Here is a 56682-nt window from a genome sequence, read left to right as displayed (position 1 = left end):
ACCAAGTGCTGATAGGGACCGGAGTAGGTGCCGAACCAGGCATCGTTGGTGATCTGGATCAGCATATCGGCCCGCGCGGGTGCGGCGTTCAACAGCTGCGGAAACACCGCTTCATAGCAGATCAGCGGCAGCGCTTTACCGATCGCAAGATCCAAGATCTGTGGCCCCGGCCCTGCGGCATAGCCAGATCCGGTTTGCGAGGCAAAACCGGAAATGCCAAACCGCGCCAGCACGTCACCAAAGGGCACATATTCGCCAAAGGGCACCAGATGGGCCTTGTCGTAGATCTGGCCCGGCGCGCCCAAAGCATCCAGCACCATCAGGGAATTGAAATACCGCTGGTCTTGGTAACGCTGGATGCCAGTGATCACCGGCACCCCATCCGCCGCCTCTGCAATTGCCGCCAGGATATCATCTGCCGTATTCAGCAATTGCGGCACTGCGGTTTCGGGCCAGACAATCAGATCCGGCCGCGGTTGGGCGCTGGTATAGGACAATTGTCGGCGCACAAAACCCCAGCGGTATTCGGGATGCCATTTCTGGTCCTGCGGAGCGTTGGGCTGCACCAGCCGCACCGTTTTGGCCGTCAAAACTGCGGCCGGCGGCGATGGCAGCAGCCACAGCAGCGCCAGCGCCGCCAGCAGTGGCGCAATGGCCAGCAGTGGTTTTTGCCTGATCAGACCCAGCGGCAGCACTGCCGCCAGCGTCAGCAGCGCAATCCCATGTGGCCCAACCCAGGGCAGTAATACCGCCGCCGGACTGTCAATCCAGAACTGACCAAACGCTGCCCAAGGCAGGCCAGTGAACAGATAGGCGCGGCCAAACTCGGCCAGCGACCAGGCTGCGATCAAGGCCAGCAGGCGCAGACCGCGCTGCGGCACTCTGGCGGCCAGCCCAAAGGCCAGCCCCCAGAACAGTGCCAGTCCCGCGGCCAGAAACAACAAGGCAAACGGTGCCATCCAGGCATGCCGGTCTGGATCAATCTGAAATGGTTCGACGATCCAGGACAGCGCAAAGCCAAAATAGCCAACCCCAAAGAGCCAGCCGAGCCCGGCGCCGGCCCAGGCCGAGTTCACCCGCAGGACCTGCACCGAGATCAACCCCAGTGCCAGCGGAATGCCCCAGAGAAACTGTACAGGCGCCAGGGCCTGCGCCAACAGCGCGCCCAGCGCCAAAGGCAACAGGGCAGAGCCATACCACAGCAGGGCTGGCGCGCTGACCCGGCGCTGCGCTAAGCTCACGCAACCTCGTCCGGCAACCGAACCCGCAGCCGCTTGATACGGCGCGGATCTGCATCCATCACTTCGAATTCCGGGCCGTCGGGATGGATCACCACCTCGCCTCGGGCGGGCACCCGGCCCGACAACATGAACACCAGCCCGCCCAGAGAATCGATTTCCTCTTCGTCGACGTCCTCGTGGTTGGTCAAAGAGCGACCAATTTCAGCCTCGAATTCATCCAGCGGTGTGCGGGCCTGGGCAATGTAGCAGCCTGTTTTCTCCTTGAACCAGGTCTGGTCTTCGCCAGCATCATGTTCATCTTCGATCTCGCCGACGACCTGCTCAATCAGGTCCTCGATGGTCAACAGCCCGTCAACACCGCCATATTCGTCAATCACGAGGGCCATGTGACGTCGCTCGGTCTGCATCTTGGACAACAGCACCCCAATGGGCATCGACGGCGGCACAAACAGCAAAGGACGTATCATAAGGGCCAGATCAAAGGCACGATCATCATTGCTGAAACCATGGGTCAGGGCAAAGTCTTTCAGGTGCGCAAATCCCAGCGGCGTGTCCAGAGTGCCCTCGTAAACCGGGATCCGGGTCAAGCCGCTGTCGCGGAACACAGTCACCAGCTCATCCATCGGGATGGAAATCGGCACCGCAATAATTTCTGCGGTCGGAATGGCCACGTCCTCGACCCGCATCCGGGACAGGTTGATTATCCCCAGCGGCGGCGCCTGCGGCACCGCGTGGCCGTTAACGGCAGCCGCAGGGGTCACCTCTGATCGGCTCATCATTCCAAAAAACCGGCGCCAAAAACCGATCCGTTGCGGGGTCTCAGGTGCTGGTGCCGCGTTGTTATCGCTCTGCTGCGCGCTATGCGCCGCGTTAGAACTACCGTCTATGTCGCCCATTTGTCCAATCCGTTGCGCCCCGTTTGGGGGCCATCATTTTCTATATATGGGTTATCAACACCCATTTTATCAAGTATTTCGACCTCAATAGTCTCCATCAACGTGGCGTCGGGGTCACGCATGTGATCATAGCCCAAAAGATGCAAGACCCCGTGCAGGATCAAGTGGCGCACATGATCATCCATTGATTTTGCCGCTGCCACCGCCTCGCGGGCGCAGGTGTCATAGGAGATCGCAATGTCACCAAGGGCGATTTCACCGGTGAAATCCGGTCTGGGGCACTGCGGCACACCGCCGGGGAGATCCGCGGCCAGCTCCTCGGCCGGCCAACTCAGGACATTTGTCGGCCCCGGTTTATCGCGGAATTCACCGTTCAACTCAGTAATGCGCTGGTCATTGCAGGCCAGCAGCGACAATTCGCAGGCCTCGGGGTCGAGCCCGAAGTGCTGCAGCGTCCGGGTGATCACCTGGGTGGCCAGGCTGTCGAGCTGAGCCTGCTGCCAGCGGGTGTCGTCTATGGTGATGTCCAGCGTCATAGTCTGCTTTTACAAAATGGGGGCCGGCCCCCATACCCCCGGGATATTTGTGGCCAGATGAACAGGGGCATAGCCGAGCATTCAGGCTTTGTCATCTGCTTCATAGGCCTCGATGATGGCGGCGACAAGCGGGTGGCGAACCACGTCGCGCGCGGTGAAATAATTAAAGCTGACTTTTGGAATGGCGCTCAGCAGACGCTCCGCATCCTGAAGGCCGGACGGCACATTGCGCGGCAGGTCAACCTGGGTCCGATCGCCAGTGATCACCATGCGCGAGCCCTCGCCCAGCCGGGTCAGAAACATCTTCATCTGCATGGTTGTGGCATTCTGGGCTTCGTCCAGCACCACATAGGCATTGCTCAGGGTGCGCCCCCGCATAAAGGCCAGCGGTGCGATCTCGATCCGCTTTTCCTCGATCAGTTTGGCCAATTGTTTGCCCGGCAGGAAATCATTCAGCGCGTCATAAAGCGGCTGCATATAGGGATCGATCTTGTCCTTCATATCGCCTGGCAAATAGCCCAGCTTTTCACCGGCTTCGACCGCCGGACGCGACAGAATGATCCGGTCCACATGGCCGTTGATGAACATCGACACCCCCACCGCCACCGCCAGATAGGTTTTACCAGTGCCGGCCGGCCCGATACCAAAGGCAAGTTCGTTGGCGAACAGCGCCTGAACATAGGCTTTTTGGGCATCCGTGCGCGGCTCGACCAGTTTCTTGCGGGTCTTGATCTCCACATGTCCGCCTTTGAACATCTCCAACTGGCCGCCGCTCGGCGGCGGCTGCAGCGGCGTCATCCGCAACTCGCGATCAACGTCGCCCGGCTCGACCGTTCGGCCATTTTCCAGTCTTTGGTACAGGGATTGCAGTACGGTTACCGCGCGCTGGCGCAATTCAGTCTCGCCAATCACCACCAGCTGATTGCCTCGGTGGACGATCTGCACTTCGAGGTTCTGTTCGATATCAATCAAATTGCGGTCGTATTCACCACAGAGGTCGATCAGCAAGCGGTTATCGGGAAATTCCAGCAGCACTTCAGGATCTGCGGGCTGTTCTGGCGATGTGTCTAGGGCACCGAGGGCCAAGCTGACCTCCTGTATTGGGCGTTACCTGAATACTGTGCCCCTGGCAGCGCCCCTATGCAAGCGCCGCAGAGGAAATTTTACCTGGAGTCACAAACGGCCGCCGGGTCAGGGCGGCCGTTCAGAGTTCGATGTGACTGATACTACAGTGAATCCGGGAAGCTTGATCCGCTTTTGAAGGGGCCGGTGGCCGTATTGCGTGGCAAATCACTGTTGCAGACGGGCATGCCATCGGGGGTGCGGCGCAGATCGGCATAGCCTTCGAGGCCATCATCGATCAACCAGTGTTCGCAGCCCTGAGGGTCAACCCAGATGCCAGCGGTCATCTGAGACAGGCCACTGGAACTGCCATCCCCAAAATGCTGGTCAACAGTTTTATCGCCGGTCTCGGAACAGGCGGACAGCAGGGCGAAGGCAGCGACAAGCGCGGCAGCTTTGGCAATTTGCATGAGTTATCTCCCTCAGCGCAGGCAATAAATTTCAACACGGCGGTTCTGCGCCATATTTGAGGCACTGGTATTTGGCACGCTTGGATCGCGCTCACCATAGGCCCGGACGTCAGAGATTCGTGCCCCAACCGACCGGCCGACCCGCGCAACCGCACTGGCGCGCCGTTCGGACAACCGGATGTTATACTCATCCGAGGCCCGGCTATCGGTATGACCAACAACGACAAAGCTACGCGCACTGGCCGACTTGAAGAACTCTTGCAGGCGCTGCTTACCAGCCGAACTGATCGCGTGCTGGTTGCTGCCAAAGAACTGATCGGTGGGCATGACACCGCAGATGTTGCCGCGGCGGCAGACCGGTTTGCCATCTGGCGTCACATGCGGCGACATGAAACCTTCGGCGCCATCATCCATCACCCAATGCTCGCAGCCATCCGGGTCAACCCAGATTGTCGGCACATAGCGCTCGCCGACAACCGTACGCTGCGCTTGCGCTTGCAGCGGCGCCGTCAGCAAAGTCAGAGCGGCCGTGGCAGCAGCCAGCCTGACAAACACAGCTTTCGCTTTAAAATTCAACACAACGAGTTTTCCTTCACCTAAATTCCCCAGAACGCCACCAAAGCCCCAAACGCGACGCACATCAATAAATTTAATCTACCCAAGTTTTAGACATTTAACTTGAGTTTTTATATGATTTTTTATGCGAATTACACCGCATTAAGAGACACTCAGGCAATTCCGGGGGGATTGTACCCGATTTCACACCCTATCCCCCAGCTGCCCGCGAAATAACACAGCACAGCAGGGCCCTTTAGCGGATAAGCTCTCCGGCCAGAGAATTTGTCGAGGACGACACGATGCGAACCCGGGCCAATTCACCGACCGCCCTGTCGCAGTCGCCGACGTGAACGGAATGCAGGTAATCCGACTTTCCAACCATCTGCCCCGCGAGGCGCCCGGTTTTCTCGAGCAACACACCCACCTCACGGCCGACCATGCTGGTCTGAATCTCGCGTTGCTGACGGGTCAGCAATGCCTGCAGGCGCTGCAAACGCTCCGAGGCCTCGGCCTCCTCCACCTGGGGCCGCTCTGCCGCAGGGGTGCCGGGGCGGGTGGAGTATTTGAAGGAATAGGCGGTGCCGTATTTGACCTCTTCGATCAGATCCAGCGTGGCCTGAAAATCAGCCTCGGTCTCCTCAGGGAAGCCAACGATGAAATCCCCCGACAGCAGAATGTCCGGGCGGGCAGCGCGGATCTTCTCGACCACCCGCAGATAGCCATCGGCGGTGTGGTTGCGGTTCATCCGCTTCAGGATCTTGTCCGAGCCGGACTGCACCGGCAGGTGCAGATATGGCATCAGCTTGGCACAGGTCCCATGCGCCTCGATCAGGTCATCACTCATGTCATTGGTATGCGAAGTGGTAAAGCGGATCCGCTGCAGCCCGTCGATTTTGTCCAATTCCCAGATCAACTGGGCCAGGGTCAGGTCCCCACTGGCACCAGCCCCGTGATAGGCGTTGACGTTTTGCCCCAGCAGGGTGATTTCGCGCACCCCCCGTTCGACCAGTTCACGCGCCTCGGTCAAGATACGATCGGCCGGACGACTGACCTCGGCACCGCGAGTATAGGGAACCACGCAAAACGCACAGAACTTGTCGCAGCCCTCTTGCACCGTCAAAAATGCCGTCGGGCCCCGCTTGGCTTTTGGACGGTTCTTCAGCGCCTCGAACTTGTCTTCTTCGGGGAAATCGGTGTCCAGCGCCTTGTTGCCCTTGCGGATCTGGTCCTCCATCTCCGGCAGCCTGTGGTAGCTCTGCGGTCCAACCACCAGATCCACCGCCGGCTGGCGACGCATGATTTCTTCGCCTTCAGCCTGGGCGACGCAACCGGCCACACCGATTTTCAGATCTGGCTTGGCAATCTTCAGCTTTTTCAAGCGCCCCAGCTCCGAATAGACCTTCTCTGCGGCCTTCTCGCGGATGTGACAGGTGTTCAGCAGGATCATATCCGCATCATCGGCGCTTTTGGTTTCCACATAGCCCTGCCCGCCCAGCGCCTCGGCCATACGCTCGCTGTCATAGACATTCATCTGGCAGCCATAGGTCTTGATAAACAGCTTCTTCGGGGCGCTCATGGTGTCAGCCTTCCAGGACGGGAGAATAGCCGCTTGCCATAAGGGCAAAAGCGACGGCTTGCAATATCGGCGCGATTAACCGATTTTGACCCGAAACACCAGCCAGTCGAGGACCAACGGGTATGATGTATACGTCGCTGGACGATTTTCTAAAGCAAGGCAAGACCCTGCTGGCCAAAGGGCCGGTGGCGCTGATCTTCATCGAGGACGACGTCGAGATCGCCACCACCCTGCGCCACCATCTGCAATGTGGCTTTGAAACAGTGGTGGCGCTGATGCCTGACGCCTTTGATATGCCCAAGGACGTGGAAACCCGTGTTCACCGGGTGCCCTTTGACTGCGCCCAGTCCGGAGCGGTGATCGGCGCCATCAACAAAGTCATCGCAGCGGCAAAACCTGGCTGCTGGCTGTATTACTGCTACAATACCGAGTACCTGTTCTACCCGTTTTGCGAGACCCGCAGCGTCACCGAGATGCTCAGCTTTCACGCCGAAGAACGCCGCGACGCGATGCTGACCTATGTGGTCGACCTCTATGCCGGTGACTTACACCAGACCCCCAGCGCGGTCTCGCTCGAGCACGCCCACCTGGACAGGTCCGGCTACTATGCCCAGGCACGCCCAGACCCCGAGACCCAGACCCCCCGCGACCGCCAGCTTGTTTTCTTTGGCGGGTTGCGCTGGCGCTACGAAGAACACATCCCCGCCCACAGCCGCAAGATCGACCGCATCGCCCTGTTTCGCGCCAAACCTGATTTGCAGATTTTGGACAGCCACAGCTTCAACGATCAGGAATACAACACCTACGCCTGCCCCTGGCACCATAACCTGACCGCCGCAATCTGCTCGTTCCGCACCGCCAAGGCGTTAAAGCGAAACCCCGGATCGAGTTTCGATATCGACAGTTTCCGCTGGCGCAACTCAACCCCGTTTGAATGGCACTCCCGCCAATTGCTGGATCTGGGGCTGATGGAGCCGGGGCAGTGGTTCTGATGCCAGCGGCGGCAAAGCCTCCCCTGCATCCGCCTTTCATCTGGCCCTAAATATCCCGGGGGAGCCGCCCAGCGGGCGGTGGGGGCAGCGCCCCCTCTTTCTCTCACCAAGTCTCATAACGTCTCACCGCCCTTCATCGCTGCAACAGGACCGGAAACCAATCGTCGCGCAGGCGCTGGCCCGGCACCATGTCATGGCCCGGAAAGGGCGGCGATGTCGGTCCGGGACGCTCAACATAGCGGGCGTCATCGCCCACCAGCCGCAATGAAAACGCCCGGCGGCGCGTCGTGCGGGTATTGCCGCGCGCGCCGTGCAGGGTCTTGAAGTTAAAAGCAACGGCATCGCCCGGCTGCATCGGGTATTCCACAATGGGCATCCCCTCGGCCTCCGGGTCGGGCACCGGCATATACTGGCCCGTGTCGGCAAAGAAATCCTGCTCCGAAACCCAGCGGGTCGGCAGCACTTCCTTGTCCCACCGATGCGACCCGGCAACGCAGCGCAGCGTCGCCTCGCTCACCACATCCAGCGGCGACCAGAAACTGACGGTCTGCGCCCCCTCGACGAAATAATACGGCCCGTCCTGATGCCAGGGTGTCGCCATTGAGGTGCCCGGCTCCTTGACCAGCACATGGTCATGAAACATCTGCACCCTGCCGGAGCCCATCAAATCAGCGGCCACCTCTGCCACCGGCGAGGTCTCGATGGCCTCCCTGAACTGGGGGATCCGGGTCCAGTTGCAATAATCGTCAAAAAACCGCCCACTTTGGCCGGCCTTGTCATTGTTCGACGCATAGGGACCGGGGGCGGCCATATTCTCCGCCACCCCGGCGCGCAGTAGCTCTACCTGATTGGCGAACAACCCGCGGATCAGCACCACCCCGTCGCGCTGATACTGATCAATGTGGTCTTGGGTGATAAGTGGGTGAACCATTGCGGAGATCCTCGGGGTAAAGATGCATTTTTGCTGTGTTCAATCTGCGCCGCATCAAACATGGTTTCAAATAATATATTTCGAAGATAGCATTAGGTTCATGTTATACCTAACCCTGCGCCACTATGAATATGCCGTCGAGGTTGCGCGTCAGGGCAGTCTGACGGCGGCGGCGGACATTTTGAATGTCAGCCAGCCCGCACTTTCCACTGCATTAACCCGGATCGAGGATCACCTGGGGCAGAAGTTATTTTTGCGCCGCCGCGGCGCCTCTCTGGTGTTAACGCCCCAGGGGCGTGAGTTTGCCGCCCGGGCTCAGAAACTGCTGGATCAGGCCGCGGCACTAGAGACCCCGAACATGACATCCCCCGGCCTGCAGCGCCTAAGTCTTGGCTGCTTTGCCGACCTGGCGCCGTTTCTACTGGCGCCAGCGCTGAAAATCCTGCGCCGCGCGCTGCCCAATGTTCAGATCGACTTTCACGCCGACCGGTTTGAGCCGTTGGTTTCCGCCCTAACCAAAAGCGAGATCGACCTGGCCCTGAGCTATGATCTGGGTCTGGACAGCAGCTTTTACCGCCACCAGCTGGGCCGCGTTGCGCCGCATGCGCTGATGGCGCCCGATCACCCGCTGGCCTCACAAACCTCGGTGAGCCTTGCAACCTTGGCCGCGCATCCGCTGATCCTGTCGCAGGAGGGGCTGTCGGTGCAGCACATGCTGGCCTTATTCAAGTCAAAAGGGCTGGTGCCGCGCGTTGCCCGCCGCGCCGCCTCGCTGGAGCTGCTCAGAAGCCTGGCCGCCAATGGCGAAGGGATTGGCATTAGCTATAGTCTGCCGCCCGGCAGGCTCAGCTACGATGGCAAGCCGCTGATCACGGTGCCGGTATCTGATCCGCAGGCCGAAGAGCCGATTGTGCTGATCAGTCACGTTCAGGCGGCGGCGGGCACAGTGATCGGTGCCGCACAAACCGCGCTGGTCAGTCACTTAATGGCAGAGGGAGAGAATGGCGGAGTGAGCGCGCCTTAGACAGAACGCAGGCGGATCACCACATCGACCGAGGCGATCTCGACCCCAGCCGGGGCGTCTGGCAGCCGCTGGATAACCAGCTGATCTGCGGGCGCATCCGACAACCGCCCCTCATCCTCCCAGAAGAAATGCGGGTGGTCATGGGTGTTGGTATCAAAATAGCTTCGGGATCCATCCACAGTGATTTCCTGCAGCACCCCAGCCTGGCAAAACGCACGCAGCGTATTATAGACCGTGGCAAGCGACACCACCGCCCCTTCGGATTGGGCGGACTCGTACAGGCTTTCGGCAGTGACATGGCGATGGTTGCCATCGCCAACCAGCAATTCGGCCAAAGAAACTCGCTGTCTGGTCGGCCGCAACCCAGCTGTTTCCAGCCAGTTGGTTGCGATTTTCACGCTGTTTGGCGTCATCTGCAAATCCTGCGTCGTGTAGCTAAGGTCCTTATAGGGGAAAACCCCGGCCAATTTCAAATGAATTTCATTCGCAACTACAGATGTCAGCCCTGCCCTGCCGCCAAGGCCCGCTCTTGCAGGACCCTTTGGCGGGGTGCTACATGAAGCCAGAAACCAAATGATACCTTCAGGCAGGAGATGCGCCCGTATGGCCGATTACCCGAGCAGCTTTGACAAAGACGACTTGCTGAAATGCGCCCGCGGCGAGCTGTTTGGCCCCGGCAATGCGCAGTTGCCGATGCCTCCAATGTTGATGATGGACCGCATCACCGAGGTCAGCGCCGATGGCGGTGAGCACGGCAAAGGCCATATCGTCGCCGAATTCGACATCAACCCGGAGCTGTGGTTCTTTGAATGCCACTTTCCCGGCAACCCAATCATGCCTGGATGTCTGGGACTTGACGGGTTGTGGCAGTTGACCGGCTTTAACCTCGGCTGGCGCGGCTGGCAGGGTCGCGGCTATGCCTTAGGTGTCGGCGAGGTCAAACTGACCGGCATGGTCCGCCCCGAGCGCAAGATGCTGACCTACAAGATCGACTTCACCAAAGCGATCCAAACCCGCCGCCTGACCATGGGTGTTGCCGATGGCATCGTCGAGGCCGACGGCGAAGTGATCTATCAGGTCAAAGGCATGAAAGTCGCGCTCAGCGAGAGCTGATCCAGCTTACATATTGCAGGATGGAAAGAGGCCTATTGGCCTCTTTTTCTTTTGCAAACTTCATTTCATTCAATTTCCCGCCATTAGCCAAAAGTGACCGATGCTGCGGCGTGTTTGAATGACCGCTATAGATATAACCGTGCGCTATTTTGCTGCACCAATCCGCCGTTAACGCAAGCAAGCGATTGAGTAGTTGTCCATGAGCGCCTGCAATTCTTCGAGGGTCTCCGGATATCGGCAGAAACTATGGACGGCGGGAACATCCGCCCAAGACATCTTCTCATCTGTCATCAACTCAACAAACGGCTTGAACGACGTCGCGTCGTTTAGCACCGATGTCCGCAAGTTTATCCGCTGGTCCGCTGCCGCAATCTGCGAATACACGAAATTCAAACATGATTTGCAGAAGTAGTGCGTCCGCCTGCTTGAACCGAGACCTCCCGTTATCAGCTCGCCAGTGCAAGAAAAACTGTCCCTCGGAAACATCGTGGTGAGTGAGTACGCGCTTGCGCTTAGCCTCTGACAATCGCGGCAATGGCACGCTAGGGTCAAAAGTGGTAACGCTACCGCACTGACCTGCACGGAACCACAAAGACAGGAACCTTCAAACGGAGGCTGGGGAAGAACCATCTGCAATCTCTCATTCTTTTCGGTGCTCGTTGTATGATAGCAAACGTTCAGTTCAATAGACCAGAAAGCAGCTGTATCCCGCTTAGCAGACATTCGACCTAGCTTCTTGTCAACAACACCTGAGTCCCCCAAACCCCAACCCACCTTGCACCAGCTCTCTGCAATGCATAGTAAGACATAAGCAAACAAGGGAGTGCACGTATGCGTCGTGTCGTCGTCACCGGACTGGGAATTGTCTCCTCTATCGGGAATAACGCCGCCGAGGTTCTGACCTCGCTCAAGGCAGGTAAATCTGGCGTTGAGGCCAGCCCCTCAATGACCGAGCACGGCTTTCGCAGCCAAGTGGCCGGTACCTTGAAGATCAACACCAAGGAACTGGTGGACAAACGCACGTTGCGGTTCATGGGCGACGGCGCTGCCTATGCCCATATCGCGATGAGCCAGGCGATTGCCGATGCAGGTCTGACCGAGGATCAGGTGGTCAACACCCGCACCGGTCTGGTGGCCGGCTCCGGTGGTCCATCGACCAGTGCAATGCTGACCGCGCATCAGGTGGTGGCCAAAACCGGCGCTACCAAGCGCATCGGCCCCTTTGCGGTGCCAAAATGCATGAGCTCGACCATCAGCGCCAACCTGTCGACCGCGTTCAAGATCAAGGGTATCAACTACTCGATCACTTCGGCCTGTTCGACCTCGCTGCACTGCATCGGCAATGCGGCGGAACAGATCATGATGGGCAAGCAGGACGTGATGTTTGCCGGTGGCGGCGAAGAGCTGGACTGGACCCTGTCCTGCCTGTTCGACGCCATGGGCGCGATGTCGTCCAAGCGTAACGACGATCCGACAACCGCCAGCCGCGCCTTTGACGCCAACCGCGATGGCTTTGTCATCTCGGGCGGTGGCGGCATTGTGGTTCTGGAAGATCTGGACCACGCCTTGGCCCGTGGTGCCAAAATCTATGCCGAGGTCACCGGCTTTGCAGCAACCTCCGACGGTCATGACATGGTTGCGCCCTCCGGCGAGGGCGGCGAGCGCGCCATGCGTCTGGCGCTGGAAACCCTGCCCGAGGGCCGCAAGGTCAGCTATATCAACGCCCATGGCACCTCGACCCCGGTTGGCGATGTTGGTGAAGTCGAGGCGGTGCGTCGTGTGTTCGGTGAGGGCAACACCCCGCCGATCTCCTCCACCAAGTCGATGACCGGCCACGCACAGGGTGCGGCGGGTGCGCTGGAGACAATCTTCTGCCTGCTGATGCTGGACAATGATTTTATCACCCCGTCGATCAACGTCGACGAGCTGGACCCGGCCATCAACGAGGGCGAGATTGCCACCGCCTATGTTGAAAACGCCGGACTGGACAGCGTCATGACCAACAGCTTTGGCTTTGGTGGCACCAACGGATCGATGATCCTGAGCAAGTACAAGGGATAATTGATCATGTCTGGAGCATTGCAAGGCAAACGCGGCCTTATCATGGGTGTTGCCAACGAACGGTCCATCGCCTGGGGTATCGCCAAGGCGATGGCCGAAGCTGGCGCCGAACTGGCCTTTACCTACCAGGGTGAGGCCTTTGGCAAGCGACTGGAGCCCCTGGCCCAGCGCGTCGGCAGTGATTTCATGGTTGACGTTGATGTCACCGACGATGCGTCCCTGGACTCGGCGTTCGAGCAGCTTGGCGCCCGCTGGGACAGCATTGATTTTGTGGTTCACGCGATCGCCTTTTCCGACAAAAACGAGCTGACAGGCCGCTTCCTGAACACCAGCCGGGCCAATTTCAAGAACACGCTGGATATCTCGGCCTATTCCTTCATCGAGATCGCCCGCCGGGCACATCCACTGATGAAAGACAACGGCGGCACCCTGCTGACCCTGACCTATCAGGGCTCAAACCGCGTCTGCCCGAGCTATAACGTGATGGGGGTGGCCAAGGCGGCACTGGAATCAGCGACCCGTTATCTGGCCAATGATCTGGGCCCCGAGGGTATTCGCGTCAATGCGATCTCACCCGGCCCAATGAAAACACTGGCTGGGGCTGCCATTGGTGGTGCGCGCAAGACCTATAAGCACACGGACCAGAACGCACCGCTGCGCTCAAACGCAACACTTGAGGCTGTCGGCGGCACCGCTGTCTATCTGGCCTCGGACGCTGGTGCCTGCACCACCGGAGAGATCCTTCGGGTCGATGGTGGATTTCACGTCTTGGGCATGCCGCAACCCGACCACCTGTAAGATCTCCACGCAAAATATCAGACAAGGGGCGCCTATTTGGCGCCCTTTTTCGCTGTCTGCCCCCCCCAAACAGCCATCACCATTACGGCTAGCGCCACGATGATCGCCAAGCCCCATCAGGTCTCGGTCGCCAACCCCGTTCAATTGGGCAAGAAAAACCAAACCCTATTGCGCATGTTTGGCCCGGTTTGAAACCGGGGCACTTGCCAGTAGTGCCGACCCTCCTTAATTTGCTGAAAGGTACAAAGGATTTTTTATGTTAGATTTTGGTTTGGTTTTGTTTGGATTATTGGGCTTGGTGATTGTCATCGGCGTGCCTTACCTGCTGGTGTCTCATGCGCGATTGAAGGCGCGGGTGACGGCCCTAGAATTCCGTCAAACCATTGCCAAGCCGGCTACGGCCGCTGCCCCTGATACGGCTAACAGGGCCGCAAACCCCTGGGGCGATGCACAAGCGGATGACCATGCAACACAGGAGTCCAAGCCAGAGTCACAGGACCTGGCCGCGCGCCATGCCTCGGACGCGGCCCAGAGCAAAGGTCCTGACCAGAAACCCGCCGCCCCACCGCCCGCTCAGCAAGAGCCGCAGCCGACACCGCGCGCCTATGTGTTCAAACCCGACACCTATGACGCCCTCAGCCAGTGGCTGCGCGAGAACTGGGTGCTGGTTGCCGGAGCGGCATCGCTGGCCTTGGCGGGTGTCTTCATGGTGCAATACGGCGCCGAAAACGGCCTTCTGACGCCGTTCTGGCGGGTGATGGGCGCCTTGGGGTTTGGCGCCGCTCTGATCTGCGGAGGCGAGGTGATCCGCCGCCGCTTTGGCGACGAGGCCGAGGGCAGCATGATATATCTGCCCTCGGCGCTGGCTGGGGCGGGATTGATCGCGCTGTTTTCGGGCGTCTTGGCAGCGCGGGCGATGTATGATCTGATTGATCCAGGATCTGCCCTTGCGGTGCTGTGTCTGGTGTCGGCCCTGGCTATGGTTCTGGGCTGGGTCTACGGGCCATTCCTCAGCGCGCTTGGCATCATCGGCGCCTCGGTCACGCCGTTTCTGGTGGGCGGTCAATCCGACGCGCCCTGGATGTTCTACTACTATTTCACCCTGATCGCGCTGGTCGGGCTGGCGATTGACACCCTCAAACGCTGGGCCTGGGTGTCGGTGCTGGCGCTGATCGCCACCCTGTCGGCAAATTGGTTGCTGTATCTTTCTGGCGCAAGTGAGCTGCATTTTATGGTCGCGACACTGCTGATTGCAGGGGCTGCGATTGTCATCCCCGAGCGGAACCTGTGGCCGCGCCACAGCGGTTCTTCGGTGCTCGATATGCGCCGCGTCACCGCCGGCAAGCGGGTCTTTCCTGAATTCACCACCCGGCTGTCCGCCGCCGTCACCCTTGCCGCCACAGCGGCAGCGCTGCTGGTGGCGCTGGATGCGGGCAGGCCTGAGGGGGTCTATCTGGCGCTGGCCAGCCTTGTGATTCTGCTGATCGCAACCCTGCTCTGGATGCGACAGGCACCGGCCCTTTATGATCACGCCCTGGTGCCCGGGCTGGCCATTCTGACTGTGCTGGTGATTGAGGCCACCTCTGTTGGCCCGCTGTATCGCGAATTTCTGGCCGGTGCCCAGCGCGCCCCGGAAACCGCAGCTCCGGCAACCGCATGGGTTTTGACTGCCATTGGCGCGCTGGGGTCTGTCCTCGCCTTTCTGCGGATGCAGCAGGCCGAGGGATCCGGGGCGACGAGCGACAACACGCCGGTGGTCTGGGCGCTGGCGGCAGCGGTGTTTGCCCCTGCCACCCTGCTGGTGCTGGAATTTCTCTGGCAGCCTGGCGCAATTGTCGGCGCCTACCTCTGGGCGCTGGCCACGCTGGCAGTTGCTGCTTTGATGACCCTGCTGGCGGAGCGCACAGCCCGGGGGCCAGACGCGGATCAACGGGCGCTGCGGATTGCGCTGTTTGGCATCGCCGCGCTGACGCTGATGGCGCTGGCGTTCTTCCTGCTGCTGGCCAAGACGGCCCTCACTCTGGCGCTGGCAGTGATGATCTTGCTGACGGTGCTGATCGACCGCAAATTCGACCTGCCGGCCCTCGGCCTGTTTGCCCAAGTGGGCGTCGCGGTGATAACCTACCGACTGGTCATTGATCCCGGATTTTTCTGGGCCAGCGGTTACTATTTGGTTGATCAGATTTGGATCCCGAGAGCCGCTACAACTCAAGTGCTGCTGGCCTATGTCGGCACTCTGATCCCGCTGGTCGGGGCCTGGTATGTCGCCCGCGACGCCAGACCAAAAACCGGCGTCATCCTGGAGAGTGCTATCGCCACAATCGGCGCTGTGTTCATCAGTGTGATGATCCAGCGTCTGATTGCGACTCCCGGTGATAGCTCACATGCAGATCTGGGGATCCTGGCAACCGTCTGGGCGGCCTCGATGGCCAATCAATTGTACCGCATGCAGAGCAGCAGCCGCTTCAGCCTGCTGGTTCGCGCCGGATTGGCCACCGCATATGGGGTGAGTATGCTGGCGCTGCTGGCCGAGCTGTTTGGGGATGCAAACCCGCTGATCAGCCCCAACGAACTGGTTTATGGGCCACCGATCCTGGATTCGCTTGCCGCCGCCTATTTGCTTCTGAGTGCCGTCTTTGCAGTCGCTGGGTGGAAAGTGACCCATTTTGGCCGCAGGGTTCAAACCGCGTTTGCGGCTTTGGCCAGCCTGCTGGCGGCCTGGTATGTCGCCCTCGAGATCCGGCGTTTGTGGCGTGGCCCTGACCTGACGGTGCCCGGCATAACCGACCCCGAGCTGTATTCCTACACGCTGGCCCTGCTGGCGTCCTCGGCGATCCTTCTGATCATCGCATTCTGGCGCCGCTCTGACATTTTGCGCAAGCTGGCTATGGCCGGGGTTGTTCTGACCATCGCCAAGGTGTTCCTGATTGATATGAGCGGGCTGTCGGGGCTGACACGGGTGTTTTCGTTTATGGGGCTGGGGCTGGCGCTGGTTGGTTTGGCCTGGCTGAACCGGGTGATGACCGCACAATGGGACAAGGGCATGCCTGCCCGCGCCTCTGATACGGACGCTGAAGGCTGAGTGCAGGTCCAGGGGAGACAGTCTGGTATGTCCGATAGTCTCCGTGGCGGCACAATTGCCTAAACAGCACGCGCACTTGCTTCTTTTCTTGAAAGGTTCAGAAAATGAAGTATACCGCCCTGACGCCACCATAGGAAATGCGATGAGCTTGGACGAATCGGATAATGCCTTTCAAACTCTGACGCCTGAAATTCGGGCGATCATGGGTGTTTTTGCGCTGTATTGGAAATTGGACGACAGCATCGAAAAGATGAACGACGATCCAAAACTAACCAAAATGGAATGCCGGATGATCATTTGGCTGGAGCGCCCCAGTCGAATGGGCTTGCTAGCGCAAATGATGCTGGCCGTTCCGTCAACAGTTACCGCCACCGCCGACAGCCTGGAAGCGCAGGGCTATGTGCAACGCAGCAGAGATCCACAAGACCGGCGGGCCTGGTTGTTAGAGCTGACTGAAAGTGGCTGGAAACGACGCCACGAGATGGAACATCTGGCCAGTGAGATGTTCCGCGACTCCTCGGGGCTGAATGATGAAGAAACGCTCATTTTTTCGGAACTGGCCGGCAAGGTCTACGACAATGTACTGCGAACCGGCGTTCCAGAAGGACTAAAGACATGCAATTGATGACCATACTCCCGGCACTGTTGACCGCTGTGCTGGTGCTGGTGCCTGTGGCCTCCAGAACTGAACCGCTCCCCAAGCCGGTAAAACTGATGACCACAAAATCGGGGGATGCGCGGCTGGAACGTCAGTTCTTTGGACAGGTTGCGGCCAAACAAACGGTTGATCTGGCGTTTCAGGTTGGCGGGCAGATCCTGAAATTTCCGGTCTCTCAAGGTTTTCTGGTGCCCAAGGGGACGCTGATTGCCGAGCTGGATTTGGAACAGTTTGAGCTGAAGCTGGAGCAGGCCCGGCTGCAAAAAGGTCAGGCGGATCGCACCGTTGCCCGGATGGCAAAGCTGGCAGGCACTGTCAGCAAGGTCGCCATCGATGATGCGGAAACACAGGCTGGTCTGGCTGAGATTGCGGTGCGCAATGCCGAATATGCGCTGCGCCATGCCACCCTGCTGGCGCCATTCGACGCCTTGATTTCCAGCCGCGAGGTAGCGGTGTTTACCACCGTCAGTGCCGGCACACCAATCGTCCGCCTGCATGACATGTCCGAATTGCACATCGAAGTGGATGTCCCGGAAATCCTGTTCCAGCGGGCCGAGAAAAACAATATTCTGGAAATCACCGCATCCTTTCCCGGGCGCGACGAAGCGTTTCCGCTGCGCATTCTGGAATTTGATGCCGAGGCAAGCAATGTCGGTCAAACCTATCAGGTGACCTTCCTGTTTGAGCCACCAGAGGGCATGCAGGTGTTTCCGGGGGCCTCGACCACGGTCAAGATTGTGGCGGATGCCGGGGAAAACATCATTTCGCTGCCTGCAACGGCGCTGATCAGCAATTCATCGGGTCAGGTTGGGGCAATGGTATTTACGCCAACCGGAGCTGACGAGGGAACCGTGAGCTGGATGCCGGTGGAGATTGAGCCAACCCAGTTCGGCGACTTCCGGGTGCTGTCGGGGCTGCGGGGCGGCGAAGAAATCGTGCTGACCGGCGGCGGTGCCCTGATCAGTGGTCAGCCGGTCCGCCGGTTCACCGGCTTTGCGAACTGAGGGCCGCGTCATGAACATTGCACGCGCCTCAATCGACAAGCCTCTTTATACTTGGCTGATCATGGTGATCGCCCTGTTGGGCGGCATTTGGGGCTTCATATCTCTGGGACGGCTGGAAGATCCGGCCTTTACCATCAAGCAGGCGGTGGTTTTGACATCCTATCCCGGTGCAACCGCCGAACAGGTGGCGCTGGAAGTGTCAGAGCCGCTGGAATCCTCCATTCAAAAGATGTCCGAAGTAAAACTGATCACCTCGATCAACCGACCGGGGTTTTCCCTGATCGAAGTGGAAATGAAGGATATCTATGACGGTGCCGAACTGCCTGAAATCTGGACCAAGTTACGGGCTCGGATCCGGGATGCGTCACGCCGATTGCCGGAAGGGGTTGGGCAGCCCTTTGTGAACGATAGTTTTGGCGATGTGTTCGGGTTGTTTTACGCGGTGACAGCCGAAGGCTTTACCGATGCCGAAAAGCACGAACTGGCGACCTTCCTGCGGCGCGAGTTGTTGACCGTCAGTGGCGTCGCGGATGTCGAAGTTGTCGGGCTGCCGGATGAGGCGATTTTTGTGGAACCGGATCTGGCGATTTCCGTGAACCAGAATATCGCCATGTCCGCCGTTGGCAATGCCATTGCCACATCAAATTCCGTGCGGGCAGCGGGCACCTTGGATGCCGGTCCTAGTGAAACCCGATTACTGGCCCCGGCCGGATCTGACAGTGTGACCGAAATTGCCGGCCTGTCGGTGGGGGCGCAGGGCGAGGTCATCAATATCATTGACATGGCCTCGGTGCATCGAGGCCGCATAACGGACCCGGACCTGATCATTCGCTTCAACGGAACCGAGGCATTTTCCTTTGGCATTGCCGGGCTGGCAACCGAGAACATTGTTGAGGTCGGCAAACGCGTTGATGCCAAGCTGGCGGAACTGGACGCTGAAATCCCCTACGGGGTTCAGCTGGAGCCGATCTATCAACAGCATGTGGTGGTTGAAAACGCCTCGAATGACTTTCTGGTCAACCTGGCGATGTCTGTGGCCATCGTGATTGCGGTTCTGGCTCTCTTTATGGGCTGGCGCGCCGCCATTGTGGTGGGCACCACGCTGCTGCTGACGGTTGTGGGCACGCTGCTGTTCATGAAACTGTTTTCGATTTCGATGGAACGGATTTCGCTGGGCGCGCTGATCATTGCCATGGGGATGCTGGTGGACAACGCCATTGTGGTGGCCGAGGGCATGCAGATCTCTATGCTGCGCGGAAAATCTTCGCGCGACGCAGCGGATGAAGCGGCCGCCAAGACACAGATCCCCCTGCTGGGGGCGACAGTGATCGGTATCATGGCCTTTGCCGGCATCGGCCTGAGCCCGGATTCGGCGGGTGAATTCCTGTTTTCACTGTTTGCAGTGATCGCAATTTCCCTGCTGCTCAGTTGGTTGCTGGCCCTGACGGTGACGCCGCTACTGGGTCACTACTTCTTCAAACAGGGCAAATCCGGCGGTGCCGATGCCTACGGCGGGCTGCTGTTCCGCGCCTATGGAGGCCTGTTGCGATTGGCGTTGAAACTGCGATGGCTGGTGGTGGTTGGTCTGGTGGGTATCACGGCTGTTTGCTTCATGGGCTTTGGCCAGATCAAGCAACAGTTTTTCCCGGACTCCAACACACCGCTGTTTTTCGTCCACTACAAATTGCCACAGGGAACATCGATTCACACCACCTCTGAGCACCTGAAAGTGTTCGAAGACTGGTTGGCAGACCGCGATGACGTTGTCTCGGTTGCCAGTTTTGTTGGCCAGGGGGCGTCGCGGTTCATGCTGACCTATCAGGCACAAAAGCCGAACCCCAGCTATGGCCACCTGATCATCCGGATGCCGGATCTGAGCGCGATTCCTGCGATACAGGCGGATCTTGAGGCCTTTGGACAGGCCCGCTTCCCCGAAGGCGAATTCCGCACCAAACGGTTGGTTTTTGGCCCCGGTGGCGGCAATCCGATTGAAGTGCGGTTGTCGGGGCCGGATCCAAAGGTGTTGCGCCAACTGGGCAAAGACGCCGCAATGCGATTGACGCAGGCCTCGGACAATATCCTGAATGTCCGCAACAATTGGCGGGAACAGGAATTGGTGTTGAAGCCAATTTATGCAACCGACAGGGCGCAGACAGCCGGGGTCACCCGAGAAGACATCGCCGATACCCTTATGTTCTCGACAGACGGTATCACCGGCGGCGTATTCCGTGAGCGTGAACGGCTGATCCCGATCATTCTGCGCCGCCCCTCGGATGGGGCCTACAATCTGATGGATCAAGTGGTTTACTCCAGGTCGACGGGGAAGTTTGTGCCGCTGGAACAGATGATCGACGGGATCGAGGTCGAGGTGCAGAACACGCTGGTGCATCGCCGGGATCGGGTGCCGACACTGACAGTCAGTGCCGATATTCCCAAAGATCTGACGGCCGCGACAGTGTTCAAAGAGGTTCAAGAGGTGATCGAGGCGATGGAGCTGCCGCCCGGCTACAAGATGGAATGGGGCGGCGAACACGAGAGCGCCGCGGATGCCAATGCCAGCCTGGGCGGCCAATTGCCCCTGTCGGGGCTGATCATGGTGCTGATCTCGGTGTTGCTGTTCAATGCCATTCGTCAGCCGATCATCATCTGGCTGCTGGTGCCGATGTCGGTGAATGGCGTGGTGATTGGGCTGCTGGGCACCGGCCTGCCCTTTACCTTCACCGCCTTGCTCGGCCTGCTCAGCCTGTCGGGAATGCTGATCAAGAACGGGATTGTGCTGGTCGAAGAGATCGATCTGGTCCGCGCCGAGGGCAAGATGATGCGCGACGCGATTGTCGAGGCCTCGGTGTCGCGCCTGCGACCTGTGATGCTGGCGGCAGTGACCACCGTACTGGGTATGGTGCCGCTGCTTGGGGATGCCTTCTTCAAGTCGATGGCGGTGACCATCATGGGGGGGCTGACCTTTGCCACCGTGTTGACCCTGATCGCCGCACCGGTGTTCTACCTGATCTTCTTTGGCCGTGAAGCCCGGCTTGAGGCCAGACTTGAGGCCAAGCTTGAGACCGGAGGTGAGGCCAGCGCAGCATAACCGGCCCTGACGGTAAGACCTGCAGTTGAGGGAGGCGTGAAAGCGTCTCCCCTAACTGCATAGCCCCTAGATTTGGAAACGCCATGCTTGCTAATTTTGGACGCAGGGAGACAGTGATGTCAGGTCTTAGATTTATGGAATTGGAGTGCGACCGTGGCCCCCGACCGTGGCCCCGGTGGTGCCGCGTAGGCCCATGGCAATGGCAAGCCTGATGCGGTCGCACAAGCAGTGGATCGGGGGGGGGTATTCGATCGCGGACGTTTCAGAGCGATTTGGGGTTCCATCGACCGGCAGGTGATTGCGCAGCAATCGCCGAGTGCGGGCACCAGTGGGGCGCTTCCCAGATGAAGGCCCCCGTGTATTTCGCCAGAGATGCAAAGTGAGCTAGGCGTTCATCCCTTGCCCGGCCGGGTATTGCGCAGCAATGTCCCGAGTATCTTATTGGTCAAGCCGGTGTCTGGGGCCCGGTGTCTGGGGCACAGATATCACCTATATTAAGTGTAGCCCAATTCTGCTGGGCCTGGTGTCAAAGCTGTAATTCGTCGATCATTGTCGCCTTGTGATCGGGAATACGACCAAGCATGTCTGTCAGCCCAGCTTGGTGATCGACACTGTTGAGCTTGGCAGTTTCAATCGGAGTTCTGGCGGTAGGAATGTCGGGCGGCTTCAACGGACCGGCGCAGAAATTAGATGAAGAAGTCAGGAACCGAAAACACAAAATCGGTTGAGTCCAGCGTTAAATAATCAACATCGGGAGTATCCTAAATCAAGCCCCGCAAGGTATTCTTCCGCACCGTGCTCGCCCACATAAGTCGTATCGGCTTCGCCTTGCGCCTAGATGATTGCTTGGAACTGCGTTCCCGACGCAACTTCATCCTCAAGTGACTGCACAAAAGACACAAGGTTTGGCCCGGCCTCGTCATTTGTTTCATCGTACCAATAATTCTGACTAATTCTACCATAGAGGTCGGGATCATCTCCAGCTCTGGCGGCGGCGTAATCGAATGCAGAGCCTTGAAGTATCGCAGACCCGCCGCGCGCGGCGTCGAAAAATGCCACGCCGGTAAATTGTGGATTTAGTGAGATGTACGCGTCTTCAAAAGACTTCAGCGCAGCGCCGCCACCGGCGTGAATCCATGGATCTATGTTCGATTGTCCCGCTAAAACAAAACTTGCGATCATGTGAAATACCCCACGCTGAATTCATTGTTTGAAGTGTACTTAGAAACCCGCTTTAATTCGCTCGAATTCCTTGACCATTTTGGCATCCAGTTCTTGCGGTACTGAAACGGTGAAGAGACTTTCACTAAGGAAGCCCTCAACATCACCATAGCCGTAGGCATTCACGGTTTCCTGATCCGCCGCCGTATAGGCCTCGGTGTTTGAATGTGCGTAACCCCATGCTTCGATGATGTATTTCCCGGCTGCAACATCTGAAATTGCGTTGAGATAGTCATATACAGCCTCGTCGCTACCTTCTCCGCTTTTCAGGTGAACATAGCCACAAGCCCAGCTTGCAACACCAATGCTCCCATCACGGACCATGGTTACGGGAACCTCTTCGCCAACCAATGCCAATTCAGTTGCGCTCCAAGCCCAAGCAATGTCAACTTCGCCAGACTTGATGGCTGCGTCCAGCTGACCCTGATCGGACCAGTAGAAGCGAACATTTGGATGAACCAACCGTAGGAAGTCTGAAGCCTGTTCAAACTGCTCGTCAGTCATTGCACGCCAGTCTGTTATACCAATGGCCAGAGCTGCAAGCGCATAGGCGTCCGCAACACCATCTGGCAGCGAAACACGGCCTGTCATGCTCGGATCAGCAAACAATTGCAAAGTGGCCTGTGCCTGATCAATCTTGTCGGTCCGATACACCATACCCGTATTGCCCCAGTCAAAAGGCAGCGCCCAGACAGTGCCGTCTTCATCGACGAAATCAGACAGCTGGGTGAGAGCTGGAAGCAATTTATCCCAGGCGGAAATCCGGCTGGTATCAATTGGTTTGATCAAACCTGCCGCACGGAATTTTGGCATCGTATTCAGGCAGGGATGCGCCAGATCAGCCGAAAATCCGGCTCTCAACTTGTTAAAGCCTTCTTCATCATCGGCAAAGAACGAGAAATCCGGCGCTTCGCCATGCTTTTCTACATAGGCTTCAAAGAATCCGGCGTCGTCATAGCCAGACCAGTCAAAAACCGTTATTTCTCCCGCCATTGCGGTTGACGCAAGCGCGGATGCACTCAGAAGGCTCAGAGCCATTACCTTAAGTTTCATTGGTATTTTCCTCATTGTTATTCAAATCATTCAGGGCAACGCAACAGCGGCTCTGCCGCGGAAGCCTGCCTGCACTGTGTCGCCAATATTGAAGTGATCAGCCCGTTCGAAATTCGTGACAGACGCGATGAGAGGCTCTCCCAAACCGTTGATTTTCAGAAAATAGTGGATTGTTTCGCCATAAAAGGCCTTGTCAATAACCGTTGCCTGGGTCGTCGCATCTGCGTTTAGCAACCCATTCCGCCCGAGGTGAACACGTTCCGGGCGCAGACCAACTGTGATCAGCGCATCGACGGCATCCGTCACACCGTGGGCATCTATCCGTATGGGTCCGAAATTTTCGACATTCACTGATAGGCTGACGTCATCGCGGCCTGTGATCTTCCCATTCAAAAAATTCATTCCGCCAATAAAATTGGCAACCGTCTTATTGATGGGCTTCTGATAAAGTTCTTGCGGTTCAGCAACCTGCGCGAGCTTTCCGTTAAACATAACGCCGCACCGGTCAGAAATTGTCATCGCTTCATGCTGGTCATGTGTGACCATCAAAAAGGTGATCCCGACAGCACGCTGCAACTGGCGCAGTTCCATCTGCATTTGCTCGCGCAGCTTTTTGTCCAGCGCCGACATCGGTTCGTCCAAAAGCAAAACCTTGGGTTCCAAAACCAAGGCCCGCGCCAAGGCCACCCGCTGCCGTTGGCCGCCTGACAATTCGTTCACTGCCCGTTTTCCCAACCCGGCGAGACCGACCTTTTCAAGCATTTCACCGGCTTTGGCCATTTTCTGAGCTTTGCTCAGACCCAATTTTGCCAGGCCAAAGGCAATATTTTCTGCGATATTCAGATGCGGGAAAATCGCATAACTTTGAAAGACCATATTGGTTGGACGATGGTTGGCTTCCACATTTTTCATGGAAGCACCATAAATTTCTACGTCGCCTGAGGTAGGCTTTTCGAAACCGGCAATCATTCTAAGCAGCGTGGATTTTCCACAGCCGGAAGGGCCAAGCAGAGAAAAGAATTCCCCTTCCTTTAGCGCCAAGTTCACATTTTGAACTGCTTGAAAGGACCCAAAAGACTTGCTGACATTGCAAATATCAACTGCGGTGGTTTTCTGCATGGTTCTGTCTTTCCTTTAAGTCTTGGTCTGCAGGCGCACGCTGCGACGCCGGAAATATTCTGCAAGGGCGAGAAACAGCAGCGACACGACAATCAGCACCGAGCCAAGGGCGAGAACGATAGGCAGCTTTGCGGGGAACCTGACTTGGCTCCAGATATAGACGGGCAGCGTTGGCCGGTTGCCCGACAGAAAAAAGGCCAGAATGAACTCGTCAAACGACACGGTAAACGACACCAGCATGCTGGAAATAATTCCCGGTGACACAACCGGAATGGTCACGCGGCGCAGAGCGCCCCATGTGCTTTCTCCCAAATCAATCGCGGCCTCTTCCAGAGAGTCGTCGAATTGACCAAAGGCCGATGTCATGATCGATACGCAAAATGGTATCGTCAGCAGCGTATGCCCCAGAATGACGGTGTACAAAGACGGATCAACGCCGATCCCCAGAAACAGGATCAGAAGAGAAATCGCGATGATGATCTCTGGCATAACCAGCGGGGCCATCACGATCCCATACGAAAGGTTTTTGAATGGGTATTTGTATTTGACTACAGCACGTGAGGCCAGCGTTCCCAGCGAAGTTGCCAAGGCTGCAGATATCAAGGCAACAAAGAGACTGTTGCCGAGGGCCTTAAGCAAAGCGGATTGTTCCGACAGCTGCGCGTACCACTTGGTCGTGAAACCGGACAGCGGAAAGGACAGGATCTGTGAGTCGTTGAAGGAGAATACAGGCAGCAGCAAAACAGGCAGATATAGGAATATTAGATAGGCAACCGCATAGACCGGCAGATACCGCCCAATATTGCTGAGAATACGCGTTCCGATGTTCATTTCAGAACCCTTTCCAACACTTTAAGGAGCGCCACATAAAAAACTGCCGCGATGGTCACACAGACCACTGCACTCAGCGCCAGTGCAGCCCCCAGAGGCCAGTTATTTGCCTTGCCGAACTGAACCTGGATCATGTTCGCAACCATTGCCCCATCGGACCCGCCGACAAGCGCCGGGGTTACATAGTCACCTACGGTAGGGATAAAGATGATCATGCTTGCCCCGATCACCCCAGGCATGGACAAAGGCAGAGTCACCCTGAGAAATGTGCGCAATGGCCCTTCGCCCAGATCTTTGGCTGCCTCAAGAAAGCTGCGATCAATCTTATTCAGCGCTACAAAAATCGGCAGTATCGCAAACGGTGCCCAAGCATGGGTGAGCGTCAGGACCACCGCATTTGAATTGTAAAGCAACGACGAGATCGGTTCATCAATGACCCCCAGCCCCAACAGTGTGGAATTCAGCACCCCGTTCTGACCCAGGATAATTTTCCACGAAAATACGCGCAGCAAGTAGCTTGTCCAAAAAGGGATCGTGACCAGAAACAACCACATGGCTTTGCGTTCTTTCACATTGAACGCAATGAAATAGGCAACGGGATAGGCGAGGAGAACGGTATAGATTGTGACCAATGTCGCAATTTTTACCGATCGGAATATCAAAGTCCGATATAGTGGGTCCTCGAAAATTTCGATATAGTTGGCGAGAGTAAACGTACGCCGGACGTCGACAAAATCCTGAATCCAGAAACTATATGCGATCGTCAAGGCCGTAGGCGCTGCGATAAGCAAAATCACGTAGAGCGTTGCGGGCGATACCAGCAAAAGCCCTGTCTTTGCCTGTTTATTCAATTTCATTTTCTCCTCCCTGGATATGATGAGTTAGGGTCTTTCCACTCCATCAAGGGTAGAGATTGCGCCATATAGATCGGGGCGGCGGTCACGAAACACACCCCAGTAGCGGCGATTTTCAGCGATTTCATCCAGATCAAAAGTCGCGGTGATAACTGCGCCGTCCTCGTTTCTTGCATCCGCAACCCTTTGCCCGAATTGATTGGCGATAAAGGAACCGCCAAAGAATTCCAACTTCAGGTTTTCGTCTTCAGTTGCGACCTCGGTCCCGACCCGATTGCTGGCAACCACCGGCACAAGATTGGCACCCGCATGGCCCTGCATGACGGTCTGCCAATGCGATATACAGTTGGCATCAGGTCTCCATGGCTCTGATCCTATGGCCGTGGGGAACAGCAGAATCTCGGCCCCCTTCAACACCAGACAACGGGCGGTTTCCGGAAACCACTGATCCCAGCAGATCCCGCAGCCAATCCGCCCAAACGCGGTCTCCCAGACCTGAAAACCCGTGTCACCAGGCGAAAAGAATTGCTTTTCCTGATAGGCGACATCATTGGGGATGTGGCTTTTTCGGTAGGTGCCCAAGATGGTTCCGTCTGCGTCAATCATGGCTAGGGAGTTGAAGAACGATTGTCCGGCGCGCTCAAAAAACGAGATCGGCAGAACAACACCTAACTCGCTTGCAATATTGGAAAAATGCCGTATCGCTGGGTTTTCGGAGGCCGTCGTTGCAAGGTCGAAATGTTTGTGGGCCTGTTCTATACAGAAGTAGGGCGTTTCAAACAGTTCCTGAATCAGGATGACATTGGCACCTTTGGCCGCGGCTTTGCGCACCAGGGCCTCAGCCTTGGCGATATTGTCATTTTTGTCCCAACTACAACTCATTTGGGTCGCGGCAAGAGTAACCTTACGCATCAGAGAGGGCCCCTTTTGGTTGCTGTTGTGTGATGCAATGAATGTTGCCTCCCGCGTCAGCGACGGTCGGTGTCATCACACCCACGACCCGACGATCCGGGAACAGATTTTGCAAAACTCCGATTGCGGCGGCATCTGTCTCGTCCATTCCATATTGCGGCACCACAACACCGCCATTGACGATGTAGAAATTGATGTAGGACAGCATCCTGCGCGATCCGTCTGGATTGCGGCTGACGGGTGGGGCGACAATCTTGTGAACAGTCAGCGGGCGGCCATCTGCATCGGTTTCCTGCTCAAGAATGGTCAGGTTATTTAGGAGGTTGTCATAATCAGGATCGTCAAAGTCTTCGCTGATTTGCACAACGACATGACCGGGTGACGTGAAGGCTGCGACCACATCCACATGCCCGTTTGTGCTGTCCCCTTCCAGGGTGCGTTCCAGCCAGATGATTTTGCGGGCCCCAAGCCGGGCTTTCAGCTCCGCTTCGAATTCTTCGGAAGTTGGCCCCCCATCGCGGGTCCGGTGTTCGAAACACTGACGTGTGGTCAATACCGTGCCCGCGTCATCGATACTTAGGGCGCCACCTTCGAAGACCATGTCACTGCCAAACCGGCGCACACCGGCAGCTCTAAGGATACGTTCGGCAATAGCCGCATCGTTGTTTGCAGGATGCAGCCCACCCCATCCATCAAACGTCCAGTCGATCCCGGCAACAGAACCATCTTCACCAGTTACAAATGTCGGCCCCGTATCTCGCAACCAGCTGTCATCCAAAGGAAGCTCCAGCAATGTTAGATTAGGGAGATCGCGCAGTTGCTCTACCCCGTCGCCAGCATTGGGATCGTAAACCATAGTCACGGGCTCAAACTTTGCAATCTCACGGGCGACCGCGGCATGCTCTGAACGGCCTGCCGCCAGAGTGTCACCATAGACAGGCTCTGACAAAGGCCAGGCCATCCAGGTACGCGCGTGTGGCAGCCATTCCGCAGGCATACGAAAATCGGCTGAGAAGGACGCGCTCATGCGCTCCAAAGCCCTTTTACCGCCAGATCTTCGGTGGTCAGTTTGATGCCTTTTTCCATGATGTCGAACATCTGATTGATCTGACTAACATTGATGATCAAGGGCGGTGAAAACACGCACATGTTGATAATCGGCCGCAGGATAAGGCCCAGTTCCTGACAATGATGATCAATCCGGGCGCCTACGGTTTTGTCCAGATCCAGAGAATCCTCAGAATTGCTGTCCACCACACATTCAACGCAGCCAACCAAGCCCATGCCGCGAGTATCGCCGACAATGGGAAAATCACCCAGTGCCGTCAGTCGCTCCTGAAACAGAGGAGACACTTCGCGCACGTGCTCAAGAATGCCCTCGCGTTCAAAAATCTCGATGTTCTTCAGGGCGGCAATGGCTGAAACCGGGTGACCGGAATAGGTGTAACCATTTGAAAATGTGGCTCCCTGTGATTTCTCGCCCGAGACGCTGTCGATCAGCGCATCTGAGATAATACAGGCCCCCATCGGAACATAACCTGAGGTCAACCCTTTGGCTGTGGTAATGATGTCAGGTACGATATCGAACACATCTTCGGATGCAAACCAATGGCCTAAACGCCCCCAACCGGTCACAACTTCGTCCGAGATATAGAGAACATCGTACTTGCGGCAGATATCAAGACACCGCTTGTGATAGCCTTTGGGCGGAACAATCACCCCGCCTGATGCCAGAATTGGCTCCGCAATAAATGCGGCGACTTTGTCAGCGCCAATTTCCAGAATAGCGTTTTCCAGATCGGCAACTTTCTCGTCAAGAAAGGCTTGGAGGCTCATACCCTCGGGGCGGATATACGGATTCACATTGGGCAGAAAATAGGACATGCCCTGCGCCTGATCCAACCAGCCCTTGTCCCGCTCTTTCCCACTAACGCTGGCCGCGAGGAAAGTTGACCCGTGATAGGCCTTCTGTCGAGAGATCACGATTTTCTTTTCAGGTCGTCCCAAAATATTGTTACGGAAATGAACAAATCGGATTGCTGTATCCACAGCGGTCGACCCGCCAGTTGTGAAAAACACGTGGTTCAGATCGCCGGGCGTTCGTTTCGCAATTTCATGCGCCAGCCGTGCCGGTACCGAATTGGCATTATTGAAGGGCGAAAAATAGGCCATATCACGCGCCTGAGTGGCCATCGCGTCCGCAATTTCACCATTGCCATACCCAATCTGAACGCACCACATGCCAGCCGGACCATCAATCAGGCGCTTGCCAGCCTCAGTGGTCACATAAATTCCGTCCGCGGTCTCCGTAAAGGTCCGCTCATTCTGACCTATATGTTCCATCCCTTCCCAAGGATGGACAAAGTTCTCGTTGTCCCAAACGCGGATTTCATCAAAGTCTGAATTTCTGAGTGTCATAAGCGGCTCCAAGGTCTGCATTGGAAATGTATGAACGTTCATTCATTGTCAAGCTTGAACTTTTGCACGCCACTGTGTAACCGTTTTCCTAATGATTCAGTTGGAAAGACAAGATGACCAAGACTGACGTCCCTCAAAACGCCAGAGACAAAAAGAAGAGCGCTCATCGGGGGCAACTTCTGGATGCCGCAGCGGAAGCCATTTTTCAACACGGGGTGCGCGGCGCAACCATCAAGAACATTCAGCAGATTTCCGGTCTATCGAATGGCATGATTAACTTGCACTTCAAATCAAAGGATAACCTGCTCTTCGCCGTGGCTGAAGAACTGTACAATTCATATGAGGCAAACTGGCAAAACGCATTCGCGTCCGAGGACGAAAGTCCGATCTCCAGGCTCCGCGCTATCATTTCCGCTGATTTTGCCAAGGGAGTGTTGAACAAGCGCAATATGGCCATTTGGTTTGCCTTTCGCGCAGAGGTGAATTCTCATCCAGAATATCGTGCCCTGGTCGATTCCAGAAACAAGCCGTTTCGAGATTCACTGATCAAGATTTGCGAAGAGATCATTGAGGAAGGGCAGTATCAAAATGCTGATGCGATTCTGGCTGCGAATGCGTTCGTTGCTCTCCTTGAAGGTATGTGGACGGATTTTCACTTGAACCCCGACCAATTTGATCGTCAAAAAGCAGTCGACGCTTGCATGTACATTGCCAGCGGCCTGTTCCCAAAACACTTTTAAGCCAGCATTCTCTACGCAACTTGATGATTTCCCCTCTTATCTGTCTGCATTCTCTGGCTGGTCTGTTGCGCCAGTCGGCCTTCAGCCAGTGGACCGGATACGAGTGAAGCGGTCCTGCTTTTCAGGACAGGTTTTCGGCTTGTTTAAGATGCATCAGCTTTCTGTTCATGCTGCTTTTTGTGTTTCTACTTTGCCGAAGTATGCTTTGTCCGGCGTGCGCTTATCAAAAGCGGTATATGGCCGCTCGGAAGTGTAGAACCGCAATCTTTCTACCAGGCGTCCTTCGCGCTCAGCCCTGGGCAACGCTTCGATCAGCCCAGCTAAGGTCGCGCGGTAAACGCTCTTGCCCGCTTTGACGCAGGCCACGCCAAGCGCTGTCACCCTCCTCTCGGACCTGCCAACAGGCCCTGCCGGGCAGTGAATGGCTTTTGCCGGTGCCAGGCGGATCCAGGAAGTGAACGGTTTCCGCGCGCCTGACAAAATCCAGCTGCGCCAAAACCATGATACGGCTTCTGTCCAAAAACGGTTGGAACGAGAAGTCGAAGGTTTCAATCGTTTTGATCCTTGCCCAACAGGTGATCGAACAGCATTCAATGAGAGGGAGGCAGCAGCTTGGCGGTCATCAGTGCCATGGACACACGGCGGGTTTCGCGGTTGGTAAATTCCTCGGACAACAGCGCATCAATCGCCTCATGGTGAGCGACCCCCCGAAATTCGGACACTGGCGTAGGCTGCAATTTGTAGACTGCTGGTCTTCAATACGAAGGAGATCAGATATGTCGAAACGGAAGCAACTTCACCCAGAGTTTAAGGCCAAGGTCGCGCTGTAAGCGCTGAAAGGCGAGGAGGCGGTCAGCGAGCTGGCCAGCCGGTTCGGTGTTCAGCCAACGATGATCCATCAGTGGAAACGGGCTTTGCTGGAAGGCGCTTCAGGCCTGTTTGAGCGCGGTGGCCGAAAAACCCCGGAAATTGATGAAGAGCAGGTAAAAGCTGAGACCGAGATGAACCTCGGTCTGATGCGGATGATCGACAAGCCGTTGTTGGAGACCCCGTTTTATGGTGTTCGCCAGCCTGTCGGGACATTGCTGCGCAGGTGCCCTGTCGGTCGGCGGATGACAGGGCACCTGCGGAATGAAGAAAACCTGATCAATGAGAAACGGATCAGACGTTTGATGCGGCTGCTGGGCCTCATGCCGATCGACCAAAAGCCGAACAGCCGTTGCCCGGCAACACATGCTTGCATGTGCGAGAGGGGGCAAGGCCGCAAAGAGCCATAAGATTTTTCCCTACTTGCAGCGTGGCCTGCGGGTGGGTCGGCCCAATCAAGTTTGGTGTGCCGACATCACCTATCTACCCCCTCTCATGCATATAAACATGCACTGCCGGGCAGTGGATGGACGGCAAAGGCCGGTTCCTCGGCAACATCTTGGTAGAACGGCTCTGGCGGTCTCCTGAATACGAATGCGTCTATCTGCATGCCTGGGAGAGCGGATCCGAAGCGAAGGCGGGCGTCAGAAAATGGATCGTTTTCTACACTCACAAGCGCCCACACTCAGCCCTTGGCGGCCCACCACCGTGGTTTACTGGCAGAGAATTGAAACAACCAACCCCGACCATCAGGTGCAGAGAGTAGCTTAATTTCCGCCAAAATCTGTCCAACTATTGGGGAGTAGCTTAGTTGCACAAATGGGGTTGAGGCCAGACTTCCCCTTAGCCTGGACGGATTCATGCTACTGCAACAGTTTCGAGCATGCAAAGCGCTGTAAAGCCGTTGAGGATCGCGGCCCGGATTTTTAATCTCCGCAACCTGCCGGTCGAAGTCTCTCGCAGATAGGCGCTGGCCGAGCAATTTCACACCATGCATTCGCTGCCCGGCAGGCGCATCCGCAGGATGCTGCCGAGAGCGGGCCTTGATGCCGGTACTGTCCGTTGCCCGGCAGGCGGCTGTGCCGTCGACAGGGCAACGGTTATAGTTCGACCAGTTCGTGGTTTTGGAAGTTGTTGGTGACCAGTTGCTCATGACCGCCAAATACCACGCTGGATTCACGAGATGAATCCTCTCAACTGATTTGTGCAACAAAGCCGATAAACTCTAGAAATCGACTTCGATTGCCACGCCTTTTTCAATAGCCAGGTCAACGACACTTGCCGCGACGGCTAAATCTTGCAGACCAACACCGGTGCCATCAAACAGCGTGATTTCGTCGGCAGAGGTGCGACCGGAATGGGTGCCATTGATCACGGCGCCAAGCTGGTTCACATCGCTTTCTTTGATCAAGCCTTCACCCACGGCATGCTGCGCCTCGCCGATGCTGATGGACTGGGCAACCTCGTCCGTAAACACCGTAGCGCGGGCCAAAAGGGCGGACTCGACCTCTTGCTTGCCTTTGGTATCAGTGCCCATGCAGGCAATATGCGTGCCCGCTGAAACATGCTCGGACAGCAAAGACGGTGCAAAGGCCGAGGTGATCGAGATAATCACATCCGCGTCGTGACCCAGTTGATCCAGCTCAACTGCCTCAAACGGCAGGCCGGCCTCGTTTGCAACTTTTTCAATATTCGGAAGCATCTCAGGGTGGAAGTTCCAGCCGATGACTTTCTCGAATTCCCGCTGCTCAAGTGCGGCACGCAGCTGGAACGTTGCCTGGTGTCCTGCGCCGATCATACCGATGACCTTGGCGTCTTTGCGGGCCAGATGCTTGATCGAAACGGAGGATGCGGCGGCTGTCCGCAATGCGGTCAGAAGGTTGCCGCCGACCATTGCTTTGACGCGACCAGTGTCAGGATCAAACAAAAAGACAGTCGACTGGTGATTGATCAACTGATGCTTTTCCATGTTATTTGGCCAATAGCCGCCGGCCTTCAGGCCAAGCGCCATGCCCGCCTGATCGAACCCGCCCTTAAAGCCATACAGCGCATCCTCGTGGCCAATGGCTTCGCGGATGACTGCGAAGTTATAGGCATCTTGTGATGCCATGGCTGCAAAGACACCTTCGACTGCGTCAAAGGCTGCTTTGCGGGTCATAAGATCTGGGATTTCACGCTCTGGAACGATGATCATGTGAAGTGCTTTCCAAAAATAAGAAGGAGGTCGGCACCGCCGACCTCAGGCTGGGCCAGGAAGAAGTGGCCTCAGAATGCTTTTCCGCGCGCCGAGACGGGCCAAAGTGTTTCGACTTTGCCGTTGCGGACACCGACATACCAATCGTGCACGTTGCAGGTCGGGTCACAGTGACCGGGAACCAACTTTAGCTTGTCATTCACCTTCAGGACACCGTCCGGGTCGGCGACGACCCCGTGTTCGTCAGAACATTTCAGGTATTCAACATCGACACGGCCAAAAACAGTTGGCAACCCGCTGTCGACAGATTGTGCCTTCAGGCCAGCGTCCACGATGGCTTTGTCGGCTTTCGCGTGGCTCATCACGGTCGTCAGGATGAACAGCGCGTTCTCCCATTCGCCGTCATCGATACGCTTGCCATCCTTATCAAGGATACGGCCATAATCCGCGTCCATAAAGGCATAAGACCCGCACTGAAGCTCATTATATACGTTCGAGCTGCTCTCAAAGTAATATGAGCCTGTGCCGCCGCCGCCAACAATATCACAGTCCAGGCCTTGGGCTTTCAGACCGGTGACTGCGTCGCCAACCTGTTCGATCGCCGCGTTCAGCTTTTCTTCGCGATCCGTGTACAGATCCATGTGTTGCATCGCGCCTTGGTAGGCTTGGATGCCAGCAAATTTCAGGCCGTCCGCTGCGTCGATCAGTTTTGCAATGTTCACCACGTCTTGCGTCGTGTTCACACCGCAACGACCGGCACCACAATCGATCTCGACCAGCGCCTCGATTTGCGTGCCGTGTCTAACGGCGGCCTCTGACAGGGCTTTGACGTTTTCAGGATCATCAACACAGACCAAAATGCGCGCGCCCAACTTGGGCATGCGGGCCAACCGGTCGATCTTAACCGGGTCAGTGACTTGGTTCGACACCATCACATCTTTGATGCCACCGCGCGCGAAGACTTCCGCCTCGGAGACCTTCTGGCAGCACACACCAACGGCAGCGCCCATATCTTGCTGCAGCTTCAGCACGTCCACCGATTTGTGCATTTTGCCGTGGGCGCGGTGACGCATGCCATGTGCTTTTGCGTAGTCGCCCATTTTCCTGACATTGCGCTCCAGCGCGTCCAGATCAAGAATCAGGCAAGGTGTTTGGATGTCAGCCTCGTCCATGCCAGGCAGGGCGGGAACGTCAAAACCTACCTCGAGGTCGTTGAGATTTACATGCGAGTTCATAGCTTATGCTCCCTTTAGTTGAGCCATGGCAGAAGGTCGAGATCGACATTCCCACCAGTGATGATGACGCCGACCCGCTTACCCGCGAACCGATCTTTATTTTTGAGGATGGTGGCAAGAGGCACAGCGGAGCTGGCTTCCATAACGATTTTCATCCGTATCCATGTCAGCTTCATCGCGGCGATGATTTCGTCTTCGCTTGCGGTCAGAATGTCGGTGACGTGGTTGGACACAAAGTGCCAAGTCAGATCTTTGAGCGGAACCTTCAGCCCATCGGCAACCGTCACCGGCGCATCATCTGCGATGATGTGGCCGGCTTTGAAGCTGCGATATGCATCGTCGGCCTGCTCGGGCTCGGCCGCGATAACCTGTGTTTCAGGCGCAAGGGTCGACAGGGTCAAACAGGTGCCCGATATCATGCCACCGCCGCCGATGGGGGCGACAACCATGTCTAAGCCGTCTGTCTGCTCGATCAGTTCGCGCGAACATGTGCCTTGGCCTGCAATGACGCGGGGGTCATTATACGGGTGCACGAAATTGCCGCCGGTTTTGGCGTGGACCTGAGCGAACACCTCTTCGCGGCTAGACGTGGATGGCTCACATTCAGTGATTATCCCGCCATAGCCTTTGACAGCGTCCTTTTTTGCCTGCGGCGCCGTGCGTGGCATGACCACGTTGCACGGGATGCCACGACGACCGGCCGCGTAACTCAAAGACAAAGCATGGTTACCGGAGCTGTGGGTGCAGACGCCTTTCTTAGCCTCTTCATCCGACAGCCCGAAGACCGCGTTGGACGCGCCGCGCACCTTGAAGGCCGCCGCCTTCTGAAAGTTCTCACACTTGAAGAACAACTGCGCGCCGGTCAGCTCGTTCAGAAAGGACGAGGTCAACACAGGGGTGCGATGAATGTAAGGTTTTACCCGCTCATGGGCGGCCATCATGTCATCAAAGGTTGGAATATACATAAGTTACGGTTCCTTCTGTGGTGCCGTGTCTTATTGCGCGACTGCGGGGTTGTTACGGTAATAGTCTTGAGCAGCAGCAACGCCAGAGCCCAGCTTCACATCCAGACCCAGATCAACCATGCACATCTCGGCAGTGGCCAAACCGCTGAGCATCATGACGTCTGTCAGGCTGCCCAAGTGACCGATACGGAACACTTTGCCCGCAACCTCGCCAAGCCCGACCCCAAAGGCCACGTCGTATTTTTCAGCTGCAAGAGTCACAATGTCCGTGGCGTTGAACCCTTCTGGTGTGCAGATCGCGCTGACCGTGTCAGAATAGAGATCAGGGGAAGTTGCGCAAAGCTTTAGTCCCCACGCCGAGACAGCTGCCCGAACACCTTCCGCGATGCGGTGATGGCGTGCAAATACAGTCTCTAGCCCCTCGTCGAGCAGCATGTCCAAAGACAGCTTCAGCCCGTTCATCAAGCCAACTGGTGGCGTGTAAGGGAATGCGTTGGCGTCATAGCCTTTTTGCATGTCGCCAATGTCAAAGAAGGTTGTTGGCAGATCCGAGTGCGCAGTGGCCGCGATTGCCTTGCTGGAAAAGCCGATGATGGCCAGGCCTGCTGGCAACATAAAACCCTTTTGCGAGCCGGTGATGGCGATATCGACGCCCCACTCGTCAAAACGGAAATCCATCGAGGCGATGGAGCTGACACCATCAACATATAACATGGCGGGGTGGCCGGCTGCATCCAGCGCCTTGCGGACGGCTGCGATGTCGGATTTTACACCGGTCGCGGTCTCGTTATGGGTGGCCAACACGGCTTTAATGTCGTGGTTTGTGTCGGCCTTTAGGATTTCCGCGTAACGGTCCGTCGGGATGCCCTCGCCCCAAGGGGTTTCAACAATTTGGACATCTAGGCCGTGGCGCTGACACATGTCGATCCACCGGTGCGAGAACATGCCATTGCGCGCAGCCAGCACTTTGTCGCCCTTGCTAAGGGTATTGGACAATGCAGTTTCCCAGCCGCCAGTGCCGGTCGATGGGAAGATGAAAATCTTGGCGTCTGCCGACTTTAGAACCTGCCGGATGCCATCCAAACAAGGGTGCAAGATTTTGCCAAAGGTTGGCGAACGGTGGTCAATGGTCGGCATATAGCAGGCTTGACGGACCGCCTCGGGCATATTGGTGGGGCCAGGAATGAAAACTGGGTTCTGGAAGCTCACGGTCGTCTCCTATTACTCGTTACCGCCACAGTACATTTCCGGATCCGGCAGTGATATTTTTTTGAAAAAGTTTTTCAAAAGCTGGCAGTGTCAAATAATGTACTATTGTTATAGGCTTGCATTTTTCATATGATGAAAAAGTCTTTCACATAGAATAGGACTAATTTTGTGGATTCCCAAGATAATGAACACCGACCCACACGGAAATCCCGTGGTCGACCACGGGATTGGCACGACAAGACCGCTCAAAACACGATCAAATCTCTGGATCGCGCAATGGAGGTGTTTGAGTTTCTGAGTGACACGCAGGGCAAGTCCTTATCCACACTTGCAAGTGACCTTAGCCAATCTCCGGCCACCGTTTATCGCATACTGGTAACTCTGGAGGGGCGGGGGTTGGTTGAATTTGATAAGGTTGATCAGGTCTGGAATATAGGGGCGCGCGCGTTTGTGATAGGATCCCGCTTTCTGCGTCGCACCAGCCTTGTGGAACGCGCCCGCCCATTCCTGAGGGCGCTGATGGAAGAAACCGGTGAAACCGCCAATATCGGTATAGAGCAAAACGGCCATGTTCTGTTTGTCAGCCAAGTCGAGACTCGTGCTAGTATCCGCGCCTTTTTTCCGCCTGGTACGCTGTCACGGCTTCACGCGTCTGGCATCGGCAAAGCACTATTGGCGGAAATGGACATGCAACGCTTTGAACAGTTTCTAGCCCGCGCACCGCTTGAAAGTTTCACCGAGTTCACATTGACCGAAAGGGACGCGTTGTTAGAGGATCTTCAAGTCACCCGGCAACGGGGCTATGCCCTTGACGGCGAAGAGCGCAACTTGGGCATGCGATGTATCGCGGCGCCAGTCTTTGATATCCATGGTGAGGCCGTCGCGGGTATTTCTGTGTCCGGGCCAACCTCACGAGTTGGGTTGGACCAGGTTTCCAAGTTGGGTCAGTCTGTCTTGGCCGCAGCAGGCGAATTGTCTGCTGCCATAGGCGGTAAGTCTAAGCAACAGACGCCCTGAAACCGGGTTGACGTCTGGGTAACATCGGCAGCCAGCTCAATCGCTGGCTGTGTGCTGACTAGCCTACAGCCTGATTGTCCGACGCGCGGCCACCGATTTCCGCCACCCAACGCAGGCCTTCCTCGCATGCCTTCCTCGCATGCCTGACCCCAGGTATTGTGTTCGCGGCATAGGTCCGGTTGCTCGGGATTGCTGAGCAGACCATATAGGGTCGAGAGCAATGCATCACGTGTTTCGATCACTGCGCCACCGATGCAGATTTTCATATTGATTCTGATCTGGCCTAGCTCGATGGGTTCTGGCGCATTCGCCACGGCTGGCAGCACCGAAGCCGTTGGCGTTTTTGAATGCTGCTCAATCATGGTATCAAAACAGCGATCCATTTCAGCCTTGGCCCGGTCGCTTATCTCAATAATATTTGGGTCAAAGCTGGCATTCATCGCACCACAAATCAAGGCATGAGCCCAGGCGAAAAGCTGGGTCTCGCTGATCTGTCCAACCCCCAAGACAAGCCGTAGATAGGTTTCGGACAAGGGTATGCCGCGAACAGAGAACTCACGCGGGTGCCATCTGGCAGCCTGGCCTCATTCCCGAGTCCTGACACTTGCCTGAGTACACACATCCCTTCAAGGTGACAATTTCATTATTAAAATCAATCGGATGTACGAAATATAATAAAAAATTTGATATTTAATATTTTTTGTCTACCTTGGAGAAACTGGTTGTTGAAAAGGAAAGACTGATGTCCCATCGCTGGAAGCTTGGATTGCTGACGCCATCTTCAAACACAATCATGGAGCCTCAGGCAGCTAATGTGGTGGCAGATCTATCTGACGTCTCAGTGCATTTTGCCCGCTTTGGAGTGACCGAAATCTCACTGAGTGAATCCGCACTGGGACAGTTCCAATTCGCCCCGCAACTGCAGGCAGCAGAACTTCTTGCGGATGCAAAATCTGATGTAATCGCCTGGGGCGGAACATCTGGGGGTTGGGTCGGAATTGACAACGATCACGAGCTTTGCCGATTGATCACAGAGCGCACAGGCACGCCGGCTACAACATCGACGCTGGCTTTGCTGGAGGCGTTCAAGGCGTTGGGGGTGAGCAAATATGCATTGGTGACTCCGTATTTGTCAGACGTGCAGTCCGCCATCGAGACGAACTTCGCAGCCCAGGGGTTTCAGTGCGTTTCGGAACGCCACCTGGAAGACAAGGGCAATTACTCGTTCTCGGAGTACGACGAAGCGACCATTGAAAGGATGGTGCGCGAGGTTGCGCAGGACAAACCCGAAGCCATTGCCATCTATTGCACCAATTTCAACGGAACACGGATCGCCCCCCTGCTCGAGGAGGAGCTGGGGATACCGGTCTTGGACAGCGTCTCATTCACGATTTGGCACGCCATGCTTTTGGCTGGGTGCGACGCAAGCCGGGTTCGGGGCTGGGGGTGTCTGTTTCAGGAAACTCTGTAACTGGCATCTCTCGCTCGGATCAACCGGTGGTGTTGTGCACATTTACAACCCGCCGGTCTTTTAAGCTACCATAGTGGAGGAATACATGAGAAAAACATTAACATTGGCCGCAGCGGCCGCGTTGACGGTAAGCGCTAGCTTTACCATGGCGCAGACATATGAGTTCAAGGCGATCGGGCAACCCGTCGCCACCGGACTGATCCAGAAAAACGTGGAACAGCCGTTCTTTGAGAATTTTGCAGAACGGACCGGTATTGACGCGACGATGGATTACAAGCCCCTCGACGTCACAGGCATCAAAGACACCGAAGAGCTGCGTATTCTGAAATCACGTCTTGTGGACATCGTATCGCTGCGGCTGTCGCAGGTGTCACGGGACGAGCCGACCATTCTGGGTCTGGACCTGGTTGGTCTGAACCCCGACTACGCCACCGGCCGGATTACCTCTGCCGCCTACAGGGATAAGGTGGACGCGCAGCTTCAGGCCAAATTCAACACCAAGCTTCTGGGTGTGTGGCCGTTTGGTCCACAGGTGCTGTTCTGCGAGCCTGAAATTGGCCAGCTGAGCGACCTGAAGGGTAAGAAGGTGCGGGTTTATGACCAAAACCTAGCCAACTTCGTATCGTCAGTCGGGGGCACCCCGGTTCCCATCGGTTTCCCCGACGTGCACCAGTCGCTCGCCCGCGGTGTGGTTGATTGCGCCATCACCGGACCCAGTTCGGCAAACTCGGCCGGTTGGCCCGAAGTGACCAACTATATGCTGCCGGTCGCATTCCAGCTGGCGATGAATGGCTACGGGATGAACCTGGATGCCTTCAATTCGATGACCCCCGAGGACCAGAAAAAGCTGGAAGCTGGTTTTGACGCCTTGGTCGACGAAATCTGGACCTATTCGGAAGAACTGTTTGACGATGCGGTGCGCTGCAACGTCGGTGCCCAACCCTGTGAGACCGGTAAGTCCTATGACCTGAAACTGGTTCCGATCACAGATAAGGATCGCGGCATCATCGGCAACGCTGTTCAGGAAATCTCGTTCCCGACCTGGGCTGAAATCTGCGATGCGCAGAATTCAGAATGTTCCGCAGACTGGAAAGCATCGGTCGGTGATGCGCTTAACCACTGATCCGAAATGACAACGACGGGGCCGTTTCGGCCCCGTCAACTGCATCGGTCATACAAACCTACAAGGCGAACAACGAATGCATTTTTTAGCCCATTTGGCCAGTCGGCTATTCGGCGCGTCCCTGATTGGGCTGTCGATATTTGTCTCAATCGAGACCCTCTCCCGCAAATTGTTCAACTTTTCCTTTGAAGGTGCGGACGAGTTGGGCGGCTATGTTCTGGCTGTCGGGTCAAGTCTGGCCTTTGTCGTCGCGCTGGTTGATCGCGCCCATATCAGGATCGACGTGTTCCACGCACGCTTCCCTCCCAAACTACAAGCTATCATGGATTGGCTGTCTATCGTGTCGCTCGCCACGCTGGGTGCCTTTATGATCTATGTCGGGCGGATCGTCGTGATTGACACCGTCAGCTACGGCAGCACGGCACCGACCCCCTGGGCGACACCGCTGATCTATCCGCAGGCAGTGTGGTTTGCGGCGCTGTGCCTGTTTTCATTCTGCGCCACCCTTCTTGCGGTCAAAGCCACCTATATGGTTGCCACCGGGCGTCTGGATGATCTGTCAGAACACTTCCACCCCAAGGGCACAAACGAAGAGCTCGAAGAAGAACTAGGTGATCTGAAACGCCGCTAAAGTGTTTTCGGATTAATACAAAATCTTGCCGCGAAGGCCGCAAACGAGGAAATAAGATGGGAATTGGATCTGTATTTGTAGGCTTCTTCAGCATGATGGGATTGCTGCTGATGAGCTTCCCGATCGCGGTCATTATGGTCGTGCTTGGTGTTATTGGCGGGGTGATGCTGTATGGCATGCCTTTGTTGAATTCGATGGGCCCGGTGATCTGGGGGGTTCAGAACGAGAACATCCTGACCGCCATTCCGCTGTTCATCCTGCTGGGTGAGCTTCTGCTGAGAAGCGGTATTGCCGACAGGATGTACGGAACCCTGGCCCTTTGGCTGGGCCGCCTGCCCGGTGGATTGCTGCACACCAACATTGGCTGCTGTGCACTTTTTGCCGCGACGTCCGGATCGTCTGTGGCCACAGCTGCCACGGTTGGCACCGTTGCGCTTCCGGCTTTGGATAGCCGAGGATATAGCGCTCGTCAGTCTTTGGGCTCGCTTGCGGCGGGTGGCACCTTGGGCATTCTGATCCCGCCAAGTGTGAACCTGCTGATCTATGGCTCCCTGGCCAATGTATCGATTGGGCAGCTGTTTCTCGCCGGCATCATTCCTGGGCTGACCCTGACCATCCTGTTCATGCTCTACATCGCCATTGAATCCAAATTTGGTTCCAATGCCGGACCTGCACAAAAAGAAGAGCTGGCACCGCTGGATGTACGTCTTCGTTCGCTGGTCCACCTGGTGCCGCCGATGATCATTTTCGGGGTTGTCATGGGCTCGATCTACATGGGCATCGCCACCCCCACGGAATCTGCGGCCTTGGGGGTTGTGACCGCTTTGGCCTTTGCCGCGCGCGAAGGTAAGTTGAGCCTCGAGTTTTTCGACACTTGCTTCCGCCAAACCGCCAAGACAACCGGCATGATCCTGTTGATCATCACCGCGGCCTTTATGCTGAACGTCACCTTGGCCCTGGGCGGTATCGCACAGACGATGACGGCCTGGGTCGCATCCTTTGGGCTTTCGTCGACGGGGCTCTTGCTGGTGCTGATTGTGTTCTATCTGTTCCTGGGCATGTTCATGGATGTTCTGTCGATGCAGGTCCTGACCATTCCGGTGGCTTTGCCGATCGTTGCGGCCGTCGGCGTGGATCCGATCTGGTTTGGCATTTTCATCGTGCTGATGTGCGAACTGGGGATGATCACACCACCGGTCGGCATGAACCTCTATGTTGTGCAGGGCGTCAGAAGCGATGGCGGCCCGTTCCGGGACGTGGTTCTGGGCGCCCTGCCCTATGCCCTGATCATGATCTTGTTCACAATGCTGCTGATCATGATGCCGGACATTGTGTTGTGGCTGCCAGATTCGATGAGTGGGCACTGACTATGGCACATGACTACTGGAAACTGGGGGCGGCCGGGTTATCGGCCGCCTACAGCACTGGAGCAGCAACCCCTGTTGGGGTTGTCACTGAATTGGTCACGCGCATTGAACGGCTGAACCCGCAGGTGAACGCCTATGTCAGTATTGCCGGCGATATGCTGGAACAGGCCAGAGACAGTCAAAAGCGCCTAGCAGGCGGTGCTGCCCGGTCAGCTCTGGAAGGGGTTCCGGTTGCGCTCAAGGACAATCTTTCGATGGCTGGATTGCCCGCAGCCTGGGGCGGCGCCGTGTTTTCCGAGACCCGCGAAAATGACGAACTTCCAGTGCGGCGCCTGCGCGAGGCAGGTGCCATTCTGGTAGGCAAAACCAACTGCCCGGAATTCGCGGTCGAAGGATATACGGCTAACAACACATTCGGCGTCACGCGCAACCCCTGGGATCTGACCCTGACCCCTGGCGGTTCATCGGGCGGCTCGGTGGCCGCTGTCGCTGCCGGTCTGGCACCAGTGGCATTGGGCACTGACGGAGGTGGATCCATCAGACGGCCCTGCGGCCATACGGGTCTCTATGGTCTCAAACCCACATCAGGATCAGTTCCACGCCACGGTGGGCTGCCTCAGATTCTGATGGATTTTGAAGTGGTTGGCCCGATCGCCCGGACTGTGCGGGATCTGCGGCTGTTATACTCAACGATTGCAGGGCCGGATCTGCTGGATGCAACATCCCGTGCCATTGAACCGCAGCGCAACCCAGGTGCCGCACTGAAAATCCTCTATGTTGAACAGTTCGCTGAGAACCCTTGTGATCCGCAGATCGTGGCATCGACCCGAGCGCTGGCAAATCAACTTGAGGGAATGGGTCATCAGGTCATTCGCGGCGCATTGCCGTTCAACCTGACGGCGCTGGATGCGTTTTGGGGCAAATTCGCTCAGATCGGTTTGGCCCATATCGCAGCAACTGTGCCGGACATGGCCAATCGGGCCTCGCCCCTCTATCTGGACATGGCGCGGCAGGGCGCAGACATTCCGGCGCACGCGTTGTTTGCCGCGCTTGAGGCAGTGCGCGATCTGCGTTCGGAGGTGTCGCTTGGGTTTGCTGAGTGGGACGTCATCATGACTCCGTCTGCAGCAGCACAGCCCTGGCCTGCGGGCGACGGGTTCCCGGACAAAATCGACGGCCAGTCGGTCGGGCCGCGCGGTCACGCCATCTATACCGGCTGGGTTAATGCAAGCGGGCATCCCGGCGTTACCGTGCCGGTTCGCCCGGATGCTGCAGGAATGCCTATTGGTATGCAGTTGATCGGTGACCGATTTTCTGAGGAGATGCTGCTCGACCTTGCATCTCAGATCGAGGCGGAAGGTCCAGGCTGGACCTTTCCGCTGTTCGCGTCCTGACAGATCAGAGGGGGAAGTCGATTGCGATTTCCCCCAATCCCCTGATCTCACCGCGCACTGGGGTGCCACGCTCGATGTAGGGCAATCCGTTCAGCGATCCGGTGATAACGACATGGCCGGGTTTCAAGCCGCCGCAATGGTCGCCAACCATTTCTGCCAGCGCCCGGAAGCTTTCAAAAGCATTACCCGCCGGAACAGATGCCATCCCGTCCAGAACAACCTCATCCCCGAACGACAGGTATGCGTCGACTTCAGGCTGGTCAAAGGCGGCCCAGTCACGCAATTCCTGCCCCACGACCAGGCCACCATTCAGTTGGTTGTCGGCAAGCCTTAATTGGGGTGAGCAGTCCGGATCATCTGACAGACGGGTCAGGACAATTTCAATCACCGGCACCATCGCCACACAGGCGCGCAGGTTTTCCAGATAGTTCTCGGTATTCGGAGCGGGAAGCGGCGAGAGAACTTTGAATCCGATCTCCAGCTCGATCCCTATGAGCTCATCCGGTGGCGTCTGAACAGCCACAGGAGACGAATACGTGTCTCTACTGTAAATCGGGGCCATGATGTTTGGTTGCCCTGGTTTCCTGGCCACTTTGAACCCCGCGACAGGCGCATATTTTTTCACCAGGATCGACTGAACCTGATACGCCTCCTCCCAAGTGACCTGTCCGTCTCGCTCAAATTCCGGCCCCGGCTTGACACCGCCGGCACGACCGTGATCCAGTTCTTCTGCAAGCGCATCTGCCCGGTTGAATTCACTGTTTCTCATCTGCATTTTGACCCCGTTTGCGCTGAAAAGCTGCGTCAGCAGCTGCCCTGTTTATTTTATATTTTATACGCTACAATCCCTCTGAAACAAACATGAAAGATCGGAATATCCCTCTACTTCATCAGGGGAGAAGGGAATATTTTGGCGTTGGGAGAGCCACATGAAAGATACAGCCAAACCAAGATCACGACGCAAATATGACACCCGTGGGAAACTAATCATCACCCGCGTGTCGCTGCATGAACAAGTTGTCGGTCTTGTCAGGCAAATGATAGTTACCGGGGCGCTTCCTGTTGGCGAAAAGATCAGAGTGGGCGAATTGGCACAAGAACTGGATGTCTCGCTGACACCGCTTCGCGAAGCCCTGAAAGTTCTTGCCGGGGAAAAGCTGGTTGAATTGATGCCCAACAGAGGCGCGCGCGTGGCTGCGATGACGGTCGAAGGTGTTCAGGAGCTATTCACGGTCATTGCAGGGATCGAAGCCCTGGCGGCCGAACTGGCAGCCGAGCGGATTACCGAGGAGGAAATGGCGGAGATCGAAGCCGAGCACGCCAAGATGGCTTTGCATCATCAACGCGGTGAAAGGGACGAGTACTTCGATCTGAACCGCAAAATTCACGACATGATCGTCACCTTTGCCGGAAACGAAACGCTTACTCAGATCCGGGCCCAACTGAGCATTCAGGCTGAACGCGCTCGCTTCCTGTCGGTAGTGTCGGGAACGCATCGAATGGAGGCCATGAAGGATCATGAAGACTTGATGGAAGCGTTCCACGCCCGTGACTCCAAAAAAGCGCATGACATCTGGCGGCAACATCTGATTAGCTCTGGCGAAGAAACCTGCCGCATTCTCAGATTGTGGGAAAACGAAGCTGCGGGGGACGATCAAATCCCAGGGAAATCTGAACTGAATTCCACAGGCTAAGGCTCTAGCTGCAAGATGACCGGCGCAGACCGGTCATCTATTGTGTTTCAGGAATTTTGGCTCAGGCCGCGTGGGACAGATCTAGCGACGGATTTGTTTCCGACAGATATTCCAAGGCGGCTTGGACGCCACCAGCCTGATGCGGAACTTCGGCCAGTTTCAATCCCATCTCGACCCCTGACAACGTACCTGCCAGCATTAGATCGTTGAAATCACCAAGGTGCCCGATGCGGAATACTTTGTCCGCCAAACGGCCAAGACCATTGCCCAGAGACATGTTGAGACGCGTGTGGACCACTTTGCGGAAGGCATCTGCAGAATGTCCTTGCGGCAACAAGACAGCCGTCAATGCGCCGGAGGAATGCTCGGGAACTTTGCACAGAACTTCCAGACCCCAGCCGCGCACGGCGCGACGCGTGGCTTCGGCGTGGCGCTGGTGCCGTTTGAAGACATTGTCCAACCCTTCTGCGTGCAACCGATCAAGTGCAGCCACCAATCCATAAAGCAGGTTTGTCGAAGGGGTGTAGGGAAAGAAACCGGTCGCATTGGCCGCAATCATTTCGTCCCAGCTCCAGAACGCCCGAGCCAGGCCAGCCGTACGGGACGCTTCTCTTGCCTTGGCGCTGATGGCGTTGAAGGACAGCCCAGGCGGCAGCATCAGACCCTTTTGCGAGCCACCAATGGTGACATCCACGCCCCATTCATCATGCCGGTAGTCGATGGACCCCAGTGACGAGATCGTATCCACCATCAACAAGGCGGGGTGGCCGGTGGCATCCATCACTGCGCGCAGCTTATCAATCTGCGAGGTGCAACCGGTTGAGGTTTCGTTGTGAACGACACAAACTGCCTTGATGGTATGTTCGAAATCACGCTCCAGATGATCTTCGATGGCGGCCAAATCCGCGCCGGTCCGCCAGTCGGTATCGATGACTTTAGGCACCAGCCCCAGACGTTTGGCAAGGGTTTCCCACAGCGAGGCAAAATGGCCGGTCTGGCACATCAGAACTGTGTCGCCGGGCGACAGGGTGTTCACCAGTGCAGCCTCCCAGGCGCCAGTTCCCGATGCCGGATAAATGACCACGTCCTCTTTTGTTTTGAAGATCGTCTTTATCCCGGAAAGCGCCCTCAGTCCCAGCTCTCCGAATTCCGGACTTCTGTGATCCATGGTTGGCTGATCGATCGCTCGCAGCACATCATCCGGTACATTTGACGGGCCCGGAATTTGAAGAAAATGTCGGCCAGGTTTGTGCATGTCATTGCCCTATTTCTGCATTTGTTGACTATTAATAACACGATACAGAAATAAAATATTATATCAATAAATTTCTGAACAGGGTGACACAGTGTCCAATCCATTGAACTGAACCGATTTTCCTGGCTGGCGGCTCTGTCCGTTGCCAAAAAAGCATGCACCCGCTGCCTGGCTATTGGGGCCAGGCAGCGTAGTGCGGCATCATCCCTTCACAAGGTCATCGCGAAGGGGAATTCATCAGATGAAATCGGAGATTTCGCGTGAACAATACGCGCCGTCCCCCTTGGATCCGGTCACCTCGCCATCAACCATGATCGTCTTTCCACGCAGGATAGTCCGGACCGGCCAACCGGTGATTTCCATCCCCTCATATGGGGTGTAATCTGCGCCGTGGTGCAGATCTTGCTGGCGGATTGTGGCGGTTTTTTCGCGGTCCCAAAGGACAATATCGGCATCGGCTCCGACAACTAAGGAGCCCTTGCGCGGGTACAACCCGTACAGCCGTGCCGGATTGGTCGAGGTCAGGGCGACAAACCGTTCAATGGAAATCCGGCCCTTACTGACGCCTTCTGAGAACAGAATTGGCAATCTGGTTTCGACGCCGGGTATGCCATTGGGAACCCATTTAAAGGACGTCCGGGCATTTGGATTGTCCTTGCCGGTATTGTTGGAACCTTGAAACTGGAACGGCGCGTGATCGGACGAAAAGATATCAAAGGTCCCGTCCCGCAATCCTTCCCAGATGGCATCCTGACCAGCCTGATCACGCGGCGGCGGAGAACACACGTATTTCGCGCCCTCAAAATCCATGTTCAGCCCCTGCAGGTCATCCTTGGTAAGGGCAATGTACTGCGGACAAGTTTCGGCAAAGACCTTTAGTCCGCGTTTGCGGGCCCATTGAATTTGCTCCATGGGATCACGCCCCGAAACATGTACGATCACAATGGGAATATCGGTCAGCTGGGCATGGCTGATCGCGCGATGGGTGGCTTCGCGTTCGGCAATCTCCGAATGCGCCAAGGCATGGTAATACGGTGCGGTCTTGCCACTTTCTTCAAGTTTCCGGGTCATGTGCTTGATGGCATCATGGCCCTCGGCATGCACCATGACCAAGGCTTTTTCCCGGCGCGCAACTTCGAACACTTCCAGCAGCTGGCTGTCGGTCAGCATAAGATCGTCATAGGTCATAAAGACTTTGAACGATGTGTACCCATCCTTAACCAGAGCGGGAAGCTCCTGGCCCAGAACTTGCGGTGTCGGGTCGGACACAATCAGATGAAACGACACATCCACCAGGCAGTTGCCCTCCGCCTTTTCGTGGTACTCGGTGACGCACTGACGCAGCGACCTGCCCTTTTCCTGCAACGCAAAAGGCAGGATCGTGGTATTCCCACCCGCTGCCGCAGAGCGGGTGCCGCTTTCAAAATCATCGGCCATCACGGTCCCGTCGCTGGTGGGTTGCGACAGATGAACATGCCCATCAACACCGCCCGGCAAAACCATAAGACCTGTGGCATCCACCGTTTCCAGCGCGTTTTCGATGGTCTCGGAAATCTGAACGATTTTCCCGCCACGCACGCCAATGTCAGCGATAAAGGAGTCGGATGCGGTGACAATTGTGCCGCCCCGGATTGCGAGATCAAGTGGAGTCATACTAATAGTCCAATTTGGAGGGTGGAGAGCTTTCTCCACGGGTTTCCGGCGATGCCTCGGATTGCAAAACCCGGCAGGCTTCAGCGCCTGAGTTTAAGAAATGAATGTGCCAAGCTTGACGCGCCGCTTGGGGGGACTTGTCGCGAAAAGCCGCCATGACATTCTCGTGTTCCTGCATGGCTTCCTCACGACGGTTGCCTTGCTGCAATGCATGAAACCGAACGCGCCGCGCACGAAGTTCCAGTTTAGAGCGCATATGGGTGAGGATGGGATTTCCAGCAAACTCCGCGATCAGATCGTGAATGCCATTGTTGAGCTCAAAGTAATCGTCAATGGCAGTTGCGTTGTGGCAATCGCGCATTTTGGCGTGCAGCCCCTCAAGCGAATTCAGATTGTCTCTGGACATGCGTGCCGCCGCCAGTTCAGCACCCAGACTTTCGATCTCGGCTGTAACTTCGAACAGAGCACGGGTTCCTTCGATCGTAATGGGGGCAATGCGAGTTGGTCGATTTGGGGTCAGCTCAACCAACTGCTCTTCGGCCAGGACTTTCAATGCCTCGCGCATCGGCGTCAGGGAAACATTCAACCGCTCCGCCAGTTCGGAAATGCGCAGTCGCTCGCCAGGCTCCAGCTGTCCTTTTACAATCAAATCGCGCAGGCGCAGCGCGACTTGCTCATGCAGAGCCAAACGGTGAATGGCAATCTTGCCATGCTGTAGCCCCTGAACCAGCTTTAAAGCCTTGCGTGCGGATTGTGGCATCGAGTTTCCGATCTGGCGGTGTTTCCAAGGCGGGTTTGGGGTTAAGATGAATGAGGCAGTGTGGTTTTATGCGCAATTCTTGCCGCGAGTGCCGTGGAAAGACCTTTTGAAGGTTTCGCCGCAGGCCGCCGGAAACTGCCGGCGCTGGCAGAGGCCGGCCGAAGTCTCGCCAAAGTTTCCGCCTGCCCAATGGCCGCCTGGGCGCAATCAACAAGAGGGACGGAAACCCGGTCGCGGACAAGCTCGGCAAGTCCGGCAAGAGGCGCCCCGGCCAAAACAATGGTGTCAGCGCCGCCATCGGCCACAACCGAATTGCACAATTTGATAAGCTGTTCCGATTTCTCTTCCTGTACGTCATCAATAGAACTGAATGACCCGTTCAGCATGTGGACACCGGCACAGCGGGCCTCCAAACCATGCCAGGCGACACATTCGTTGTACCAAGGACCCAAGGCTGCCGCGAAAGTCACAACTGCAAACTTCCCGCCCAGCATGCAGGCTGTCAGCATCCCAGTCTCTGCCAGTCCGACGACAGGAATGTCAAAAAGCTCTCGTGCGGCCCCCAAACCGGGGTCTCCGAATGCGGCAATGATGGCTGCGTCAAACTCCATATGACGCTCGGCCAAAATTTCTAGCGCCGCCATGCCCCCAATAATGGCTTCGGTTCGGGTTGAAATATAGGGAACGCCGTAAGACGCGGTGGCCGTTTCCAAAACCGTGTCCGCTGACATAGTCGCACGGGCTGCATTCGCCAGGCGCTGAGTGATTCCCTCGGATGTGTTTGGGTTGATCATCAAAATACGCATTAGTCTTCCTTGAATTTTGGTACAGATGCCCTTGCCGGGCTGGATTTATGGGGCAAATTCAGTAGCCAAGTGTTCTTGGCAGCCACGTCACGATCGATGGGAAAATCAGACAGAGAACCAGAACCGCATACTGGACGGCGACAAATGGCCAGACAGCCCGGATCAGTTCAGTCATTGGCACTCGCGTCACACCGCTCATGACAAACAGAACAACCCCGACAGGCGGCGTCATCATACCGATCACCAGGTTGAAGACGAAGAGGAAGCCAAAGAACAGCGGGTCCACTCCAAAGGTCAGTGCAACCGGCGCAAACAGCGGAACCAGCATGATGTAGGCAGCATTGGATTCAATGAACATGCCAACAACAATCAAGATCCCCATGACCAGCAGCAGGAAGATCATCGGGCTGGAGGTGACCTGGACCAGGAAGTCGGCGATTGCGGCAGGCACCATGTCGATGGTGAACAGGAAGGTCACTCCGGCCGCAAAAGCGATCAGTGCTCCAACCATAGCGGCCCCGACAGCGGCCTTGAAGAGTGCCGGAAACAGGTCCGAGACCTTCAGCTTTTTGGTGACAAAAAAGCCAATGATGACGGCATATGCCACCGCAATTCCGGCGCCTTCTGTGGCCGTGAACACGCCGCCGACAATACCACCGACAACAACAATCGGCATCATCAGAACAGGCAATGCCCGCCAAGTTTCGCGCAGAGCATTGCGCAGGTCGAACACGTCACCAGTGAGCTTAAAGCCTTTACGATACGACAGCCACGATGCCAGCGCCATGAATGCCAGTGTCAGCATGATGCCCGGCACGACACCCGCCATGAACAAGCCACCAACGGACACCGAAGATCCGGCCATCAGCGCGTAAACAATCATCGCATTTGAGGGCGGAATGATCGCACCCAGGTTAGAAGCCGAAGCGACCACGGCGGCGGAGTAACCGTCGTCATAGTTCTTCCGCATGGCGGGCACCAAGGTCGAACCCAGGGCCGATGCGGAAGCCACAGCGGCACCGGATACCGCGGCCAGCATCATGCCGGCAACAATGGAAACATGCGCCAGGCCGCCATGCAGGCGCCCGACAATAGCATTGGCGAAGTCAATCAACCGCTGCATAATGCCGCCAAGGACCATAAGCTCGCCTGCGAGCATGAACAGTGGGATCGCCATCAGCGGAAACTTGTTCACCGAATGCATCATACGTTGCGGTAGCACCGTTAGCTCGATATCGCCGACCAGAAACCCGCCAAGCGAGGCCAGACCAAGGGCGAAGGCCAGCGGTGTGCCCATCAGCGCCAGGGCGAAGAATATCAGAATAACTGCCAAAGTCATGACATGGTCTCCTCTGACCAGGTCTCGGAGCCACCCCAAACCAGCAATAGTAAATGCAGCGTGCTATGGGCTGCGGCGATCAGAATAGCGATATAGTAAACCGCAGCAGTCAAGTTGATCGTGGGCATCAGTTCAGGCCAGGAATAGACCGTGACCTGGGCACTGAAATAGAACAATACCAACATCAAGATACAGCCGAGCGCAGCCGAAAGGCGGAAAAGCCGCTCTTGCAAGGCGGCGGAAAACCGGGTGACCAACGCATCAATGCCCACATGAACACCGGCGCGAATACCATGAGGGATTGCCAGGAACATCGCCCAGACAAAGGCCAGCCGGGCGACTTCGTCCGACCAATCGATGGCACTGGAGAAAGCGTAGCGAAAGACGACTTGTGTCACGACAAGCACTGTCATTACGGCCATGGCGCAGATAACCAGACCCTTGGACGCGGTATCAACATGTTTCAGCAACATTTTACATCTGTCAAACATGGGGCCCGCCGAAGCGGGCCCTTTATTCTGTTGGGTAGTCATTACTGGCCCGCTTCTAACAGGACGGCATCAATGATATCAGCACCAATGCGGCCTTTCAGGTCATCAATGACAACGCTGGAACGCGCGCGCAAATCGGAACGCAATTCGTCCGAAATCGGGGTGAACACCATCCCCGACGCGATCAGAGCACCCTTGGCAGAGGCATCTTCTTCCGCCGCTTTGGTCCGCTGCCAGACCACTGCCTCGGCTGCCGCCTCGCGAAGAGCCGCCTTGTTTTCATCGGACAGGCGCTCAAACTTGCGCTTATTCACAACTAGCGTGATGTAGTCGAAAAAGTGGCTGCTGTCGGACAGGTAGGTCTGAACTTCGTTGAACTGGCGGCTTGCAATGATTGCATATGGGTTTTCCTGCCCGTCCAGTACCCCCTGCTGCAACGCCGAGTAGACTTCGGAAATGCCCATCGACACCGGGTTGCCGCCGATGGCTCGGAAGGTTCCGATATGGGTTTCATTCGGCTGCAGACGAATTTTCAGACCTTCAAAGTCCTCAATTGTTGCAATCGGGCGGGTGTTGTTGGTCACATTGCGCGATCCAAGCTCCATCCAGCCCAAAGTCTCAAAGCCCTTGGCTGCCAGTTTTTCGCTCAGCAGGTCGCCCACTGTGCCGTCGATGACCCGAAAGGCCGTTTCGCGGTCCGGATAGGCAAAAGGAAGAGAAACCGCTTCCAGCTCGGGAACCGTGCGGGACAGATATGCCGTTCCAATCCAGGTGCCGAAAATCACGCCAGAGCGGACCTGGTCGACATTTTCCTTGGCTCCTCCCAATTGCATTGCCGGGAATGTGGCGACTTCGATATCCCCGCCGGTTTTTTGTGCCACCAGTTCAGCAAACATATCAATAGCTTTGGAGCTGGAATGCTCAACAGGGAAATTCCCCCCGATTCTCAGCGTTTCCGCCGACAGGGGTGCTGAAACCAGTGTGATCGCAGCAGCCAAGCTGGCGCAAGTGTTCTTGAAATTCAAAGTCATGGGGCCTCCTCCAAGTGTTCATGATGAATATCGTGATGAGCCCAGTATTCAACTTCAGACAAATCTTGCAAGATAATTTTTTGTTTTTTATTATAAATCATCTAAACAATTGTTTTATATGAATATTCAAGGAGAAAACTTGGCAACGTGTGTTTCTTCCCTGTAGCGACGGAGCTATAGTCGGCCACGAAACCTGTTGAGCGGTGCAGTCGCGGGCGGCAAAATGGCCGGCACTTTTGCCGCCTTGGATTTCAGCAGGGCGTGGGGATATTTACCGTGGAATCGTATTTGAAGTTGTGAAGGGCCCATGACACCGAGCAAAAGTCGCGGTTCAGCATCGCTCACAGAAGAGGTTACTGCAAAATGGGATGTAAGAAGCAAAGCCGTTATGCTGGGACGTTGGCGTGCGGCGGCCTGAGGTGGTCCCGGGATTTCGGGCCAGTAGCTAAGGTGGATCGACTTGTGAAAGGGATGATCCCAAATGACGAAGAGAAAGAACCACTCAGCAGACTTCAAGGCCAAGGTAGCACTCGAGGCGATCCGTGAAGACATGACGGTGGCAGAGCTCGCGAAGAAATACAGCGTCCATCTAGAACCGACAGGACATGCAAGCATGTCCAATAGGCGACCCAGATCAACACTTGGAAACGTTCAGCGATCAGCAATATGGCCTCGACATTTTCCAAGCGGGGGGATGAGGCCGCACGAACCAATGAAGCTGAGATCGACAAGCTGCATTCCAAAATCGGTCAGTTGGTGGTGGAGCGCGATTTTTTGAAACGCGCCTGGGATCGTTAAGCAAGGATCGCAGGCAGATGTGCATTGAAAGAAATCACCCCAAAATCGGTTTGCGACGGCAATGTAAGTTGCTGTCGTTGGCACGTTCAAATCTGTATTATCAATCAACGGGTGAAAGCGCTGAAAACCTGCGCTTCAGGGCCATCATCCGTTGCCCGGCAGGTGCATGCAAAGCATGCTGCCGAGAGGGTGAACCTCGTCCTTGTTCCCGGACACTGGGGTACTTTCCCCCTGTCCATGAAAGGGGCACCAAATGGGACGACAGCGACGGAAATATACGGACGATTATAAGGCACACGCAGCGAAAACTACTATGCGGTTTTGCTGCATGAACTGACGCACTGGACTGGACTTCAGTCTCGATGCGACCGGGATCTGCGCAACAGGTTCGGAGATGCAGCCTATGCGATGGAAGAGCTGGTGGCCGAGATCGGTTCAGCGTTCTTCTGCGCCCGGCTTGGCATCTCCTCATCCCCGCGCGAGGACCATGCGCAATACCTGGGAAATTGGGTGTCCGTTCTGAAGGATGATAAGAAGGCCATATTCACCGCTGCAGCCAAGGCGCAAGCCGCGGTTGATTTAGTTCTTTAGTGCCCTTTCGGCCCCTCTTGTTTGAGGGGTCGTTTTTTTTGATCTCGCCTTCACTGGGCTAGGCCAATGTACTGACTGACAGCCACTTGAGGCGCGGCCCAATCAAAGTGTGATGGGCAACGCGGTCTTCACGGTCCAGTGCAGGGATCTCCGTGAATTAGCTTATTCAGTGGCCCCATAAGACACGTTTGATCCGAAATCCGATGCGACGGAGGCGACTTTCCGTCCCTTATCTAAGGGGGCATTGGCAAGTGCAATCACGTGGTCGGCGAGCGACATGCTCGGATGAATAATCTCGTTTACACGTATTAGTTGCGCACGGCAGGTTTGCATCAGTTGATTTTAAAAGAGGATTTGTTGGATGAGATCGTATGAAGCCGCCAGATCACTTTTTTCCTTCTTGGCGTTCATAGCTTGGGCAGTGGTTGTTACCGGGGGTTTGTTGCGCTGATGGCGCTTCCAAGTACGGGGGCAGTGCTGCGGGATTTCTTGCGATGGTTCCGGGTATTGGGATTGGAATAACAGGATTTATTCTAGTCGCGTTTGTTCAGATGGGGAGAGCCACAGTCGACACAGCTGAATACACCCAACAGATGCTGAAACTCTCCCGTGATCAGTTGGAGGTTTCAAAACAAAGCCTGAAAGTGCAAAATTCGGCACCTCAGACCTTCGCGGCAGCTACGCAGAAAGAGAATTCATAGGCATCAAAGAATTCGTTTGCCAACCGATCTGACAAGATTTCCCCGCAAGGACGAATGGTCGGGAACCTCGAACCGGAGCAGCCGGTTGCCCGGAGTACAATTTACCGGGGCAAGACAATTATCATTGAAGATGGGAAATTCCACTTCGCCAGAATGTCCTTCAGCACACTTGAAAAAACACAGAAGTACATAGACCAATTGGGCGTCAATCCAGCTGTTCAACCTCCCGGCGAAACCAACAATAGATAATCCTACCCCCCCATAGGACACCCCCAATCTCTATGGGGATCACCTATGGGGGTTCATCGCTGAACATTTGGAAACATACCAACGCATGAAACGCTGTTTTGCACCCATGACTTCATCCGCTTTTGCGGATGATATTTATGTCGTCCTCGCCGAGGCCGCCAACAGTCATAGAAATTGAATCGACCATGCGTGTTTCCATTTCCCATGAGACCATCCGAAAGGGGTTCATCTTCAAGAAAACCTATCGCGAAGTACATTTGATGGTTGCGTTCACTCATGAGGAAAAACAGATCATCAAACAACGTGGGTTGTTGGAAACCAAACTGCTGGATCGTCGTCCTGCGGATGCCAAAAACGATGCGCGAGACGAGAAGTTTGAGTTGCGCGTCGAACATCTGATGGATGGTCAGATTGATCGATTTCTCTGCGCCACGCCTTCCAAATCCAAGATCTATGAAGAAAACCTTTTGGCTGTAATGCAGCAGATGAAAGCCTGGCTTGACGACAACGCCGAAACCGGCACGCGCATTGTCGTGGAAATCTGATGGCAGGTTCAGGCTCGGATGACACTGGCAGGCTGATCCTGTCGTTCCTGATTATCGCTGGCATCCTTTCCCTTGCGGCAATTATTACGCCGGTTCTGCTGGTTGGCATTCCGGCCTATGTCTTCTACCGGCTATACAAGGAAAGCCCACGACGCCTAGAGCGTCTGGCCCGTGAAGAAACAGAAATTCTCTACAACCACGCGCTGAGCGGCCAAGTTCGTCTGAGCGTTGCTGAAATCGACGCCGCCCTGTCACACCATTGGCCGCCAGACACACCTGAGCCGCTCAAGATCCAGTTGTTGGGGATCAGGCGCGCTTTGCTCAGCGACGAAGGTTTGAGCCCTGAAATCCCGCCAATGCCAGCGCTGTGCAACACTATTGAGGGCGCGCGGTACCGCGACATGCTGGCGCGGTCCGGGCAGGCCCGTAGTGACCGGGTGATGGTCCTGACAGCCCTGGATGTGATCTCGGACAGTCTGGGCACAATCGCACAGGCTGTGCCGCCGATTGAGGGCGACGTGCTGGTCGATGTGACCCAGTTTGCGCATCCGCTTGGCCAGGCGGTGCGGAATGTCATCACCCCGTTCTTTGCTGACAATGACTACTACCATTTCAAACGGCTAAGAGATCGGCTGGATGCCAACCTCAGCCGGACCCACCGGACCCAGCCGATCTTCCCCAGTGACTACAAAGGCGATGATGTGGTCAGCACCTATCTGGTGGGCACTCACCTCAAAGCACTGTTTCAGCTCAGAACCCCTTTTGAGATCCCCGAGGCCAGCCGGTTTGAACACATGCACATCGTGGCCGGGTCCGGTCACGGCAAAACCCAGACCCTGCAATACTTCCTAGCTAAAGATCTGGATGATGTGGTGCGGGGCGACAAATCGGTTGTGGTGATCGACAGTCAGGGCGACCTGATCGACACAATCCTAAAGGCAAAAACCCTGCCACCCGAGCGGATCGTGCTGATCGATCCCGAAGACATTGCCTTCCCGGTTAGCCTCAACCTGTTCTCAGTTGGTCAGGACCGGCTGCAAAACTACGGAGACCTTGAG

57 protein-coding genes and 1 pseudogene (2 of these 58 only partly in view) are annotated in these 56682 nt (G+C 56.3%); 24 read left to right on the top strand and 34 right to left on the bottom strand.

Features of this window, described 5'->3' with window-relative positions:
• The 7 genes from lnt to miaB form a co-directional block, all read right to left on the bottom strand.
• A protein-coding gene (gene lnt / locus QPJ95_RS11325) for an apolipoprotein N-acyltransferase (RefSeq protein WP_270919446.1) crosses the window boundary here: on the bottom strand, positions 1 to 1241 show its 5' portion. It extends 259 nt beyond the left edge of the window; only the first 1241 of its 1500 coding nucleotides appear in the window; it begins with the start codon at positions 1239 to 1241; the stop codon falls past the left edge of the window.
• Complete coding sequence (locus QPJ95_RS11320; protein ID WP_390923808.1) at positions 1238 to 2017, bottom strand: transporter associated domain-containing protein; 780 nt, start codon at positions 2015 to 2017, stop codon at positions 1238 to 1240. The genes lnt and QPJ95_RS11320 overlap by 4 nt, the downstream gene beginning before the upstream one ends.
• Before the next feature lie 107 nt (positions 2018 to 2124).
• Entirely contained in the window at positions 2125 to 2673 is a 549-nt protein-coding gene (ybeY, locus tag QPJ95_RS11315; RefSeq protein WP_270919444.1) for an rRNA maturation RNase YbeY, read from the bottom strand.
• 81 nt (positions 2674 to 2754) lie between these two features.
• Positions 2755 to 3759, bottom strand: coding sequence for a PhoH family protein (locus tag QPJ95_RS11310; protein ID WP_270919443.1), 1005 nt, complete (start codon positions 3757 to 3759; stop codon positions 2755 to 2757).
• A gap of 140 nt (positions 3760 to 3899) precedes the next feature.
• On the bottom strand, positions 3900 to 4205 hold the full coding sequence (locus QPJ95_RS11305; RefSeq protein ID WP_270919442.1) for a hypothetical protein: 306 nt from the start codon (positions 4203 to 4205) through the stop codon (positions 3900 to 3902).
• A gap of 12 nt (positions 4206 to 4217) precedes the next feature.
• Positions 4218 to 4784 carry an OmpA family protein gene (locus tag QPJ95_RS11300; RefSeq protein ID WP_390923720.1) on the bottom strand — a complete coding sequence of 189 codons (567 nt, stop codon included), beginning with the start codon at positions 4782 to 4784 and terminating at the stop codon, positions 4218 to 4220.
• Positions 4785 to 5016: 232 nt separating this feature from the next.
• Positions 5017 to 6339 carry a tRNA (N6-isopentenyl adenosine(37)-C2)-methylthiotransferase MiaB gene (miaB, locus tag QPJ95_RS11295; protein ID WP_270919441.1) on the bottom strand — a complete coding sequence of 441 codons (1323 nt, stop codon included), beginning with the start codon at positions 6337 to 6339 and terminating at the stop codon, positions 5017 to 5019.
• Positions 6340 to 6461: 122 nt separating this feature from the next.
• Between miaB and QPJ95_RS11290 the strand changes: the two genes are divergently transcribed.
• Complete coding sequence (locus QPJ95_RS11290; RefSeq protein WP_270919440.1) at positions 6462 to 7331, top strand: hypothetical protein; 870 nt, start codon at positions 6462 to 6464, stop codon at positions 7329 to 7331.
• Positions 7332 to 7464: 133 nt separating this feature from the next.
• Here the strand turns inward: QPJ95_RS11290 and QPJ95_RS11285 are convergent, their stop codons facing one another.
• On the bottom strand, positions 7465 to 8262 hold the full coding sequence (locus tag QPJ95_RS11285; RefSeq protein WP_270919439.1) for a phytanoyl-CoA dioxygenase family protein: 798 nt from the start codon (positions 8260 to 8262) through the stop codon (positions 7465 to 7467).
• Between the two features lie 100 nt (positions 8263 to 8362).
• On the opposite strand from QPJ95_RS11285, the gene QPJ95_RS11280 reads away from it, so the two are divergent.
• Positions 8363 to 9286 (top strand): LysR family transcriptional regulator, encoded by a 924-nt coding sequence (locus QPJ95_RS11280; RefSeq protein WP_270919438.1) that lies wholly within the window; start codon positions 8363 to 8365, stop codon positions 9284 to 9286.
• Here QPJ95_RS11280 and irrA read toward each other — a convergent pair.
• The gene (irrA, locus tag QPJ95_RS11275; protein WP_270919437.1) at positions 9283 to 9699 is read right to left on the bottom strand and encodes an iron response transcriptional regulator IrrA; all 417 of its coding nucleotides are present in this window, start codon (positions 9697 to 9699) and stop codon (positions 9283 to 9285) included. The genes QPJ95_RS11280 and irrA overlap by 4 nt on opposite strands.
• 190 nt (positions 9700 to 9889) lie before the next feature.
• Here irrA and fabA point away from each other — a divergent pair, with 190 nt between their 5' ends.
• A complete protein-coding gene (gene fabA / locus QPJ95_RS11270; protein ID WP_270919436.1) occupies positions 9890 to 10399 on the top strand; it encodes a bifunctional 3-hydroxydecanoyl-ACP dehydratase/trans-2-decenoyl-ACP isomerase in 510 nt (169 codons plus the stop codon).
• A 168-nt stretch (positions 10400 to 10567) separates the two neighbouring features.
• Here fabA and QPJ95_RS11265 read toward each other — a convergent pair whose 3' ends face one another.
• Positions 10568 to 11029 (bottom strand): GFA family protein, encoded by a 462-nt coding sequence (locus QPJ95_RS11265; protein ID WP_270919491.1) that lies wholly within the window; start codon positions 11027 to 11029, stop codon positions 10568 to 10570.
• A gap of 201 nt (positions 11030 to 11230) precedes the next feature.
• On the opposite strand from QPJ95_RS11265, the gene fabB reads away from it, so the two are divergent.
• The 6 genes from fabB (at position 11231) to QPJ95_RS11235 (ending at position 21090) form a co-directional block, all read left to right on the top strand.
• Positions 11231 to 12460, top strand: coding sequence for a beta-ketoacyl-ACP synthase I (fabB, locus tag QPJ95_RS11260; RefSeq protein WP_270919435.1), 1230 nt, complete (start codon positions 11231 to 11233; stop codon positions 12458 to 12460).
• Positions 12461 to 12466: 6 nt separating this feature from the next.
• Positions 12467 to 13258: an enoyl-ACP reductase FabI gene (locus QPJ95_RS11255; protein WP_270919434.1), complete on the top strand. Its 792-nt coding sequence runs from the start codon at positions 12467 to 12469 to the stop codon at positions 13256 to 13258.
• A 256-nt stretch (positions 13259 to 13514) separates the two neighbouring features.
• The gene (locus QPJ95_RS11250; RefSeq protein ID WP_270919433.1) at positions 13515 to 16340 is read left to right on the top strand and encodes a DUF2339 domain-containing protein; all 2826 of its coding nucleotides are present in this window, start codon (positions 13515 to 13517) and stop codon (positions 16338 to 16340) included.
• A gap of 55 nt (positions 16341 to 16395) precedes the next feature.
• Positions 16396 to 16965, top strand: coding sequence for a MarR family winged helix-turn-helix transcriptional regulator (locus QPJ95_RS11245; RefSeq protein WP_313860124.1), 570 nt, complete (start codon positions 16396 to 16398; stop codon positions 16963 to 16965).
• Complete coding sequence (locus QPJ95_RS11240) at positions 16965 to 18002, top strand: efflux RND transporter periplasmic adaptor subunit (RefSeq protein WP_270919431.1); 1038 nt, start codon at positions 16965 to 16967, stop codon at positions 18000 to 18002. Before QPJ95_RS11245 ends, QPJ95_RS11240 begins: the two co-directional genes overlap by 1 nt.
• 10 nt (positions 18003 to 18012) lie before the next feature.
• The gene (locus tag QPJ95_RS11235) at positions 18013 to 21090 is read left to right on the top strand and encodes an efflux RND transporter permease subunit (RefSeq protein WP_270919430.1); all 3078 of its coding nucleotides are present in this window, start codon (positions 18013 to 18015) and stop codon (positions 21088 to 21090) included.
• A gap of 526 nt (positions 21091 to 21616) precedes the next feature.
• Here the strand turns inward: QPJ95_RS11235 and QPJ95_RS11230 are convergent.
• The 9 genes from QPJ95_RS11230 to QPJ95_RS11190 all read right to left on the bottom strand — a co-directional run bounded on the left by QPJ95_RS11230 (position 21617) and on the right by QPJ95_RS11190 (position 29498).
• Positions 21617 to 21760: a transposase domain-containing protein gene (locus tag QPJ95_RS11230; RefSeq protein WP_286018268.1), complete on the bottom strand. Its 144-nt coding sequence runs from the start codon at positions 21758 to 21760 to the stop codon at positions 21617 to 21619.
• 164 nt (positions 21761 to 21924) lie between these two features.
• Positions 21925 to 22272: a hypothetical protein gene (locus QPJ95_RS11225; RefSeq protein WP_270919429.1), complete on the bottom strand. Its 348-nt coding sequence runs from the start codon at positions 22270 to 22272 to the stop codon at positions 21925 to 21927.
• 39 nt (positions 22273 to 22311) lie between these two features.
• Entirely contained in the window at positions 22312 to 23379 is a 1068-nt protein-coding gene (locus QPJ95_RS11220; protein WP_286018267.1) for an ABC transporter substrate-binding protein, read from the bottom strand.
• A gap of 15 nt (positions 23380 to 23394) precedes the next feature.
• A complete protein-coding gene (locus QPJ95_RS11215; protein WP_270919427.1) occupies positions 23395 to 24483 on the bottom strand; it encodes an ABC transporter ATP-binding protein in 1089 nt (362 codons plus the stop codon).
• 15 nt (positions 24484 to 24498) lie between these two features.
• On the bottom strand, positions 24499 to 25314 hold the full coding sequence (locus tag QPJ95_RS11210; protein WP_270919426.1) for an ABC transporter permease: 816 nt from the start codon (positions 25312 to 25314) through the stop codon (positions 24499 to 24501).
• Positions 25311 to 26171 carry an ABC transporter permease gene (locus tag QPJ95_RS11205; RefSeq protein WP_270919425.1) on the bottom strand — a complete coding sequence of 287 codons (861 nt, stop codon included), beginning with the start codon at positions 26169 to 26171 and terminating at the stop codon, positions 25311 to 25313. The genes QPJ95_RS11210 and QPJ95_RS11205 overlap by 4 nt, the downstream gene beginning before the upstream one ends.
• 24 nt (positions 26172 to 26195) lie before the next feature.
• The gene (gene aguB / locus QPJ95_RS11200) at positions 26196 to 27080 is read right to left on the bottom strand and encodes an N-carbamoylputrescine amidase (RefSeq protein WP_270919424.1); all 885 of its coding nucleotides are present in this window, start codon (positions 27078 to 27080) and stop codon (positions 26196 to 26198) included.
• On the bottom strand, positions 27073 to 28107 hold the full coding sequence (locus tag QPJ95_RS11195; protein ID WP_270919423.1) for an agmatine deiminase family protein: 1035 nt from the start codon (positions 28105 to 28107) through the stop codon (positions 27073 to 27075). The genes aguB and QPJ95_RS11195 overlap by 8 nt, the downstream gene beginning before the upstream one ends.
• Positions 28104 to 29498 (bottom strand): aminotransferase, encoded by a 1395-nt coding sequence (locus QPJ95_RS11190; RefSeq protein WP_270919422.1) that lies wholly within the window; start codon positions 29496 to 29498, stop codon positions 28104 to 28106. The genes QPJ95_RS11195 and QPJ95_RS11190 overlap by 4 nt, the downstream gene beginning before the upstream one ends.
• A gap of 113 nt (positions 29499 to 29611) precedes the next feature.
• Between QPJ95_RS11190 and QPJ95_RS11185 the strand changes: the two genes are divergently transcribed.
• Positions 29612 to 30238, top strand: coding sequence for a TetR family transcriptional regulator C-terminal domain-containing protein (locus tag QPJ95_RS11185; RefSeq protein WP_270919421.1), 627 nt, complete (start codon positions 29612 to 29614; stop codon positions 30236 to 30238).
• Between the two features lie 289 nt (positions 30239 to 30527).
• Here QPJ95_RS11185 and QPJ95_RS11180 read toward each other — a convergent pair whose 3' ends face one another.
• Together QPJ95_RS11180 and QPJ95_RS11175 are read right to left on the bottom strand one after the other, a co-directional pair.
• A complete protein-coding gene (locus QPJ95_RS11180) occupies positions 30528 to 30740 on the bottom strand; it encodes a hypothetical protein (RefSeq protein ID WP_270919420.1) in 213 nt (70 codons plus the stop codon).
• A gap of 88 nt (positions 30741 to 30828) precedes the next feature.
• Positions 30829 to 30975, bottom strand: a complete 147-nt coding sequence (locus tag QPJ95_RS11175) for a hypothetical protein (protein WP_270919419.1) — start codon at positions 30973 to 30975, stop codon at positions 30829 to 30831.
• Positions 30976 to 31128: 153 nt separating this feature from the next.
• On the opposite strand from QPJ95_RS11175, the gene QPJ95_RS24455 reads away from it, so the two are divergent.
• Together QPJ95_RS24455 and QPJ95_RS24450 are read left to right on the top strand one after the other, a co-directional pair.
• Positions 31129 to 31515, top strand: a complete 387-nt coding sequence (locus QPJ95_RS24455; RefSeq protein ID WP_449301435.1) for an IS3 family transposase — start codon at positions 31129 to 31131, stop codon at positions 31513 to 31515.
• Between the two features lie 116 nt (positions 31516 to 31631).
• Positions 31632 to 31871: an integrase core domain-containing protein gene (locus QPJ95_RS24450; protein WP_449301434.1), complete on the top strand. Its 240-nt coding sequence runs from the start codon at positions 31632 to 31634 to the stop codon at positions 31869 to 31871.
• A gap of 92 nt (positions 31872 to 31963) precedes the next feature.
• On the opposite strand, the pseudogene QPJ95_RS11165 reads toward QPJ95_RS24450, so the two are convergent.
• The 5 genes and pseudogenes from QPJ95_RS11165 to bhcA form a co-directional block, all read right to left on the bottom strand.
• Positions 31964 to 32105 (bottom strand): annotated as a pseudogene (locus QPJ95_RS11165) (IS5/IS1182 family transposase); the annotation flags it as partial.
• Positions 32106 to 32330: 225 nt separating this feature from the next.
• Positions 32331 to 33299 carry an iminosuccinate reductase BhcD gene (gene bhcD / locus QPJ95_RS11160; protein ID WP_270919418.1) on the bottom strand — a complete coding sequence of 323 codons (969 nt, stop codon included), beginning with the start codon at positions 33297 to 33299 and terminating at the stop codon, positions 32331 to 32333.
• A 71-nt stretch (positions 33300 to 33370) separates the two neighbouring features.
• The gene (bhcC, locus tag QPJ95_RS11155; protein ID WP_270919417.1) at positions 33371 to 34534 is read right to left on the bottom strand and encodes a 3-hydroxy-D-aspartate aldolase BhcC; all 1164 of its coding nucleotides are present in this window, start codon (positions 34532 to 34534) and stop codon (positions 33371 to 33373) included.
• Positions 34535 to 34548: 14 nt separating this feature from the next.
• Entirely contained in the window at positions 34549 to 35499 is a 951-nt protein-coding gene (bhcB, locus tag QPJ95_RS11150; RefSeq protein WP_270919416.1) for a beta-hydroxyaspartate dehydratase BhcB, read from the bottom strand.
• A 30-nt stretch (positions 35500 to 35529) separates the two neighbouring features.
• Positions 35530 to 36708 (bottom strand): L-aspartate--glyoxylate aminotransferase BhcA, encoded by a 1179-nt coding sequence (bhcA, locus tag QPJ95_RS11145; RefSeq protein ID WP_270919415.1) that lies wholly within the window; start codon positions 36706 to 36708, stop codon positions 35530 to 35532.
• Positions 36709 to 36876: 168 nt separating this feature from the next.
• Here bhcA and bhcR point away from each other — a divergent pair, with 168 nt between their 5' ends.
• The 7 genes from bhcR (at position 36877) to QPJ95_RS11110 (ending at position 43711) form a co-directional block, all read left to right on the top strand.
• The gene (gene bhcR, locus QPJ95_RS11140) at positions 36877 to 37725 is read left to right on the top strand and encodes an HTH-type transcriptional regulator BhcR (RefSeq protein ID WP_270919414.1); all 849 of its coding nucleotides are present in this window, start codon (positions 36877 to 36879) and stop codon (positions 37723 to 37725) included.
• Positions 37726 to 38072: 347 nt separating this feature from the next.
• Positions 38073 to 38243 (top strand): hypothetical protein, encoded by a 171-nt coding sequence (locus tag QPJ95_RS11135; protein ID WP_270919413.1) that lies wholly within the window; start codon positions 38073 to 38075, stop codon positions 38241 to 38243.
• A gap of 224 nt (positions 38244 to 38467) precedes the next feature.
• Positions 38468 to 39196, top strand: a complete 729-nt coding sequence (locus QPJ95_RS11130) for a maleate cis-trans isomerase family protein (protein WP_270919412.1) — start codon at positions 38468 to 38470, stop codon at positions 39194 to 39196.
• Between the two features lie 85 nt (positions 39197 to 39281).
• Positions 39282 to 40319 (top strand): TRAP transporter substrate-binding protein, encoded by a 1038-nt coding sequence (locus QPJ95_RS11125; RefSeq protein ID WP_270919411.1) that lies wholly within the window; start codon positions 39282 to 39284, stop codon positions 40317 to 40319.
• 76 nt (positions 40320 to 40395) lie between these two features.
• Positions 40396 to 40950: a TRAP transporter small permease subunit gene (locus QPJ95_RS11120; protein ID WP_270919410.1), complete on the top strand. Its 555-nt coding sequence runs from the start codon at positions 40396 to 40398 to the stop codon at positions 40948 to 40950.
• A gap of 56 nt (positions 40951 to 41006) precedes the next feature.
• A complete protein-coding gene (locus tag QPJ95_RS11115) occupies positions 41007 to 42317 on the top strand; it encodes a TRAP transporter large permease (RefSeq protein WP_270919409.1) in 1311 nt (436 codons plus the stop codon).
• Positions 42318 to 42319: 2 nt separating this feature from the next.
• On the top strand, positions 42320 to 43711 hold the full coding sequence (locus tag QPJ95_RS11110; RefSeq protein ID WP_270919408.1) for an amidase: 1392 nt from the start codon (positions 42320 to 42322) through the stop codon (positions 43709 to 43711).
• 4 nt (positions 43712 to 43715) lie between these two features.
• Here QPJ95_RS11110 and QPJ95_RS11105 read toward each other — a convergent pair whose 3' ends face one another.
• Positions 43716 to 44486, bottom strand: a complete 771-nt coding sequence (locus QPJ95_RS11105; protein ID WP_270919407.1) for a 2-keto-4-pentenoate hydratase — start codon at positions 44484 to 44486, stop codon at positions 43716 to 43718.
• Positions 44487 to 44640: 154 nt separating this feature from the next.
• Here QPJ95_RS11105 and QPJ95_RS11100 point away from each other — a divergent pair, with 154 nt between their 5' ends.
• The gene (locus QPJ95_RS11100; RefSeq protein WP_270919406.1) at positions 44641 to 45405 is read left to right on the top strand and encodes a GntR family transcriptional regulator; all 765 of its coding nucleotides are present in this window, start codon (positions 44641 to 44643) and stop codon (positions 45403 to 45405) included.
• A 61-nt stretch (positions 45406 to 45466) separates the two neighbouring features.
• Here the strand turns inward: QPJ95_RS11100 and QPJ95_RS11095 are convergent, their stop codons facing one another.
• From QPJ95_RS11095 to QPJ95_RS11065, 7 genes are all read right to left on the bottom strand, one after another.
• Entirely contained in the window at positions 45467 to 46573 is a 1107-nt protein-coding gene (locus QPJ95_RS11095; RefSeq protein WP_390923704.1) for a pyridoxal-phosphate-dependent aminotransferase family protein, read from the bottom strand.
• Between the two features lie 324 nt (positions 46574 to 46897).
• Complete coding sequence (gene hydA, locus QPJ95_RS11090) at positions 46898 to 48313, bottom strand: dihydropyrimidinase (RefSeq protein WP_270919404.1); 1416 nt, start codon at positions 48311 to 48313, stop codon at positions 46898 to 46900.
• Position 48314: 1 nt separating this feature from the next.
• Positions 48315 to 49073, bottom strand: coding sequence for a GntR family transcriptional regulator (locus QPJ95_RS11085; protein ID WP_270919403.1), 759 nt, complete (start codon positions 49071 to 49073; stop codon positions 48315 to 48317).
• A gap of 41 nt (positions 49074 to 49114) precedes the next feature.
• A complete protein-coding gene (locus tag QPJ95_RS11080; protein ID WP_270919402.1) occupies positions 49115 to 49879 on the bottom strand; it encodes an aspartate/glutamate racemase family protein in 765 nt (254 codons plus the stop codon).
• A 58-nt stretch (positions 49880 to 49937) separates the two neighbouring features.
• Positions 49938 to 51218 (bottom strand): TRAP transporter large permease, encoded by a 1281-nt coding sequence (locus tag QPJ95_RS11075; protein WP_270919401.1) that lies wholly within the window; start codon positions 51216 to 51218, stop codon positions 49938 to 49940.
• Positions 51215 to 51709 (bottom strand): TRAP transporter small permease, encoded by a 495-nt coding sequence (locus tag QPJ95_RS11070; protein ID WP_270919400.1) that lies wholly within the window; start codon positions 51707 to 51709, stop codon positions 51215 to 51217. The genes QPJ95_RS11075 and QPJ95_RS11070 overlap by 4 nt, the downstream gene beginning before the upstream one ends.
• A gap of 41 nt (positions 51710 to 51750) precedes the next feature.
• Entirely contained in the window at positions 51751 to 52740 is a 990-nt protein-coding gene (locus tag QPJ95_RS11065) for a TRAP transporter substrate-binding protein (RefSeq protein WP_270919399.1), read from the bottom strand.
• 666 nt (positions 52741 to 53406) lie between these two features.
• Between QPJ95_RS11065 and QPJ95_RS11055 the strand changes: the two genes are divergently transcribed.
• The 4 genes from QPJ95_RS11055 to QPJ95_RS11040 all read left to right on the top strand — a co-directional run.
• Entirely contained in the window at positions 53407 to 53538 is a 132-nt protein-coding gene (locus QPJ95_RS11055; RefSeq protein WP_270919498.1) for a hypothetical protein, read from the top strand.
• 321 nt (positions 53539 to 53859) lie between these two features.
• Entirely contained in the window at positions 53860 to 54129 is a 270-nt protein-coding gene (locus QPJ95_RS11050; protein WP_286018266.1) for a zincin-like metallopeptidase domain-containing protein, read from the top strand.
• A 1135-nt stretch (positions 54130 to 55264) separates the two neighbouring features.
• A complete protein-coding gene (locus QPJ95_RS11045) occupies positions 55265 to 55624 on the top strand; it encodes a hypothetical protein (RefSeq protein WP_270919398.1) in 360 nt (119 codons plus the stop codon).
• Positions 55624 to 56682: the 5' portion of a type IV secretory system conjugative DNA transfer family protein gene (locus QPJ95_RS11040; RefSeq protein WP_270919397.1), read on the top strand. Its footprint extends 1017 nt past the window's final position; 1059 of the gene's 2076 nt are visible here — the first part of the coding sequence; it begins with the start codon at positions 55624 to 55626; its stop codon lies beyond the right edge, outside the window. The genes QPJ95_RS11045 and QPJ95_RS11040 overlap by 1 nt, the downstream gene beginning before the upstream one ends.

It is taken from the genome of Parasedimentitalea psychrophila (assembly GCF_030285785.1).
Classification (GTDB): domain Bacteria; phylum Pseudomonadota; class Alphaproteobacteria; order Rhodobacterales; family Rhodobacteraceae; genus Parasedimentitalea; species Parasedimentitalea psychrophila.
The sequence above is the reverse complement of the archived record's forward strand: the minus strand, read 5'-3'. Positions and strand labels throughout refer to the sequence as shown.

Bases quoted from the DNA above. Each gene is read 5' to 3' on its own strand.
- QPJ95_RS11305 (WP_270919442.1), bottom strand. From the start codon at position 4,205: ATGCAAATTGCCAAAGCTGCCGCGCTTGTCGCTGCCTTCGCCCTGCTG.
- QPJ95_RS11125 (WP_270919411.1), top strand. From the start codon at position 39,282: ATGAGAAAAACATTAACATTGGCCGCAGCGGCCGCGTTGACGGTAAGC.
- QPJ95_RS11195 (WP_270919423.1), bottom strand. From the start codon at position 28,107: ATGAGCGCGTCCTTCTCAGCCGATTTTCGTATGCCTGCGGAATGGCTG.
- QPJ95_RS11185 (WP_270919421.1), top strand. From the start codon at position 29,612: ATGACCAAGACTGACGTCCCTCAAAACGCCAGAGACAAAAAGAAGAGC.
- ybeY (WP_270919444.1), bottom strand. From the start codon at position 2,673: ATGACGCTGGACATCACCATAGACGACACCCGCTGGCAGCAGGCTCAG.
- QPJ95_RS11240 (WP_270919431.1), top strand. From the start codon at position 16,965: ATGACCATACTCCCGGCACTGTTGACCGCTGTGCTGGTGCTGGTGCCT.
- QPJ95_RS11180 (WP_270919420.1), bottom strand. From the start codon at position 30,740: ATGGTTTTGGCGCAGCTGGATTTTGTCAGGCGCGCGGAAACCGTTCAC.
- bhcB (WP_270919416.1), bottom strand. From the start codon at position 35,499: ATGTATATTCCAACCTTTGATGACATGATGGCCGCCCATGAGCGGGTA.
- QPJ95_RS11205 (WP_270919425.1), bottom strand. From the start codon at position 26,171: ATGAAATTGAATAAACAGGCAAAGACAGGGCTTTTGCTGGTATCGCCC.
- QPJ95_RS11110 (WP_270919408.1), top strand. From the start codon at position 42,320: ATGGCACATGACTACTGGAAACTGGGGGCGGCCGGGTTATCGGCCGCC.
- QPJ95_RS11320 (WP_390923808.1), bottom strand. From the start codon at position 2,017: ATGAGCCGATCAGAGGTGACCCCTGCGGCTGCCGTTAACGGCCACGCG.
- hydA (WP_270919404.1), bottom strand. From the start codon at position 48,313: ATGACTCCACTTGATCTCGCAATCCGGGGCGGCACAATTGTCACCGCA.
- QPJ95_RS11085 (WP_270919403.1), bottom strand. From the start codon at position 49,073: ATGCCACAATCCGCACGCAAGGCTTTAAAGCTGGTTCAGGGGCTACAG.
- QPJ95_RS11250 (WP_270919433.1), top strand. From the start codon at position 13,515: ATGTTAGATTTTGGTTTGGTTTTGTTTGGATTATTGGGCTTGGTGATT.
- miaB (WP_270919441.1), bottom strand. From the start codon at position 6,339: ATGAGCGCCCCGAAGAAGCTGTTTATCAAGACCTATGGCTGCCAGATG.
- QPJ95_RS11095 (WP_390923704.1), bottom strand. From the start codon at position 46,573: ATGGATCACAGAAGTCCGGAATTCGGAGAGCTGGGACTGAGGGCGCTT.
- QPJ95_RS11285 (WP_270919439.1), bottom strand. From the start codon at position 8,262: ATGGTTCACCCACTTATCACCCAAGACCACATTGATCAGTATCAGCGC.
- QPJ95_RS11065 (WP_270919399.1), bottom strand. From the start codon at position 52,740: ATGACTTTGAATTTCAAGAACACTTGCGCCAGCTTGGCTGCTGCGATC.
- QPJ95_RS11290 (WP_270919440.1), top strand. From the start codon at position 6,462: ATGATGTATACGTCGCTGGACGATTTTCTAAAGCAAGGCAAGACCCTG.
- QPJ95_RS24450 (WP_449301434.1), top strand. From the start codon at position 31,632: ATGGACGGCAAAGGCCGGTTCCTCGGCAACATCTTGGTAGAACGGCTC.
- QPJ95_RS11190 (WP_270919422.1), bottom strand. From the start codon at position 29,498: ATGACACTCAGAAATTCAGACTTTGATGAAATCCGCGTTTGGGACAAC.
- QPJ95_RS11075 (WP_270919401.1), bottom strand. From the start codon at position 51,218: ATGACTTTGGCAGTTATTCTGATATTCTTCGCCCTGGCGCTGATGGGC.
- QPJ95_RS11100 (WP_270919406.1), top strand. From the start codon at position 44,641: ATGAAAGATACAGCCAAACCAAGATCACGACGCAAATATGACACCCGT.
- QPJ95_RS11220 (WP_286018267.1), bottom strand. From the start codon at position 23,379: ATGAGGAAAATACCAATGAAACTTAAGGTAATGGCTCTGAGCCTTCTG.
- aguB (WP_270919424.1), bottom strand. From the start codon at position 27,080: ATGCGTAAGGTTACTCTTGCCGCGACCCAAATGAGTTGTAGTTGGGAC.
- irrA (WP_270919437.1), bottom strand. From the start codon at position 9,699: ATGACGCCAAACAGCGTGAAAATCGCAACCAACTGGCTGGAAACAGCT.
- QPJ95_RS11210 (WP_270919426.1), bottom strand. From the start codon at position 25,314: ATGAACATCGGAACGCGTATTCTCAGCAATATTGGGCGGTATCTGCCG.
- QPJ95_RS11115 (WP_270919409.1), top strand. From the start codon at position 41,007: ATGGGAATTGGATCTGTATTTGTAGGCTTCTTCAGCATGATGGGATTG.
- QPJ95_RS11135 (WP_270919413.1), top strand. From the start codon at position 38,073: ATGCTGCTCAATCATGGTATCAAAACAGCGATCCATTTCAGCCTTGGC.
- QPJ95_RS11215 (WP_270919427.1), bottom strand. From the start codon at position 24,483: ATGCAGAAAACCACCGCAGTTGATATTTGCAATGTCAGCAAGTCTTTT.
- QPJ95_RS11120 (WP_270919410.1), top strand. From the start codon at position 40,396: ATGCATTTTTTAGCCCATTTGGCCAGTCGGCTATTCGGCGCGTCCCTG.
- QPJ95_RS11080 (WP_270919402.1), bottom strand. From the start codon at position 49,879: ATGCGTATTTTGATGATCAACCCAAACACATCCGAGGGAATCACTCAG.
- QPJ95_RS11130 (WP_270919412.1), top strand. From the start codon at position 38,468: ATGTCCCATCGCTGGAAGCTTGGATTGCTGACGCCATCTTCAAACACA.
- QPJ95_RS11255 (WP_270919434.1), top strand. From the start codon at position 12,467: ATGTCTGGAGCATTGCAAGGCAAACGCGGCCTTATCATGGGTGTTGCC.
- bhcD (WP_270919418.1), bottom strand. From the start codon at position 33,299: ATGATCATCGTTCCAGAGCGTGAAATCCCAGATCTTATGACCCGCAAA.
- QPJ95_RS11225 (WP_270919429.1), bottom strand. From the start codon at position 22,272: ATGATCGCAAGTTTTGTTTTAGCGGGACAATCGAACATAGATCCATGG.
- fabA (WP_270919436.1), top strand. From the start codon at position 9,890: ATGGCCGATTACCCGAGCAGCTTTGACAAAGACGACTTGCTGAAATGC.
- fabB (WP_270919435.1), top strand. From the start codon at position 11,231: ATGCGTCGTGTCGTCGTCACCGGACTGGGAATTGTCTCCTCTATCGGG.
- QPJ95_RS11265 (WP_270919491.1), bottom strand. From the start codon at position 11,029: ATGGTTCTTCCCCAGCCTCCGTTTGAAGGTTCCTGTCTTTGTGGTTCC.
- QPJ95_RS11105 (WP_270919407.1), bottom strand. From the start codon at position 44,486: ATGCAGATGAGAAACAGTGAATTCAACCGGGCAGATGCGCTTGCAGAA.
- QPJ95_RS24455 (WP_449301435.1), top strand. From the start codon at position 31,129: ATGATCCATCAGTGGAAACGGGCTTTGCTGGAAGGCGCTTCAGGCCTG.
- QPJ95_RS11070 (WP_270919400.1), bottom strand. From the start codon at position 51,709: ATGTTTGACAGATGTAAAATGTTGCTGAAACATGTTGATACCGCGTCC.
- bhcC (WP_270919417.1), bottom strand. From the start codon at position 34,534: ATGAACTCGCATGTAAATCTCAACGACCTCGAGGTAGGTTTTGACGTT.
- QPJ95_RS11235 (WP_270919430.1), top strand. From the start codon at position 18,013: ATGAACATTGCACGCGCCTCAATCGACAAGCCTCTTTATACTTGGCTG.
- QPJ95_RS11055 (WP_270919498.1), top strand. From the start codon at position 53,407: ATGGCCTCGACATTTTCCAAGCGGGGGGATGAGGCCGCACGAACCAAT.
- QPJ95_RS11045 (WP_270919398.1), top strand. From the start codon at position 55,265: ATGCGTGTTTCCATTTCCCATGAGACCATCCGAAAGGGGTTCATCTTC.
- QPJ95_RS11280 (WP_270919438.1), top strand. From the start codon at position 8,363: ATGTTATACCTAACCCTGCGCCACTATGAATATGCCGTCGAGGTTGCG.